General features: G+C 71.9%; 51 protein-coding genes, 1 tRNA gene and 1 riboswitch. Of the genes, 35 read left to right on the top strand and 17 right to left on the bottom strand.

The features are described from left to right. Positions 1-61: 61 nt before the first annotated feature. A complete protein-coding gene (locus ACWDRW_RS11455) occupies positions 62-805 on the top strand; it encodes an N-acetyltransferase (RefSeq protein ID WP_451722214.1) in 744 nt (247 codons plus the stop codon). 52 nt (positions 806-857) lie between these two features. Here the strand turns inward: ACWDRW_RS11455 and ACWDRW_RS11450 are convergent, their stop codons facing one another. Both ACWDRW_RS11450 and ACWDRW_RS11445 read right to left on the bottom strand, forming a co-directional pair. After that, positions 858-1640: a hypothetical protein gene (locus ACWDRW_RS11450; RefSeq protein WP_451722213.1), complete on the bottom strand. Its 783-nt coding sequence runs from the start codon at positions 1638-1640 to the stop codon at positions 858-860. A 155-nt stretch (positions 1641-1795) separates the two neighbouring features. Further along, positions 1796-2476, bottom strand: coding sequence for a hypothetical protein (locus tag ACWDRW_RS11445; RefSeq protein ID WP_451722211.1), 681 nt, complete (start codon positions 2474-2476; stop codon positions 1796-1798). A 213-nt stretch (positions 2477-2689) separates the two neighbouring features. Between ACWDRW_RS11445 and ACWDRW_RS11440 the strand changes: the two genes are divergently transcribed. The 16 genes from ACWDRW_RS11440 to ACWDRW_RS11365 all read left to right on the top strand — a co-directional run bounded on the left by ACWDRW_RS11440 (position 2690) and on the right by ACWDRW_RS11365 (position 22513). After that, positions 2690-4960, top strand: a complete 2271-nt coding sequence (locus ACWDRW_RS11440; protein ID WP_451722210.1) for an N-6 DNA methylase — start codon at positions 2690-2692, stop codon at positions 4958-4960. 147 nt (positions 4961-5107) lie between these two features. Further along, on the top strand, positions 5108-5770 hold the full coding sequence (locus tag ACWDRW_RS11435; protein WP_451722208.1) for a hypothetical protein: 663 nt from the start codon (positions 5108-5110) through the stop codon (positions 5768-5770). Between the two features lie 38 nt (positions 5771-5808). Continuing rightward, positions 5809-7296, top strand: coding sequence for a protein kinase domain-containing protein (locus ACWDRW_RS11430; RefSeq protein ID WP_451722410.1), 1488 nt, complete (start codon positions 5809-5811; stop codon positions 7294-7296). Then, positions 7289-7669 carry a hypothetical protein gene (locus tag ACWDRW_RS11425; protein WP_451722207.1) on the top strand — a complete coding sequence of 127 codons (381 nt, stop codon included), beginning with the start codon at positions 7289-7291 and terminating at the stop codon, positions 7667-7669. The genes ACWDRW_RS11430 and ACWDRW_RS11425 overlap by 8 nt, the downstream gene beginning before the upstream one ends. Positions 7670-7795: 126 nt before the next feature. Beyond that, positions 7796-8458, top strand: a complete 663-nt coding sequence (locus ACWDRW_RS11420; protein ID WP_451722205.1) for a SurA N-terminal domain-containing protein — start codon at positions 7796-7798, stop codon at positions 8456-8458. Between the two features lie 135 nt (positions 8459-8593). Beyond that, complete coding sequence (locus ACWDRW_RS11415; protein WP_451722204.1) at positions 8594-9595, top strand: nucleoside triphosphate pyrophosphohydrolase; 1002 nt, start codon at positions 8594-8596, stop codon at positions 9593-9595. Positions 9596-9645: 50 nt separating this feature from the next. Further along, entirely contained in the window at positions 9646-11775 is a 2130-nt protein-coding gene (locus ACWDRW_RS11410) for a hypothetical protein (protein WP_451722203.1), read from the top strand. Next, a complete protein-coding gene (locus tag ACWDRW_RS11405) occupies positions 11772-13052 on the top strand; it encodes a cytochrome P450 family protein (protein WP_451722201.1) in 1281 nt (426 codons plus the stop codon). Before ACWDRW_RS11410 ends, ACWDRW_RS11405 begins: the two co-directional genes overlap by 4 nt. Before the next feature lie 255 nt (positions 13053-13307). Then, a complete protein-coding gene (locus ACWDRW_RS11400; protein WP_451722199.1) occupies positions 13308-14348 on the top strand; it encodes a LysM peptidoglycan-binding domain-containing protein in 1041 nt (346 codons plus the stop codon). A gap of 197 nt (positions 14349-14545) precedes the next feature. Then, positions 14546-14711, top strand: a riboswitch (cyclic di-AMP (ydaO/yuaA leader). A 4-nt stretch (positions 14712-14715) separates the two neighbouring features. Beyond that, positions 14716-15402: a transglycosylase family protein gene (locus ACWDRW_RS11395; RefSeq protein WP_451722198.1), complete on the top strand. Its 687-nt coding sequence runs from the start codon at positions 14716-14718 to the stop codon at positions 15400-15402. Positions 15403-15734: 332 nt separating this feature from the next. Further along, positions 15735-17024 carry a phosphopyruvate hydratase gene (gene eno / locus ACWDRW_RS11390; protein ID WP_451722408.1) on the top strand — a complete coding sequence of 430 codons (1290 nt, stop codon included), beginning with the start codon at positions 15735-15737 and terminating at the stop codon, positions 17022-17024. A 111-nt stretch (positions 17025-17135) separates the two neighbouring features. Then, complete coding sequence (locus ACWDRW_RS11385; RefSeq protein ID WP_451722197.1) at positions 17136-17612, top strand: FtsB family cell division protein; 477 nt, start codon at positions 17136-17138, stop codon at positions 17610-17612. 62 nt (positions 17613-17674) lie between these two features. Then, on the top strand, positions 17675-18205 hold the full coding sequence (locus ACWDRW_RS11380; protein ID WP_451722195.1) for a DUF501 domain-containing protein: 531 nt from the start codon (positions 17675-17677) through the stop codon (positions 18203-18205). Then, entirely contained in the window at positions 18202-19143 is a 942-nt protein-coding gene (locus ACWDRW_RS11375) for a Ppx/GppA phosphatase family protein (RefSeq protein WP_451722194.1), read from the top strand. Before ACWDRW_RS11380 ends, ACWDRW_RS11375 begins: the two co-directional genes overlap by 4 nt. Before the next feature lie 497 nt (positions 19144-19640). Next, positions 19641-21029: an NAD(P)/FAD-dependent oxidoreductase gene (locus tag ACWDRW_RS11370; RefSeq protein WP_451722192.1), complete on the top strand. Its 1389-nt coding sequence runs from the start codon at positions 19641-19643 to the stop codon at positions 21027-21029. Between the two features lie 191 nt (positions 21030-21220). Then, the gene (locus ACWDRW_RS11365) at positions 21221-22513 is read left to right on the top strand and encodes a class I SAM-dependent methyltransferase (protein WP_451722191.1); all 1293 of its coding nucleotides are present in this window, start codon (positions 21221-21223) and stop codon (positions 22511-22513) included. 52 nt (positions 22514-22565) lie between these two features. On the opposite strand, the gene ACWDRW_RS11360 is transcribed toward ACWDRW_RS11365, so the two are convergent. Both ACWDRW_RS11360 and ACWDRW_RS11355 read right to left on the bottom strand, forming a co-directional pair. Further along, entirely contained in the window at positions 22566-25097 is a 2532-nt protein-coding gene (locus ACWDRW_RS11360; protein ID WP_451722189.1) for an ABC transporter permease, read from the bottom strand. Next, a complete protein-coding gene (locus ACWDRW_RS11355) occupies positions 25097-25867 on the bottom strand; it encodes an ABC transporter ATP-binding protein (RefSeq protein WP_451722187.1) in 771 nt (256 codons plus the stop codon). The genes ACWDRW_RS11360 and ACWDRW_RS11355 overlap by 1 nt, the downstream gene beginning before the upstream one ends. A 393-nt stretch (positions 25868-26260) precedes the next feature. Here ACWDRW_RS11355 and ACWDRW_RS11350 point away from each other — a divergent pair. The 3 genes from ACWDRW_RS11350 (at position 26261) to ACWDRW_RS11340 (ending at position 28753) form a co-directional block, all read left to right on the top strand. Continuing rightward, positions 26261-26343, top strand: a tRNA-Leu gene (locus tag ACWDRW_RS11350). Positions 26344-26512: 169 nt separating this feature from the next. Further along, positions 26513-27688, top strand: coding sequence for a 4-hydroxybenzoate 3-monooxygenase (locus ACWDRW_RS11345; RefSeq protein ID WP_451722185.1), 1176 nt, complete (start codon positions 26513-26515; stop codon positions 27686-27688). A 153-nt stretch (positions 27689-27841) separates the two neighbouring features. After that, positions 27842-28753 carry a Bax inhibitor-1/YccA family protein gene (locus tag ACWDRW_RS11340; protein ID WP_451722183.1) on the top strand — a complete coding sequence of 304 codons (912 nt, stop codon included), beginning with the start codon at positions 27842-27844 and terminating at the stop codon, positions 28751-28753. 82 nt (positions 28754-28835) lie between these two features. Here ACWDRW_RS11340 and ACWDRW_RS11335 read toward each other — a convergent pair whose 3' ends face one another. After that, the gene (locus tag ACWDRW_RS11335; RefSeq protein WP_095753563.1) at positions 28836-29066 is read right to left on the bottom strand and encodes a DUF4287 domain-containing protein; all 231 of its coding nucleotides are present in this window, start codon (positions 29064-29066) and stop codon (positions 28836-28838) included. A 104-nt stretch (positions 29067-29170) separates the two neighbouring features. Between ACWDRW_RS11335 and ACWDRW_RS11330 the strand changes: the two genes are divergently transcribed. Next, complete coding sequence (locus tag ACWDRW_RS11330) at positions 29171-29482, top strand: hypothetical protein (protein WP_451722181.1); 312 nt, start codon at positions 29171-29173, stop codon at positions 29480-29482. A gap of 3 nt (positions 29483-29485) precedes the next feature. Here ACWDRW_RS11330 and ACWDRW_RS11325 read toward each other — a convergent pair whose 3' ends face one another. The 4 genes from ACWDRW_RS11325 to ACWDRW_RS11310 all read right to left on the bottom strand — a co-directional run bounded on the left by ACWDRW_RS11325 (position 29486) and on the right by ACWDRW_RS11310 (position 34831). Continuing rightward, positions 29486-30268 carry a hypothetical protein gene (locus ACWDRW_RS11325; protein WP_451722406.1) on the bottom strand — a complete coding sequence of 261 codons (783 nt, stop codon included), beginning with the start codon at positions 30266-30268 and terminating at the stop codon, positions 29486-29488. A 275-nt stretch (positions 30269-30543) separates the two neighbouring features. Continuing rightward, entirely contained in the window at positions 30544-31764 is a 1221-nt protein-coding gene (locus ACWDRW_RS11320) for an acetyl-CoA C-acetyltransferase (protein ID WP_451722179.1), read from the bottom strand. A 42-nt stretch (positions 31765-31806) separates the two neighbouring features. Beyond that, positions 31807-32955: an acyltransferase family protein gene (locus ACWDRW_RS11315; protein ID WP_451722177.1), complete on the bottom strand. Its 1149-nt coding sequence runs from the start codon at positions 32953-32955 to the stop codon at positions 31807-31809. Positions 32956-33442: 487 nt separating this feature from the next. After that, positions 33443-34831: a cystathionine beta-synthase gene (locus ACWDRW_RS11310; RefSeq protein WP_451722175.1), complete on the bottom strand. Its 1389-nt coding sequence runs from the start codon at positions 34829-34831 to the stop codon at positions 33443-33445. Positions 34832-34992: 161 nt separating this feature from the next. Between ACWDRW_RS11310 and ACWDRW_RS11305 the strand changes: the two genes are divergently transcribed. Beyond that, positions 34993-36033 carry an SGNH/GDSL hydrolase family protein gene (locus ACWDRW_RS11305; RefSeq protein ID WP_451722174.1) on the top strand — a complete coding sequence of 347 codons (1041 nt, stop codon included), beginning with the start codon at positions 34993-34995 and terminating at the stop codon, positions 36031-36033. Between the two features lie 41 nt (positions 36034-36074). On the opposite strand, the gene ACWDRW_RS11300 is transcribed toward ACWDRW_RS11305, so the two are convergent. Next, positions 36075-36500 (bottom strand): hypothetical protein, encoded by a 426-nt coding sequence (locus tag ACWDRW_RS11300; RefSeq protein WP_451722404.1) that lies wholly within the window; start codon positions 36498-36500, stop codon positions 36075-36077. Between the two features lie 241 nt (positions 36501-36741). Between ACWDRW_RS11300 and ACWDRW_RS11295 the strand changes: the two genes are divergently transcribed. The 3 genes from ACWDRW_RS11295 to ACWDRW_RS11285 all read left to right on the top strand — a co-directional run bounded on the left by ACWDRW_RS11295 (position 36742) and on the right by ACWDRW_RS11285 (position 39779). Beyond that, complete coding sequence (locus tag ACWDRW_RS11295) at positions 36742-38250, top strand: aromatic amino acid ammonia-lyase (protein ID WP_451722173.1); 1509 nt, start codon at positions 36742-36744, stop codon at positions 38248-38250. Next, positions 38247-39101, top strand: a complete 855-nt coding sequence (locus ACWDRW_RS11290) for a MurR/RpiR family transcriptional regulator (RefSeq protein WP_451722172.1) — start codon at positions 38247-38249, stop codon at positions 39099-39101. Before ACWDRW_RS11295 ends, ACWDRW_RS11290 begins: the two co-directional genes overlap by 4 nt. 93 nt (positions 39102-39194) lie before the next feature. Further along, positions 39195-39779: a hypothetical protein gene (locus ACWDRW_RS11285; RefSeq protein WP_451722170.1), complete on the top strand. Its 585-nt coding sequence runs from the start codon at positions 39195-39197 to the stop codon at positions 39777-39779. A gap of 10 nt (positions 39780-39789) precedes the next feature. Here the strand turns inward: ACWDRW_RS11285 and ACWDRW_RS11280 are convergent, their stop codons facing one another. From ACWDRW_RS11280 to ACWDRW_RS11260, 5 genes are all read right to left on the bottom strand, one after another. Then, positions 39790-40164 (bottom strand): hypothetical protein, encoded by a 375-nt coding sequence (locus ACWDRW_RS11280; RefSeq protein WP_451722169.1) that lies wholly within the window; start codon positions 40162-40164, stop codon positions 39790-39792. Positions 40165-40177: 13 nt separating this feature from the next. Continuing rightward, entirely contained in the window at positions 40178-40663 is a 486-nt protein-coding gene (locus ACWDRW_RS11275; protein ID WP_451722168.1) for a roadblock/LC7 domain-containing protein, read from the bottom strand. 28 nt (positions 40664-40691) lie between these two features. Next, positions 40692-41723, bottom strand: a complete 1032-nt coding sequence (locus ACWDRW_RS11270) for a transcriptional regulator (protein WP_451722167.1) — start codon at positions 41721-41723, stop codon at positions 40692-40694. Next, positions 41720-42115 carry a hypothetical protein gene (locus ACWDRW_RS11265; RefSeq protein WP_451722165.1) on the bottom strand — a complete coding sequence of 132 codons (396 nt, stop codon included), beginning with the start codon at positions 42113-42115 and terminating at the stop codon, positions 41720-41722. Before ACWDRW_RS11265 ends, ACWDRW_RS11270 begins: the two co-directional genes overlap by 4 nt. Before the next feature lie 180 nt (positions 42116-42295). Beyond that, positions 42296-43675 (bottom strand): diaminopimelate decarboxylase, encoded by a 1380-nt coding sequence (locus tag ACWDRW_RS11260; RefSeq protein ID WP_451722163.1) that lies wholly within the window; start codon positions 43673-43675, stop codon positions 42296-42298. Between the two features lie 163 nt (positions 43676-43838). Here ACWDRW_RS11260 and hutU point away from each other — a divergent pair, with 163 nt between their 5' ends. The 4 genes from hutU to hutI all read left to right on the top strand — a co-directional run bounded on the left by hutU (position 43839) and on the right by hutI (position 49349). Further along, a complete protein-coding gene (gene hutU, locus ACWDRW_RS11255; protein ID WP_451722161.1) occupies positions 43839-45503 on the top strand; it encodes a urocanate hydratase in 1665 nt (554 codons plus the stop codon). A gap of 119 nt (positions 45504-45622) precedes the next feature. Then, entirely contained in the window at positions 45623-46825 is a 1203-nt protein-coding gene (locus ACWDRW_RS11250) for an allantoate amidohydrolase (RefSeq protein WP_451722402.1), read from the top strand. Then, positions 46822-48156 carry a formimidoylglutamate deiminase gene (locus ACWDRW_RS11245; protein ID WP_451722160.1) on the top strand — a complete coding sequence of 445 codons (1335 nt, stop codon included), beginning with the start codon at positions 46822-46824 and terminating at the stop codon, positions 48154-48156. The genes ACWDRW_RS11250 and ACWDRW_RS11245 overlap by 4 nt, the downstream gene beginning before the upstream one ends. A gap of 20 nt (positions 48157-48176) precedes the next feature. Further along, positions 48177-49349: an imidazolonepropionase gene (hutI, locus tag ACWDRW_RS11240; protein WP_451722158.1), complete on the top strand. Its 1173-nt coding sequence runs from the start codon at positions 48177-48179 to the stop codon at positions 49347-49349. On the opposite strand, the gene ACWDRW_RS11235 is transcribed toward hutI, so the two are convergent. Next, complete coding sequence (locus ACWDRW_RS11235; RefSeq protein WP_451722156.1) at positions 49350-50852, bottom strand: ricin-type beta-trefoil lectin domain protein; 1503 nt, start codon at positions 50850-50852, stop codon at positions 49350-49352. 187 nt (positions 50853-51039) lie between these two features. Next, a complete protein-coding gene (locus tag ACWDRW_RS11230) occupies positions 51040-51933 on the bottom strand; it encodes an RNA polymerase sigma factor SigF (protein WP_451722154.1) in 894 nt (297 codons plus the stop codon). A 253-nt stretch (positions 51934-52186) separates the two neighbouring features. On the opposite strand from ACWDRW_RS11230, the gene ACWDRW_RS11225 reads away from it, so the two are divergent. From ACWDRW_RS11225 to ACWDRW_RS11200, 6 genes are all read left to right on the top strand, one after another. Further along, on the top strand, positions 52187-52564 hold the full coding sequence (locus ACWDRW_RS11225) for an STAS domain-containing protein (protein WP_451722401.1): 378 nt from the start codon (positions 52187-52189) through the stop codon (positions 52562-52564). A 222-nt stretch (positions 52565-52786) separates the two neighbouring features. Beyond that, entirely contained in the window at positions 52787-53299 is a 513-nt protein-coding gene (locus tag ACWDRW_RS11220; RefSeq protein ID WP_451722152.1) for an ATP-binding protein, read from the top strand. Between the two features lie 155 nt (positions 53300-53454). Then, positions 53455-54156, top strand: coding sequence for an LPXTG cell wall anchor domain-containing protein (locus ACWDRW_RS11215; protein WP_451722151.1), 702 nt, complete (start codon positions 53455-53457; stop codon positions 54154-54156). 306 nt (positions 54157-54462) lie between these two features. Then, a complete protein-coding gene (locus ACWDRW_RS11210) occupies positions 54463-55266 on the top strand; it encodes a hypothetical protein (protein ID WP_451722150.1) in 804 nt (267 codons plus the stop codon). Further along, a complete protein-coding gene (locus ACWDRW_RS11205; protein WP_451722149.1) occupies positions 55263-56330 on the top strand; it encodes a hypothetical protein in 1068 nt (355 codons plus the stop codon). The genes ACWDRW_RS11210 and ACWDRW_RS11205 overlap by 4 nt, the downstream gene beginning before the upstream one ends. Next, entirely contained in the window at positions 56327-57595 is a 1269-nt protein-coding gene (locus ACWDRW_RS11200; RefSeq protein WP_451722148.1) for a hypothetical protein, read from the top strand. The genes ACWDRW_RS11205 and ACWDRW_RS11200 overlap by 4 nt, the downstream gene beginning before the upstream one ends. Positions 57596-57671 lie beyond the last annotated feature (76 nt).

The raw sequence follows: 57671 nt of genomic DNA, 5'->3' as shown, positions 1-57671 counted from the left end.
CGGTTGCTCGGTCCCGGAAAAGCGATACCCGGCGCGTGGGGGTGCCGCTTACGGTGACGGCATGGAGTGGAAGGTAGCGAGCCTGGCCGAGCGTCCCGACAAGTACGAGCGGGTCGTGGAGATGGCGGCCACCTGGCCCGAGCCGGTGCTGAACGACCCGGTGGGCAACGCCCACTACGGCCGGATCGCCGCCGAACTCCCGGAGTTCGTGCAGTTCGCCGAGGACGAGCGGGGTGATGTGGTCGCCCACGCCTACAGTGTGCCCTTCGCCCTCCGCGTCGAAGGACGCGGCACCCTGCCCGCCCGGGGCTGGGACGAGGTGCTCGTATGGGCCTTCGGCGACCTGCGCCGCGGGGTGCCCGCCGACACCGTCAGCGCCGTCTCGGTCACCGTCGCCCCGCATGCCCAGGGCCTCGGCCTGTCCGCGCTGATGCTCTCGGCGATGCGGGACAACGCCCGCGCACTCGGCTTCGCCGAGGTCGTCGCCCCCGTCCGCCCCAACGCCAAGCACCTCGAACCGCACACCCCCGTCGAGGAGTACGCCCACCGCGTACGCCCCGACGGGCTGCCGCACGACCCCTGGCTGCGCGTCCACGCCCGGGCGGGCGCCGTCATCGACTCGGTGGCCCCCGCCTCGATGACCGTCTCCGGCTCACTGGAGCAGTGGCGCGCCTGGACCGGACTGCCCTTCGACACCGAGGGCGACATCGAGGTCCCCGGGGCGCTGGTGCCGGTGCGCTGCGAGCCGGAGCGCGGATACGCCGTGTACGTCGAGCCCAACGTGTGGATGCGGCACTCCCTGTGAGGGGCGCCGGTGGGGGCACCCGGCGCGGGGCGCCCCGATGTGAGGTGTCGGCTCAGGCGCCGAGCGCGTCCAGGTCCAGGATCTCGCCGGTGGGCTTGTCCGCCGGGACCGGCTTGTCGTAGTCGCTGAAGGAGAGCGAGCCGGCGTCGTCGGGGTTGGTGCTGACCAGCTTCAGCAGGTACGGCTCGCCCTCGGTGGCGACGTACAGCGTGAAGTTGTCCTTGCCGTCCTTCTCGTACAGGGTGATCGCGGGTGCGCCGTCGACCGTGGTGGTCTTGCCGCGGGTGGCGTCCGACTCGGCGTCGGTGGCGTCGCCGAGGATCGTGTCGAGGTTGCAGAAGCCGGTGAGCTCCTCGGCGTCCGCGCCGGTCGCGGACATCTTGGTCCACTTCCCGGCCAGCATGGCGACCGCCGCGTCGATGTCCGCCTTCGGCTCGCCCTCGCTCTGGCCGCGCAGGAAGTCCGCGTCGTACTTCATGTAGAGCGTGTCACCGCTCTTGATCAGATCGGCCCGGCCCTCGCCGTCCAGGCTCATGTGACCGGCGCAGTCGCCCTTGCTGTCTATGGCCATGTCCATGCTGATGGTGCCGCCGGTCTCGTCGTCGGGGATGTCGCCCTTGATCCGGAACGAGTCGGCCCCGCTGGTGGCCTTCACCGCCCGGTCGGCGATCTCCCCGCCGCTCAGCCCGGCGAACGGTTCCTTCGGCTTGTCGGAGCGGGCGGCACTGGGCTTGTCCTTCGCCTTGCCCTCGGTCTTGTCCTCGCCCTGGCATCCGGTGAGGGCCACGGCGGTGACGGCGGTGAGGCAGAGGGCGGCAAGTGCGGTGCGACGCATGGGGGTTCCTCGGTGAAGACGAGCGCGCGGAGGCGCTGGAGATTGAACTGACGGGTGGGCCGCGCGCTTCGGGGGCGGGCGGGCCGGTGACGCGAGCGGGGCGTGGCGCATCGTGCCGCGCCCCGCGCCGCGACGAAGGGGCCTCGTGGGCCGGATCAGGCGGACTTCTTCCAGTCCTGGCAGCCGGAGGTCTTGAAGTAGACGTCCGAGGCGCTGATGGTGACGACGGCCGTGCCGGTCACGTTGTTGTTGGCGATGATCGAGTCGATCGAGTGGTCGGCGTTCTTGGCGCGCTCCCAGTAGCAGGAGTCATCGGTGTTCCCGGTGGACTTGTACGTGCCGGGCGCGATGTCGACGCCGACTCTGAGCATTCCGGCGTCGCCGGCCATCTCGGCGGCCGGGGAGCCCTTCGCCTTCTCGTCGACGGCCTCCCAGTCCTTGCAGCCGCTGGACGTGAAGAGCTTGTCGGTGGCCTTGACGGTGACGTAACCCGTGCCGGTCACATTGTCGTTGGCGAGCAGCGAGTCCATCTCCCCGGAGGCGTCCTTGGCCCGCTCCCAGTAGCACATGCCGTCGGTGTTGCCGGTGGTGCGATAGGTGCCGGGCTTGACGTCCGAACCGACCTGGTAGTCGCCGTCCCCCGCGAACGCGACCTTCTTCTCGGCGACTTCCTCCGCGTCCGACTTCTTCTCCCCGCCCGTACCGCGGTTGGCGGACGCCGAAGAGCCCTTGCCGGTGGAGTCGCCGCCGCCGTCGTTCCCGGCGTTCGCCGAGACGGCGCCGATGACGACGATCCCCACGACGGCCCCCAGCGCGACCTTGCCCTTCATACCCATGGCTGTTTCCCCTCCCCTGAACGGCGACCGTCCTCCGATGCGGCGGTCGCTCGTTCGCTGGGTCAATAAGACCAGAGCCTGTGAACCGAGTCAACACGGTTCACAGAATGTCGTGTGTACACGGCCGTGAATGCATGGATCGGGTGTACGTCGGTATGCTCGTCGCCACAGACCTGATGCAGGCGAAAACGGGCGGGCGAGGGGAGCCGGGCGGTGCAGGACAATGCGACAGAGGTGACCGCTGCCGGAATCGCCCGGCTGGCCGGCGTGGGCCGTGCCGCCGTCAGCAACTGGCGGCGTCGGCACGCCGACTTCCCCCAGCCCGTGGGCGGCACCGAGGCCAGCCCCTCCTTCGCGCTCGCCGAGGTCGAGGCGTGGCTGCGCCGCCAGGGCAAACTCGCCGAGGTCCCGCTGCGTGAACGCGTCTGGCAGCAGCTGGCGGGCCACCCCGAGGGCCCGGTCGCGGCCCTCACCCAGGCCGGCTGCGTCCTGCTGCTCATCCATGACCGGCCCACGCTCTGGCTGGAGGTCTCCTCGGGCTCCGACGAACGCCTCGCGGCGATGCTGCCGGGGGCGCTGGAGCAGGTGCTGGCGCCGCGGTTCGGGGTGACGTCGACGCGGACAGGCTCGGCGGCTGTGAACTCGCGTTCGGTTGTGAACACACGCGGGGGTGTGAACTCGCGTGCGGCCGCGCAGTCACCGGATGCTGTGAACTCGTCGACTGCTGTGAACGTGAGCGCCGACGACGAGACGGACAGCGGTGTGAATCCACCCCTCGCCGTGAACTCGGCACCTGCTGTGAACACTCCGCATCCGGTTCACGCCTCGACGGCAGGCACCCCCACTGTTCACGCCCAGGCCGTACACACCCCCACCGGCCCGGAAGTCCTCCCCTCGGCGCCCCTCCTCCGCGGTGCCGCCGAACTCGCCGCCGAGATGGGCGGCGCCCGGCAGGCGTTCGAGTTCCTCCTCGGCCGGCACCTCGACGCCAACCCGCGCCAGTACACGCTCACGCCCGCCGAACTCGCCGGTCTCATGGCCGACCTGGCCGGGCCGGCCCGTACCGCCCTCGACCCCGCCTGCGGCACCGGCGCCCTCCTGCGCGCCGTCGCGCCCCGCCCCGAACAGGAGCTCTACGCCCAGGACGCCGCGCCCGACCTCGCCGCCGTCACCGCGCTCCGGCTCGCCCTGCGCACCCGCGCCGCCGTGCGCACGGCCGTCGGTGACACCCTGCGCGCCGACGCGTACCCCGGACTGCGGGCCGACGCCGTTCTGTGCCACCCGCCGTTCAACGAGCGCAACTGGGGCCACGACGAACTCGCCTACGACCCCCGCTGGGAGTACGGCTTCCCCGCGCGCACCGAGTCCGAGCTGGCCTGGGTGCAGCACGCGCTCGCGCGGCTGACGGACGGCGGCACCGCCGTGCTGCTCATGCCGCCCGCCGCCGCCTCCCGCCGCTCCGGGCGCCGCATCAGGGCCGACCTGCTGCGGCGCGGCGCGCTGCGCGCCGTCGTCGCGCTGCCGGTCGGGGCGGCACCGCCGTACAACATCCCGCTCCATCTGTGGGTGCTGCGCCGGCCCGACAAGGCCCCCGCGCGGCCCGAGGTGCTGCTCGCGGACGCGGGGCAGTTCGCGACCGAGGGGAGGGGTGGGCCCGACTGGCGGGCCGTGCGGGACGCCGTGCTCGACGCCTGGCGCGTCTTCGACCGCACCGGCACCCTCGACGAGCGGCCCGGCCTCGCCCGCGCGCTGCCCGTCATCGATCTCCTCGACGACGACGTCGACCTCGCCCCGGCCCGTCATCTGCCGCCCCCCGCCGCAGCGGACGGCGCGGAGGCGCTCACGGCCGTTCGCGAGCGCCTGGGGCAGACCCTGGGGCTGGCCACCGAGCTCACCCCGCCGCCCGCCGCGGGGGCGGGGCCCGCGCGCTGGCCGCTCACCACCGTCGGTGAACTGGCCCGCGGGGGCGCCCTGGTGCTGCGTACCGGCGGAAACGGCGGCCACGCGCGCGTGCCCGTCCTCACCGACCATGACGTCCTCGCCGGGACGGCGCCCTCGGGGACGCTCCCCGAGAGCGACGAGGAGCCCGTGCTGACGGAGCCGGGCGATGTCGTCGTGCCGGTGCTCGGCGGGGGCTCGATGGCGCGCGTGATCGACGGGACGACGGGGGGCGCCGCCCTGGGACGCAACCTCGTGCTGCTGCGCCCCGACCGCGCGGCGCTCGACGCGTGGTTCCTCGCCGGCTTCCTGCGCGGCACCGCCAACCACCGTCAGGCCAGCAGCTACGCGTCCACGGCCACCCGCCTGGACGTGCGGCGGCTCCAACTGCCCCGGCTCCCGCTCGACGAACAACGGCGCTACGGCGCGCGCTTCCGCGCCCTCGACGAGTTCGAGCGGGCCCTCAGGCACGCGAGCCGGCTCGGGGACCAACTCGTGCGCGGGATGTACGACGGTCTGACCGACGGCACGGTCGCGCCGGACTGACCGCCGGGGCGAGGGACCGGCCGGGGGAAGTGATCAGTACAACAACGGTTCGGTACAACCCGGGACCGGTTGTCCGTGTCGGCCTATACGCTCGAACTCTGTCGTTCGTTCGTCCGTCCCCATCGGCCCACCGGTCCAGGAGCAGTCATGTACGGCCACGGCGCGGCGCCGCCCACCCGCAGCGCTACAACGGTCATCTCCCTGCGCGTGCTGTTCGCCGCCGTCGGCTTCCTGTCCTGCGGGGTCCTCGCGTGCGTGCCGCTGTTCCGGGTGGCCATCCTGCGCGGGCGCTGGCCGGACTGGCTGCTGGCCTGGGTCAGCCTGCCGGTGTCCATCGCGTGCTTCGCGGTGGTCGGCACGGTGCCGGAGGAGGACGTGAAGTCGGACATCGCGCTGGCGGCGGTCCTGCTTCTCGGGGCGTTCAGCGCCGTGTACTTCCTGGTGATGGACATCCGCTTCCACGGCGCACTGCGGCCCCCGTACGCCGGTTACCCGCCGGCGCACGCCGCCACCACGCTCCACGCCCCGAACGGGCCGGCGGGCTACGGCTACCCGCAGCAGATGCCGCCGTACACGACCACGCCGGTCCAGCAGCCCCTGCCGCAGCAGCCCCTGCCGCAGCAGCCGCCCCCGGCGGCGCCGCACACGCCGATGCCCCGGACAGCCGTGCCCCCGGGTCCCGTACCGGCCCCGCCGCCGCCCCAGCGCCACGAGCCCGCGCGGATCGACCAGGTGCGCGCCGAGCTCGACGAGCTCAGCGACTACCTGCGCAACCACGACGGCCGCGGTGACCACGAGGGCGGAAGGTGACCGTGACGACAGGGCGTGTCGTCGCCGGCCGTTACGAACTGTCCACGCTCATCGGGCAGGGAGGCATGGGCCAGGTCTGGACGGCGTACGACCAACGGCTCGACCGGCGCGTGGCGGTCAAGCTGCTGCGCCCCGACAAGGTGGCCGGGCAGGAGGCGGACGAGCTGCGCCGCCGCTTCCTGCGCGAGTGCCGGGTGACCGCGCAGGTCGACCACCCCGGCCTGGTCACCGTGCACGACGCGGGCACCGAGGGCGAGGAGCTGTTCCTCGTCATGCAGTACGTCGACGGCGCGGACCTCTCCGACCATCTCGCCGAGCACGATCCGTACCCCTGGCAGTGGGCGGTCGCGGTCGCCGCGCAACTGTGCGCCGTGCTGAGCGCCGTGCACGCCGTGCCGATCGTCCACCGCGACCTCAAGCCGCGCAACGTGATGGTGAAGCAGGACGGCACCGTCACCGTCCTCGACCTCGGCGTCGCCTCCGTCATGGACGCCGACACCACCCGCCTCACCCACACCGGCACACCCATCGGCTCGCCCGCCTACATGGCCCCCGAGCAGGCGATGGGCGGCGCGGTCGGGCCGTACACCGACCTGTACGCGCTCGGTGTGCTCCTGCACGAACTCCTCAGCGGTGACGTGCCGTTCGCCGGCTCCACGGCGCTCGGCGTGCTGCACCGGCATCTGTACGAGCCCCCGCTGCCGGTGCGCCGGATGCGCCCCGAGGTGCCCGAGGCGCTCGAGGCGCTCGTCCTGCGCCTGCTCGCCAAGGACCCGCAGCACCGCCCGGCCTCCGCGCAGGAGGTGTACGAGGACCTGGCGGCGCTGCTGCCCGCGCGCGGGATGCCCACCGGGGCGCCCCTCGACCCCACCCGCCCCTTCCTGCGCCCGCACGCCCCCTGGCCGGACCGCGCGCGCACCCCCGCGCCCCAGCCCGCGGCGCCGGTCCCGCCCGCCGTGGAGAAGCCCGATGTCGCCCGCGCGGTCGACGAGGTCAAGCGCCTCCTCGGCGAGGGCCGCATCACCCAGGCCGTCGACATCCTCGGCGCGATCCTCCCGGTCGCCGCCGAGCAGCACGGCGAGCACTCCCCGGTGGTGCGCACCCTGCGCAAGCAGTACGCGGCCACGCTCATGGACGACGGCCAGTACCGGCGCGCGCTGCCCGTCCTGCGCGCCCTGGCCGCCGAGCGCGCCGCCGAGGCGGGCCAGGCCGACCCCCAGGCGCTGCGCTTCCGCTACGACGTGGCCCAGTGCCTGGAACAGCTCGGCGATCCGGCGGCGGCGCTGACGGAGTTCAGGGCGCTGCTGCCGTACTACGAGAACCAGTACGTGTCCGGCGACCCCGAGACGGCCCACGACGTGCGCCGTCGCATCGGCCACCTCCTGCTCGCCCTCGGCGACCGGGCCGCCGCCCACGACACCCTGGTACGCCTCCTGCACGACGTGGAACGCCTGCACGGTCCCGGCCACCCCCTGGCGGCGGACATCAGGCGGACGCTGCAGTGGCTGGGGCAGGTGCGTGGCTGAGGGGCGGCGCCGGAAGAGAGCCGCTCGCAAGGCGATCAAGCGGATCCTCGCGCCGCTGGACGCCAACATGCCCAGAGCCGGGGACCTGAGCTTCGAGGCGATCCGGCGGCTGGGCAACCCGGTGCCGATGCTGGTCCACAACCGCGGCGACGCACGGCTGGAACTGTGGCTGGAGCCGTTCGGGCAGGACTACTGGCTGGAGCCGGGGGAGTCGGCGTACGTCACCTCGTACGGGGAGTGGAACGACCATCCGTTCGAGACGGTCCACGAGCCCGGGTGCCTGACGGTCTGGGCCACGTCCTTCTTCGCCACGGTCTCCGACCGCGACGGCAACGAATTCCCCCCGGGCGCTCGAGACCGCGTCGAGCCCTAGCGCGCCGGTGCCCGAAGTCCTCGTGAATCGTTGGTCGAATGGGTTGGCCAGAGCTTGGCCACTGCCTAACATCGATCACCGCAAGACTTTGTGCACCGTCGCACAATCTCCGACCGGGAGGCTCCCTTGCACCGCCGCAGCAGCCGCACCAGCCGCCGTCGCACCGCGCTCCTCCTCTCCGCCGCGATCGCCGCGGCGCCCCTGCTCACCGCCTGCGGAAACGATGCGCATCCCGGCGCGGCGGCCGTCGTCGGCGAGCAGCGGATCACCGTCTCCCAGCTGGAGAACCGGGTGAACGAGGTGCGCGCGGCCCAGCGCGCGGTCGTGACGGACGAGGCGCAGTACGCCCAGTCCGTCGCCCGGACCGGCAGTCTCACCCGGGACACCCTGCACGGCATGGTCCTGGACCGCGTGCTGCACCAGGCCGCCGAGGACGCTGGGGTCACCGTCAGCCGCAAGGAGATCCAGCAGATGCGCAGCGGCCTGGAGCAGCAGGCCGGGGGCGCGAAGGCGCTGGAGACGGCGTGGCTCCAGGAGTACGGCGTGGCCCCGCAGCGTCTGGAGGAGAACCTCCGGCTCCAGCTGGAGGCCCAGAAGCTCGCCGCCAAGCTCGGCACCGACACCACCCGCCCGGAGTTCTGGAAGGCCCTGTCCGAGGCCTCCGAGAAGCTCGGCGTCGACCTCAACCCGCGCTACGGCACCTGGGACGTCCAGAAGAGCAGCCGTGTGGACGCCAAGACGCCGTGGGTGCGTGACGTGACGGCGGCGGGGTCGCAGGAGCCGGCGTAGCGGGGAGCGGCGGGACGGTACGGGGCGCTGCCACAGGTCCCTGTCCCGCATCGTGCGGTCATACGATCACACTCCGCACCCTGACCTGTGGAAAACCCGACCGGCCCCGTCACCGCCGTGCGTTAGCTTCGAACCGTGAACACCACCAGCCCCGCAGCCGCCCCGGCCGACCCCGGCCGTATCGTCCTGCTCACCACCAGCCACCGCGTCGCCCCCGGCCTGCTGTCCTGGCCGGCCTGGCAGGCGCTGCGCTCCGCCGACAGCGTGCTGTGCGCGGACGGCGCGCACCCTCAGCTGCCGTATCTGCGCGAGGCGGGGATACGGGTGACCGAGGCCGCCCCGACCGCCCAGGAGCTGGTCGACACCTGCGCCGGCGGACGCACCGTCGTGGTCGTGGCGACCGGCGAGGGCGACCCGGCGCTGACCGACGGCCTCGCCCGCCTCGCCGGCTCCGGCCGGGTCAGCATGCCGGACCTGGAGCTGCTCCCCGCCTCCTACGACCTGCCGGGCGCCCGCCTGCTCGACCTCGTCCAGGTCATGGATCGCATCCGCGCCGAGTGCCCGTGGTCGTCCCAGCAGACCCACAAAGGGCTGGCGAAGTACGGCATCGAGGAGGCGTACGAGCTCGTCGAGGCGATCGAGGAGGGGGACCGTGACGAACTGCGTGAGGAGCTGGGGGACGTGCTCCTCCAGGTCGTCTTCCACTCCCGGATCGCCGAGGAGGACCCGGAGGCGCCGTTCTCCGTCGACGACGTCGCCGGCACCATCGTCGCCAAGCTGATCCACCGCCACCCTCATGTCTTCGGGGACGAGACGGCCGCCACCCCCGAGGAGGTCAAGGAGCACTGGCTGCGGACCAAGGCGGAGGAGAAGCGAAGGGAGTCCGTCACCGACGGCATCCCCCTCGGCCAGCCCGGCCTCGCCCTCGCGGCGAAGCTGGCCTCCCGCGTCAGAACCGCAGGCCTGGACGTGCCGCTGCCGCGGACCGAGGGCATCGGCTACGAACTCCTCGCCCTCGCGGTGCGTGCCGAGGCGGAGGGCGTCGATCCGGAGGCGGCGCTGCGGGCGGCCGGGCGGGCGTACCGGGACGCGGTGCGGGTGGCCGAAGGACTGGAAGACGGGGGGCGTGAAGGTTAGTACGGTTGCCTCCAGGGTCGGGTTCGGGCACGGGGGCTCAAATGTCAGGCGTGTTGGACGATTTGGCGGGTGCGGCGGCCGGGGTTCTGGTGTCGTCGATGGGCTCGGACCACTGGGAGGAGCGCGTCAGGCCGACGTTCGTCCACATCTACGGCATGGCCATGAAGGAGGACGTGGGCCCGACGCTGGACAGCTTCCGGCGTGACGTGCGCAGCGGGACGATCTCCGCCCGGGACGCGGCGTTGATCTGGAAGTCCAAGATCCGCCTGGCGTTCAGGAGGGGAGTCATCGCCAACGAAGTCCACCAGTTCATAGAGGACTTCAGGCCCGACCTCGACCTCGGTACCTGCCCCTCCTGTGCCGCCCGGGTGGAAGCCGGTGACATCTACTGCGCGGAGTGCGGCGAAGTCCTCGGCGGGCCTGTTCCGGTCCCGACGCCGGGTCCCTCCACCGAGGCACACGGTGCCGTCGACCAGGCCGTTGACTCCATCCTTCGCCAACCTCCCACGCCCACCTCCCAGGACCACGTCGACTTCCGCCGGGCCAACTTCCACGCACCTGTCATCGGCGTGCAGAACAACTACGGCACCGCGGCCCCGGCGGCGACCGCCGACAGCTGGCCCCTGTTCTTCGACTTCCGTCGCAAGACCTTGGGCGTGCGGCCCGTGTCCGCCTTCGGTGACGAGGCGACGCTGCCGCCGTACATTCCGCGCGACGGTGACGACGAGCTGGACATGCTCGTCACCGAGGGGCTGCGTGAGGGCGGGCTGGTCATCGTGACCGGTGAGTCGCTCTCCGGTAAGACCATGACCGCCTGGGCCGCGCTGAACCGCAACGCCGAGGACGGCACCCGGCTGTTCAACGCCCACCCCGGGACGGATCTGCGCGAGCTGCCCGCCGCCTTGCGCGGCCGCGACCGCGCCACGGGTTACGTGGTGTGGCTCGACGACCTCGAGAGCCATCTCGACGAACGGGGTCTGGTGGCGGGGCCGTTGGCGCAGCTCGTCCACGAGGGCGCGCTGGTCCTCGCCACCATGCGGGACACCGCGTACGAGACACACCGCTTCGGCGATCATCCGACGGCCCGTGCCCTGCGCGGCGCCCGGACGGTGGATGTGACCCGCGAGTGGAGCGAGGCCGAACTCGCGCGTCTCGCGCGGGCGGACGACCGGCGGCTGACGGACCTCCCCCGGTGGCGGGGCGGGCTGGGCGTCACCGAGTTCCTCGCGGTCGGCCCCGAGCTGTGGGAGGAGTGGCGGCGGGCCGGCCGTCCGGGCGGGCGGGCGAACGGGCATCTGCTGGTGCGCGCCGCCGTCGACGCGGCCCGTTGCGGGCTCACCAGCGGTCTGCCGCTGGAGACGTGGGAGCACCTGATCAACACCCGCGCGATCTACGGTCCGCTGGTCCTGGACGGCCCCCCCTCGCAGGACGACCTGGACTGGGCGACCCGGCCTCGGCTCGGGGTCTGCGGGCTGCTCGTGCCCGGGGAGGAGGCGGGCACCTGGCGGGCGAGCGGGACCCTTGTCGCGGACGCGAACCGCTGTCCCGACCTGTCGGCCCTCACGCCCCACATATGGGGGTCCGTGACCCGAGTGGCGGCGGAGCGGGAAGTGCCGGAACGCCATGAGGTCTCCCGGCTGGCCCGCGCGGCCGTACGGGTCTCGGCCGAGGCGGGCGACGAGCAGGCCGCGCTGATCCTCGCCGTCCTGTCGACCTGGGCCGAGGACGACCGCGAGACACGGCGCTGGTGGGGCAAGGTCGCGGAGGACGACCCGAGCATGGCCTACATGCTCGGCCGGTATCTCCTCCTCGAACAGCGCGACCCGGAGGGGGCCGTCCCCCATCTCCGGACCGCGGTGGAGGCCGGAACCGCCGAGCCGGTGGAGGAACTCGGATTCCTCTTCCTCGAGCGGGCCCTGCACTGGCTGGGCAGCGCGGCTCAGAACGGCGGTGCCGCCGCGGCCGAGGTCGTCCCCGCTCTCCGAGCGGCCCTGCGGGACAAGGGCTTCGAGGCCGTCATGACGCAGCGCTACACGCGGGACCCGGAGCAGCCCCCGCATCCCGGTCCCGAGCTGTCGGCCCAGCGCGCCGTCAGCACGGCCGTCGCACTCGGCCTGCGGCACAGCGAGGCGGCACTCGAAGCGAGCTCCGCCCCGGCGCCCGATACCGTCAAGGAGTGACCGACCACCCCACCCCCGAAGCCACCCGCCCCCCGGCCCCCGAGCTGTTCACCTGGGAGTTCGCCGCCGATCCCTACCCGGCGTACGCCTGGCTGCGGGAGCACGCCCCCGTGCACCGGACGCGGCTGCCCAGCGGTGTGGAGGCGTGGCTGGTCACGCGGTACGCCGACGCCAAGCAGGCCCTGGCCGACCAGCGGCTCAGCAAGAACCCCGAGCATCACGACGAGCCGGCCCACGCCAAGGGCAAGACCGGTATCCCCGGTGAGCGCAAGGCCGAGCTGATGACGCATCTGCTCAACATCGACCCGCCGGACCACACGCGGCTGCGTCGTCTGGTCAGCAAGGCGTTCACGCCCCGCCGGGTCGCCGAGTTCGCCCCGCGGGTGCAGGAGCTGACCGACCGTCTCATCGACCGGTTCGCCGAGCGGGGCTCCGCCGACCTCATCCACGAGTTCGCCTTTCCGCTCCCCATCTACGCCATCTGCGACCTGCTCGGCGTCCCCCCGGAGGACCAGGACGACTTCCGGGACTGGGCGGGCATGATGATCCGCCACCAGGGCGGCCCCCGGGGCGGTGTCGCACGGTCCGTGAAGAAGATGCGCGGCTATCTCGCCGACCTCATCCACCGCAAGCGCGAGGCGCTGCCCGCCGAGCCGGCCCCCGGCGAGGACCTGATCTCCGGACTCATCCGCGCCTCCGACCACGGCGAGCACCTCACCGAGAACGAGGCCGCCGCCATGGCCTTCATCCTTCTCTTCGCCGGTTTCGAGACCACGGTCAATCTGATCGGCAACGGCACCTACGCCCTGCTCACCCACCCCGAGCAGCGCACCCGGCTCCAGCAGTCCCTGGCCGCCGGGGAAACGGGCCTCCTCGAGACCGGCGTGGAGGAGCTTCTCCGCTACGACGGCCCGGTCGAGCTGGCGACCTGGCGGTTCGCCACGCGGCCGCTCAGCATCGGCGGCCAGGACATCGGCGCCGGCGACCCCGTGCTGGTCGTGCTCGCCGCCGCCGACCGGGACCCGGCCCGGTTCGACGCGCCCGACACCCTCGACCTCGCCCGGCGCGACAACCAGCACCTCGGTTACGGCCATGGCATCCACTACTGCCTGGGTGCCCCGCTCGCCCGGCTGGAGGGCCAGACCGCGCTGGCCACCCTCCTGACCCGGCTGCCGGATCTGCGACTCGCCGCCGATCCCACCGACCTGCGCTGGCGCGGCGGCCTCATCATGCGCGGACTGCGCACGCTCCCGGTCGAGTTCACGCCCGGCGCCTGAGCTCTCCTTCGACCGAGTTCAGGCCCCCGCGCCTGAACTCCCCCTTCCGGTCGAGTGCACGCCCACCTCCCCCTGAGGAGCCGTCAGGTCAAACGTGACACGCCCTCAAGTTCGTGATCTTCACGTGATCTGCGCGGCATTAACTTGTGACAAGTGATCGTCTGCCGATACGTTCACTCGTCAGCGCGACGCCTCGCGCCACCGGAAACACGGCGGGCGTCGCGCCGGTCCCTGCTGTCTTCGAAAGGCCCCCGCATGCTCTCCGGGAACGGTCGTCACCGTCGCCCCCGCCAGGCTCCGGCTCTCATCGTCGCGGCCGGAGTGACCGGCTCCGCCATCGCCATCCCGCTGCTCGGCGCTTCGGGCGCCAGCGCCGCCGAGGGCAACACGTGGGACAGGGTCGCGGAATGCGAGAGCGGCGGCTCCTGGAGCGAGGACAGCGGCAACGGCTACTACGGCGGTCTCCAGGTCACCCAGGAGAACTGGGAGCGGTACGGCGGTACGACGTACGCCGACAGCGCGGACCAGGCCAGCCGCTCCCAGCAGATAGCCGTCGCCGAGCGCATCCTCGCCGACCAGGGCCTCGCCGCCTGGCCGACCTGCGGCCCGCTCTCCGGCCTGGACGCCAAGTCCGGTTCGGTCGGCATCGACACGGGCGTCGAGGAAGAGACGGATTCCCCCGGATCGTCCGAATCGGGCAACTCGTCCAACGCGTCGGGTTCGTCAGGCCTGCTGGACTCCCTCGGCGGTAACGCCTCCGAGTCCGCGGGCGACTCGGGCTCCGGCTCCGGCTCGGGAGCGGGCTCCGGCGCCTCCGTGTCGCCCGAAGCGTCGAGCGGCTCTGCGGAGTCGACGGGCTCGACCGAGTCGGCAAAACCGGATAAGTCGGACAAGTCCACCGAGTCGGCGAGGCCTTCGGGGTCCGATGGGTCGAAGGGGTCGTCCGAAAAGTCCGGCTCGTCCGGTCCGTCCGGCTCCTCCGAGAGTGACCCCGCGCGTGAGGTCGACGGCCTGTTCACGGGGATCTCCGGACTGGACAACTCGGACAACATCCTCTGGGTCGGGAGCGATTCCACCCTCGTCGACACCGGCGTCGGTCGTCATCGCGGCAAGCCCGCGGACGAGAGCGGGGCGGACGGTTCGTACCTCGTGCGCGCCGGCGACACCCTCGCGAGCATCGCCGACTCCCTTGACCTCAGTGGCGGATGGCGCGGGCTCTATGCCGCCAACGAGTCGGCCATCGGTCCCGACCCCAGCCGTATCACTCCCGGTCAGACCCTTGAAGTAGGGGACTAACCGGTCGAAAACCAGGGCCAGTTCGCGTCACACTTCGCACTGAATGTCCGCTTTGGTGAAAGTGTGGGATGAGTCTCAGAAGCCCTGATCGTCTTTGAAATTCCGCGGATCGCCTGTCTACGGTCATGACCGCTCGCAAGCAGCGGGCCCCGACTGCCGCACGCCGAATCCTGCCGGTGGCCGTCCGGGAACAGTCGTCGCGTCATGCGCCGTAGGCAGGAGCGGGGGACCCAAGGTAAGCGCCGCGCCGGTCGGTTGACCGGAGCGGCTTGGGGTGGAGCCGTACGCCGAAAGGTGTACGGCCGGGCAACTCAACCGGCCCGAACCCGACAGCTCACCTCGCAGGCGTCGGTGAGGGGATCGATCCATGCTGTTTTCCGGCAAGGGCAAGCACCGTCGTCCGTCCAAGGCCACTCGCGCCATCGCCATCGCCGGTGTCACCGGCGCCGCCGTCGCCGCCCCGCTGATGGCGGCCGGCAACGCCTCCGCCGCCACCGCCTCCGAGTGGGACGCCGTCGCCCAGTGCGAGTCCGGCGGCAACTGGTCCATCAACACCGGCAACGGCTACTACGGCGGCCTGCAGTTCTCGGCCTCCACCTGGGCCGCGTACGGCGGCACGGCCTACGCCTCCACCGCCGACCAGGCCTCCAAGGCGCAGCAGATCGAGATCGCCGAGAAGGTTCTCGCGGGCCAGGGCAAGGGTGCCTGGCCGCACTGCGGCGTCGGCCTGTCGAACGCCACGTACAGCGGTGGCTCCAGCACCTCCGGCTCCACCGAGAGCACCGAGAGCAGCACCCCGGCGCCGCGTGAGACCGAGCAGCCGGCCTCCCGCTCCGCCGAGCGCCCGGCCGCCAAGAAGACCGTCACCACCCCGACCGGCAAGAAGGTCAAGAAGGGTGACGGCGAGTACAAGGTCGCCAAGGGCGACACCCTCAGCACCATCGCCGAGGAGCACGACGTCAAGGGCGGCTGGGAGAAGCTCTACCAGCTCAACAAGGACATCGTTGAGGACGCCGACCTGATCTACCCCGGTCAGCAGCTGCACCTCAAGTAATCCCGTAGCCGAACCACAGGGCCCTCCCATGCGAGTCCTCCATACTGGAGGCCTCGTGAGGGTCACCCCCCGTCCCCACGGGCTCCCCGCCCCGGTGCGTGTTCCCCCGTACGCACCGGGGCGGGGTTTTTCTTCCGTGAGCGGTCCTTCTACGAGCAGTTCTTCTCCCGTAGTTCACGGATCCTTTGTTCCGGCGAGAAACAATGGGTACCGTCTGTCCTTGTCCACGGGACGGTCGGTCGGCTGGCCGATGTCCCTCAGGCGGTTAGGCTCTAGTCGCAAGGCTCACGTGCCCCGCACTTCCAGCGTCACATCCCATGAAGGAGATGCTCGTGCCGTCCATCGACGTCGTCGTAGCCCGGGAAATCCTGGACTCCCGAGGCAACCCCACGGTCGAGGTCGAGGTCGGCCTCGACGACGGCAGCACGGGTCGTGCCGCCGTTCCGTCCGGCGCCTCCACCGGCGCCTTCGAGGCCATCGAGCTCCGCGACGGCGACCCGAACCGCTACCAGGGCAAGGGTGTCGAGAAGGCCGTCCTCGCCGTCATCGAGCAGATCGGCCCGGAGCTGGTCGGCTACGACGCCACCGAGCAGCGCCTGATCGACCAGGCCATGTTCGACCTGGACGCCACCGACAACAAGGGCTCCCTCGGCGCCAACGCCATCCTCGGCGTCTCGCTCGCCGTCGCCCACGCCGCCTCCGAGGCCAGCGACCTCCCGCTCTTCCGCTACCTGGGCGGCCCGAACGCGCACCTGCTGCCGGTGCCGATGATGAACATCCTGAACGGCGGCTCGCACGCCGACTCCAACGTGGACATCCAGGAGTTCATGATCGCCCCGATCGGCGCGGAGTCCTTCTCCGAGGCACTGCGCTGGGGCGCCGAGGTCTACCACACCCTCAAGAAGGTCCTGAAGACGAAGGGCCTGTCCACCGGTCTCGGCGACGAGGGCGGCTTCGCCCCGAACCTGGAGTCCAACCGCGCCGCCCTCGACCTCATCATCGAGGCCATCAAGGAGGCCGGTTACACCCCCGGCGAGCAGATCGCCCTCGCCCTCGACGTCGCCGCCTCCGAGTTCTACAAGGACGGCGTCTACACCTTCGAGGGCAAGGACCGCTCGGCCGCCGAGATGACGGAGTACTACGCCGAGCTCGTCGAGGCGTACCCGCTCGTCTCCATCGAGGACCCGCTGTTCGAGGACGACTGGGCCGGCTGGAACACCATCACCGCGAAGCTCGGTGACAAGGTCCAGATCGTCGGCGACGACCTCTTCGTCACCAACCCCGAGCGCCTCGCCCGCGGCATCGAGGAGGGCTCCGCCAACGCCCTGCTCGTCAAGGTCAACCAGATCGGCTCGCTGACCGAGACCCTGGACGCCGTCGAGATGGCCCAGCGCAACGGCTTCAAGTGCATGATGTCCCACCGCTCCGGTGAGACCGAGGACGTCACCATCGCCGACCTCGCCGTCGCCGTGAACTGCGGCCAGATCAAGACCGGCGCCCCGGCCCGCTCGGACCGCGTCGCCAAGTACAACCAGCTGCTGCGCATCGAGGAGATCCTCGACGACGCCGCGGTGTACGCCGGCCGCTCCGCGTTCCCCCGGTTTCGCTCCGCGAACCAGTAAGCACGGAAAGGGCTGAGCCTGCTGAAGGCATAGCCAGTCGTACGTACGTCCCCGTACTCGGTCCCGTACCGTGTGCGGGGACGTACGCGCGTGTGTGAACGGGAGTGAGAGATGGCCGTCAAGGACCGGGACCGTTTCTCCACCGCGACCAGGATCCGGTTGCTGGGCGAGCAGACGGCGGCCCGTGTCTACCGCTCCCAGACCAAACGGCAGGCCCGCCGCTCCCGGCTCACCGGCCGCGCGGCCCTGCTCGCCCTGGTCGTCTGCACCCTGGTCGTCGCCCTCGCCTATCCGATAAGGCAGTACGTCGCCCAGCGCGCCGAGATCGCGGATCTGGAACGGCAGCAGCAGCAGGCCCGGGAGCGGGTCGAGGAACTGCGCGATCTCAAGGCACGCTGGCAGGACGACGCGTTCGCCGAGCAGCGGATCCGGGAGCGGCTGCACTACGTGATGCCGGGGGAGACCGGCTTCGTGGTGATCGACCCCGACGCGGCGAAGCAGACGCGCACCGACCTCGGCGCCGCCGACCGGCCCTGGTACTCGAACGTCTGGGACGGGGTCGACAAGTCCGACGCCGCCGACCGCTAACCGCCGCCGCCCGGCAGACACCGCAGACCGACAAACGAAGACGAAAGACTGTTAAGGCCCTTATGGAAACGCCCCCGCCCACCACTTCCCGCACCGAGCCGACCGACGCGGACGTCGAGGCCTTCAAGCAGCAGCTCGGGCGGCCGCCGCGCGGGCTGCGCGCCATCGCGCACCGGTGCCCGTGCGGACAGCCGGACGTGGTGGAGACGGCGCCCCGGCTGCCGGACGGCACGCCGTTCCCGACGCTGTACTACCTGACGTGCCCGAAGGCCAACTCGGCGATCGGCACGCTGGAGGCGAACGGCGTGATGAAGGAGATGACCGCGCGCCTGGCGACCGACCCGGAGCTGGCCGCGGCCTATCGCGCCGCCCACGAGGACTACATCCGCCGCCGCGACGAGATCGAGGAGCTCACGGGCTTCCCGAGCGCGGGCGGCATGCCGGACCGCGTGAAGTGCCTGCACGTCCTGGTCGCGCACTCGCTGGCCGCCGGGCCCGGGGTGAACCCGCTCGGGGACGAGGCGCTCGCGATGCTGCCGGAGTGGTGGCGCAAGGGCTCGTGCGTGACGCCGGTTCAGGAGGAGGCCAAGTGACCCGAGTCGCCGCCATCGACTGCGGTACGAACTCCATCCGGCTCCTCGTCGCCGACACCGACCCGGTCACGGGCGAACTCGTCGACCTGGACCGCCGTATGACCATCGTCCGGCTCGGGCAGGGGGTCGACCGGACCGGGCGGCTCGCCCCGGAGGCGCTGGAGCGGACCTTCGCCGCCTGCCGGGAGTACGCGGAGGTCATCAAGGAGCACGGCGCCGAGCGCCTGCGGTTCGTGGCCACCTCCGCCTCCCGGGACGCCGAGAACCGGGACGACTTCGTGCGCGGGGTCATGGACATCCTGGGCGTCGAGCCGGAGGTGATCAGCGGGGACCAGGAGGCCGAGTTCTCCTTCACCGGGGCCACCAGGGAGCTCGCCGAGCACGACCATGTCCCGGGGCCCTACCTCGTCGTGGACATCGGCGGGGGGTCCACCGAGTTCGTCGTCGGCGCGCAGCACGTACGGGCCGCCCGGTCCGTCGACGTCGGATGCGTGCGGATGACCGAGCGGCACCTCGTGCGGGACGGCGCCGTCTCCGATCCGCCCACCGAGGAGCAGATCGCCGCCATGCGCGCCGACATCGAGGCCGCCCTCGACCTCGCCGAGCGGACCGTGCCGCTGCGCGAGGCGCACACGCTGGTGGGGCTCGCCGGGTCCGTCACCACCGTGTCCGCCATCGCCCAGGAGCTGCCCGAGTACGACTCGGCCCGCATCCACCACTCCCGGGTCTCCCGCGACCGTGTCCGCGAGATCACCGAGTGGCTGCTGCGGTCCACCCACGCCGAGCGGGCGGCCGTACCGTCGATGCACCCGGGTCGGGTCGACGTCATCGCGGCCGGCTCCCTCGTCCTGCTGGCGATCATGGAGCGGATCGGTGCCGAGGAGGTCGTCGTCAGCGAGCACGACATCCTCGACGGCATCGCCTGGTCGGTGGCGTAGCTCCCCCGGGGCTCTCAAGGCGCTCTCCCGGCGCTCTCCCAGCCCTCCCTTGCCACCCGTTGTTACTCACCGGTAGCCTCGGTTGAGCAGGTCATGTCGCCGTCTGAGCATGGTTTGAGTGGCTCTCGAGGGTCCCTGGGCGACACTTCGTCGGGAAACTTCGTGAAGTTCTTCACAAGGAATTCGGCTCGGTTGGGGTGCGGAAGGGGTCGGGTTGGCCCTTCCGGGGCCCCAACGGCCCCTTGAACACGTTCAGAAGGGGTGGCCAAGGGTCCCGGGAGGGGAAGGCGCGCGGGGGTGTTTCGGAGGGCTCACCGTGGCCCCGGATGCCCAGAGAGGCAGCTCACGCGGCATTGACAACGGTCTCCCCTACACCGCGGTTCCGGGTCGACGCCATGACCTGGGTCACGCAGGTCGCGGAGGATAGCACACCCCCTCCAAGAGCTTGTGAAGGGGCGCACGAGCGACCCCCCAGGGGCGGGTGGATACTCGATGGCATGAGCACCACGGAGCGTCCCAGGATCCTCGTAGTAGGCGGTGGGTACGTAGGCCTGTACGCAGCTCGGCGCATTCTCAAGAAGATGCGCTACGGAGAGGCGACCGTCACGGTCGTCGACCCCCGGTCGTACATGACCTACCAGCCCTTCCTCCCCGAAACCGCCGCCGGCAGCATCTCCCCGCGCCACGTCGTCGTCCCGCTGCGACGCGTGCTGCCCAAGGCGGAGGTCCTCACCGGCCGGGTCACCACCATCGATCAGGACCGCAAGGTCGCCACGATCGCCCCGCTGGTCGGCGAGGCGTACGAGCTGCCCTTCGACTACCTGGTCGTCGCGATGGGCGCGGTCTCCCGCACCTTCCCGATCCCCGGCCTCGCCGAGCAGGGCATCGGCATGAAGGGCATCGAGGAGGCCATCGGCCTGCGCAACCACGTCCTCGAGCAGCTCGACAAGGCCGACTCCACCACCGACGAGGAGATCCGCCGCAAGGCGCTCACCTTCGTCTTCATCGGTGGCGGCTTCGCCGGCGCCGAGACCATCGGTGAGGTCGAGGACATGGCCCGCGACGCGGCCAAGTACTACACCAGCGTCTCCCGCGAGGACATGCGGTTCATCCTCGTCGACGCCGCCGACAAGATCCTTCCCGAGGTCGGCCCCAAGCTCGGCCAGTACGGCAAGGAGCACCTGGAGGCCCGCGGGGTCGAGGTCTACCTCTCCACCTCCATGGACTCCTGCGTCGACGGACACGTGGTGCTGAAGAACGGCCTCGAGGTCGACTCCAACACCATCGTCTGGACCGCCGGTGTGAAGCCGAACCCGGTCCTGTCCCGCTTCGGTCTGCCGCTCGGCCCCCGCGGTCACGTCGACTGCCAGCCGACCCTCCAGGTCACGGGCACCGACTACATCTGGGCCGCGGGCGACAACGCCCAGGTTCCGGACCTGGTCGGCCGCAAGGCCGGCAACGAGAACGCCTGGTGCCCGCCGAACGCGCAGCACGCGCTGCGGCAGGCCAAGGTCCTCGGCGACAACGTGGTCTCCGGCATGCGGGGCTTCCCGCAGAAGGACTACAGCCACGCCAACAAGGGCGCCGTGGCGGGCCTCGGCCTCCACAAGGGCGTCGCGATGATCGTCATGGGCAAGATGAAGATCAAGCTCAAGGGCCGTCTCGCGTGGTACATGCACCGCGGCTACCACGGCCTGGCGATGCCGACGTGGAACCGCAAGATCCGCGTCTTCGCCGACTGGACGCTCGGCATGTTCCTCAAGCGCGAGGTCGTGGCGCTCGGTGCGCTCGAGTCGCCGCGCGAGGAGTTCTACGAGGCGGCCAAGCCCGCTCCGGCTCCCGCGGCCGCCGCGCCGAAGACCGAGGAGAAGGCCAAGGCCTCCTGACCTGACGGTCGCCGAACCATCCGAAGGGCCTCCCGCCATCCGTGGTGCGGGGGGCCCTTCGGCGTGTTCCCGGAAAGCCCCGCGGCCCTGTCACACCGCACTCTTGACGCGGATGGGGGACTGCGCCACCGCCCCGTTGGTGTTTACGTGGGTGGTGGACATTCCGGATCTCCGTCATGGAGGTGTGCGCCATGGCAGACGCCGCGCCGCGGCTGAAGGGCCTCGTCGAACAGTTGCTGGGAGCACCGCTCCCGCTGCGCGTCCGCGCCTGGGACGGATCACAGGCGGGCCCGCCCGGCGCACCGGCGCTGGTCGTCCGGAACCGCCGTGCCGTGCGCCGGCTGCTGTGGCGGCCGGGCGAACTCGGGCTCGCCCGCGCCTGGGTGGCGGGCGACCTGGACGTCGAGGGGGATCTCTACACCGTCCTCGACCTGCTCTCCGGACTGGTCTGGGAGCGCGGCGAGGACGCCCGCTCGCTCGGCGAGACGCTGCGCGACCCCGAGGCGCGCTCGGCGATCGCGGGGCTGTTCAGGATGGCCGGGCCGCCGCTGCCGCCGGCGCCCCCCGAGGAGGAGGTCCGCAGCCGCCGCGGCCACCTCCACACCAAGCGCACCGACCGCCGCGCCATCAGCCACCACTACGACGTCGGCAACGACTTCTACGAGATCGTCCTCGGCCCGTCCATGGTGTACTCCTGCGCCTACTGGGAGGCCCCGGACAGCACCCTGGAAGCGGCCCAGCGCGACAAGCTCGACCTGGTCTGCCGCAAACTCGGCCTGGAACCCGGCATGCGGCTGCTCGACGTCGGCTGCGGCTGGGGCTCCATGGCGATCCACGCGGCCCGGGACCACGGCGCGAACGTCATCGGCATCACCCTCTCCCAGGAGCAGGCGGCCTACGCCCGCAAGCGCGCCGCCGACGAGGGCCTGACCGACCGGATCGAGATCCGTGTCCAGGACTACCGGGACGTCACGGACGGGCCCTACGACGCCATTTCCTCCATCGGCATGGCCGAACACGTCGGCGCCGAGCGGTATCTGGAGTACGCCGAGGACCTCCACCGGCTGCTGGCGCCCGGCGGGCGGCTCCTCAACCACCAGATCGCCCGGCGCCCGCAGCGCGACGAGTCGTCGTACACCGTCGACGAGTTCATCGACGCCTACGTCTTCCCCGACGGCGAGCTCCAGCCCGTCGGCGTCACCGTCGACCGGCTGGAGCGCGCCGGGTTCGAGGTGCGGGACGTGGAGTCGATCCGGGAGCACTACGCCCTCACCCTGCGCCACTGGGTGGCTCGTCTGGAAGCGGGCTGGGACCGGGCGGCAGCGCTCACCGGCCCCGGCCGCGCCCGGGTGTGGCGCCTGTACATGGCGGCCTCGGCGTTGGCCTTCGAGCGCAACCGCATCGGCGTGAACCAGGTGCTGGCGGTCCGCACTCCCGACTCGGGCGCCTCCAGGATGCCGCTGCGCGCCCGGACCTGGGGCTGAGAAGCCGAGGGCCCCGCTCCCTCCTGGGAACGGGGCCCTTGCGCTGGTGCGTCTACTCCGCCTTGATCGCGTTGAGCATGTTCAGCCGCGCGGCGTTGCGGGCCGGCCACATCGCGGCCAGGACTCCCACCAGACCGGCCAGCCCCAGGAAGATCCCGATCCGGTCCCACGGCAGGACCAGTGCGTAGCCGGGGATCTGGTCGGCGAAGGTCTCGCCGATCGCCCAGCCGAGGAAGGAGCCGAGGCCGACGCCGACCACCGCGCCGAACACCGAGATCACCACGGCCTCCAGCCGGACCATGCGCTTGACCCGGCGCCGGTCGAGGCCGATCGCCCGCAGCATGCCGATCTCCTGCTGCCGTTCGAAGACCGACATCGCCAGGGTGTTGACGACCCCCAGCACCGCGATGATCAGGGCCATCGCCAGCAGGCCGTACATGATGTTCAGCAGGGTGTTGATGGCGCCGCCGAACTCGTTGCGGATGTCCTGGCGGTCCATGACGGTGATCGCCGGGTTGTCGCCCAACGCGTCGACGAGGACCTTCTCGTTGGCCGCCGACTGGCCGCCGTCCACCTTCACGAAGATCTGCCGGATGTACGGCTTCGCCTCGTGCTCGCTCACGACCTTCCGGTCGACGAGTACGGGGGAGAGGAACTCGCTGTCCTCGTAGACGGCGCCGACCGTCAAAGTGGCCGTCTTCTCGTCGGCGAAGGTGAAGCGGACCCTGTCGCCGGGCTTCCAGCCCCTGCTCTCGGCCGTCTTCTCGGCGACCGCGATCTGCCCCTTGGCGAGCGAGTCGACGTTGCCGTCGACGACGTCGACGTTCAGGACGCGCTGGATGTCGCCCGGGGTGACCGCGGAGGCGGAGACGTAGTCGTCGCCGGCCTGGAGATAGGCGTCCTGCTGCGGTGAGACCGCGGATACGCCCTTGGCCTTCTCCAGCGCCGTCAGCGCGGACTGGTCGAGGTCGCCGCCGTTGGCCATCGAGACCATGTAGTCGGCCTTGATGTTGTCCGTGGTCATCTTGTCGATGGCCGTGCCGACCGTGATGCCGAGCACCGACAGGCCGGTCACCAGCGTCAGTCCGATGGCCAGCGCGGAGGCGGTGGCGCCGGTGCGGCGGGGGTTGCGGACCGCGTTCTGCCCGGCCAGCTTGCCGGCCACCCCGAAGGGGCCGACGAGCAGCGGACGGACGAGCGCGATCACGGGCCGGGACAGCAGCGGGATCAGGATGATCACACCGACCAGCGCGAGGAACGCGCCCGCCCCGATGTACAGGCGGCCGTCGTCGCCGCCCGTCGAGGCGCCCAGCACGATCCCGGCCGCACCGAGGGCGGTGATGGCCGCGCCGATGGAGTTGCGCAGCACCAGCGACTTGGTGGTGGCCACGGCGTGGACGCTGTTCATGGCGGCCACGGGCGGGATCTTGGCGGCCCGGCGGCCGGGCAGCCAGGCGGCGAACATCGTGATCAGCACACCGACGCCGATCGCGGCGATCACCGGCGTGGCGGACACGACCAGCGGGCCGCCCGGGATCTTCATCTCGAACGCGGCCATCCCGGACCGCAGACCGACCGCGAGGCCGATGCCGAGGACGAGGCCGATCACCGAGGCGACCAGGCCCACCACCGCGGCCTCGGCGAGCACCGAGCGGGTGATCTGCTTGCGGGACGCACCCACGGCGCGCATCAGGGCGATCTCCTTCGTGCGCTGGGCGACCAGCATCGTGAAGGTGTTGGAGATCAGGAAGACCCCGACGAACAGCGCGATGCCGGCGAAGCCGAGCAGGACCTGCTTGAGGTTGCCGAGACCCCGCTCGATCTCCTCGGCCTGCTCGTCCGCGAGCGCCTGGCCGGTTCGGGCCTCGGCGGTGTCCGGCAGCAGCGGCTCGACCGCGTCCAGGATCCGCGTGTCGCTTGCGCCGGAGGCGGCGGTGACGGTGACGCTCTCGAAGTAACCCGGCTCGAGGTACTGCTTCTGGGCGACGGCGGTGTCGAACAGGACGAGGCTGCCGCCGGCGTTCACGGCGCCGTCCTCGGTGGTGAACACACCGCTGAGGGTGTACTCCTCCACCGGCCCGTTGGTCGCGACCCGGACCCGGTCGCCGACCTGGTAACGGCCCTTCTCGGCGGACTCCTCGTCCAGGGCTATCTGATCGTCCTTCACCGGGCCCGAGCCGTCGGTGAACTCGTACGCGGGATCCTCGCCGTCCCTGCCGGGGGCGAAGTTGGAGCCCTTGTTGGACCAGCCGACGCCGATCAGCTTGCCGTCGGGGTCGGCGACCCCGGCGAAGCCCTCGACACGGCCGTAGGCGCCGGCGACGCCGTCCACGGCGGAGATCCGGTCGACGGTCTCCCGCGAAAGGCCGGGCTCCTCCTCGGGGTTGTCCGGGTCGGCGTGCGAGGTGACGGCGACGGCGACGTCGTCGTAGCTCTTCGCCGACTGGTTGCGGAAGGCGTTGGAGAGGGTGTCGGCGAAGACCAGGGTGCCGGAGACGAATGCGACGCCGAGCATGACGGCGAGCACGGTCATCAGGAGCCGGGCCTTGTGCGCGAGGACGTTGCGCAGGGCGGTGCGGAACATCAGGAGGTGCGGCCCTTCGCGTCGAACTGCTTCATGAAGTCGAGGACGTTGTCGGCCGTCGGGCGGTACATCTCGTCCACGATCCGGCCGTCGGCGAGGAAGACCACCCGGTCCGCGTAGGCGGCGGCCACCGGGTCGTGGGTCACCATCACCACGGTCTGGCCCAACTCCCTCACGGAGTTGCGCAGGAAGCCCAGCACCTCGGCACCGGACCGGGAGTCGAGGTTTCCGGTGGGCTCGTCACCGAAGATGATCTCCGGCCTGGAGGCGAGGGCACGGGCGACCGCGACGCGCTGCTGCTGGCCGCCGGAGAGCTGCGAGGGGCGGTGGCCGAGCCGGCCCGACAGACCGATCATCTCGATGACCGATTCCAGCCACTGCTTGTCCGGCTTGCGGCCCGCGATGTCCATCGGGAGGGTGATGTTCTCCAGCGCGGTCAGCGTCGGCAGCAGGTTGAAGGCCTGGAAGATGAAGCCGATCTTGTCCCGGCGCAACTTGGTGAGCTGCTTGTCCTTCAGCGAGCCCAGCTCGGTGTCGCCGATGCGTACGGAGCCGGAGGAGAAGGTGTCCAGACCCGCCACGCAGTGCATCAGCGTGGACTTGCCGGAGCCGGACGGGCCCATGATCGCGGTGAACTCGGCCTGGCGGAACTCGACGGAGACCCGGTCCAGGGCGACCACCTGGGTCTCGCCCTGTCCGTAGATCTTCGACAGATCCTGGGCGCGCGCGGCCACGGAGGTGGCCCGGCCGGCGATGGATGCGGTGGTCACGAGTAGGCGCTCCTCGGCAGACGACGGAAGTGTTCGGGGGATGTCATCCATCGTCGTGGCCGCCGGTGTCCGTGTAGTCAGCCGCTGTTCCGGTTCCGAAGGCAGACTCGGGTCGGACCGGCCGTGCTCGTGTCATACCTGGGGATGACGGCGGCCCCTGAGAACCACTGTGTCGAGAACAGGTGGAGCGTCCTTGTTCAAGCGGTGAAATTCCGTCATTCCACATGCGTGGCCGGGCGCCCCGCGCAAGGCTATTGGCAAGTGCGGATGGCTCGTTCCGTGGGCTGATGCACCCTCAGACGTCAATAAAATAAGACAACATCGGGCCGTCCTTCCGCTGTTCGGGGGATGTATCCCGATAGGCTCGGAACCTCGACGCGGAGCCCATGGCCTGCCCGGATGGTGGAATGCAGACACGGCGAGCTTAAACCTCGCTGCCCCTCGCGGGCGTACCGGTTCAAGTCCGGTTCCGGGCACCTCCGACACCTGCACCGTCCATTGAAGACTTCACCGCAGAGCCGTTGACAGCGCGCGGACGCGGTCGGAAACTCATGGGCGAAAGTCAGTGAAACAAACTTCACTGCGCGAACAGCCGCACGCGAACGGCGACACGCACGCGAACAGAGATGAGAGAGAGGCTGCTCGATGCGCACCACCGTCGGCATCATCGGAGCCGGCCCCGCCGGGCTCCTCCTCGCCCGGCTGCTGCACCGCGCCGGGATCGACTCGGTCGTCCTGGAGAGCCGGGACCGCGCCTACGTCGAGCAGCGGCAGCGGGCCGGGATCCTCGAACAGGGGACGGTCGACGTCCTGCGCGCGGCCGGGGCCGGCGAGCGCATGGGCCGTGAGGGTCTGCGCCACGACGGCATAGAGCTGCGCTACGACCGCACCCGCCACCGCGTCGACTTCCCCGCCCTCACCGACGGCCGGTCGGTGACCGTCTACGCCCAGACCGAGGTCTGCAAGGACCTCATCGCCCTGCAGCTCAAGGAGGGTGGCCCGCTGCTGTTCGAGGCGGAGGCCCTGGCGGTGGAGGACGCCGGCACCGACCGCCCGCGCGTCCGCTTCCGGCACGAGGGCCGCGAGTCCCTGCTGGAGTGCGACTACGTGGTCGGCTGCGACGGCTTCTGGGGAGTGGCCCGCAGGGCGGTCCCCGCGGATCTCGTCCGGGTCTTCGAGCGGACGTACCCCTTCGCCTGGCTCGGCATCCTGGCCGACGTGCCCCCGTCCCACGACGAGCTGGTCTACGCCCGCCACGACCGGGGCTTCGCCCTGCTCTCCATGCGCTCCCCCGCCGTCTCCCGCCTCTACCTCCAGGTGCCCGACGGCACCGACGCCGAGGACTGGCCGGACGAGGAGATCTGGGCCGAGCTGGAGCGCCGCTTCGAGACGGCCGACGACTGGCGCCTCGCACGCGGCCCGATCACCCAGAAGTCGGTCACCCCGATGCGCTCCTACGTCCACGAGCCCATGCGGTACGGCCGCCTCTTCCTCGCCGGTGACGCGGCGCACATCGTGCCGCCGACCGGGGCCAAGGGGCTGAACCTGGCCGTGGGGGACGTCGTGACCTTCGCGCGGGCGCTGACGCACGAGAAGGAGACCGGCTCGCCGGAGCTGCTCGACGCCTACTCCGCGACCTGCCTGCGGCGGGTGTGGCAGGCCGAGCGGTTCTCCTACGACATGACGACCCTGCTGCACCGGGCCCCCGACGCGACCCCCTTCGAGGACCGCCTCCAGCTCGCCCGGCTCGCGCGGATCGCCTCCTCGCGGGCCGCCGAGACCGATCTGGCCGAGGCGTACACGGGGTTCCCGTTCGGTTAAGAGTGAGCGGTGGTGGTGGCGGGAATCACCCGGTCGCGTAGCGTGTTGGGCAGCATGGTGAGGGAAAGATCCTCCGCAGGTAGTAGGGTCAATCCTTTGCCTTTCCATTACTCTTGAGGCCAAGGTCGCGTAGGGCGGCCATGGAGGAGTGAAATGAGGAGCAGCAACCCGGTCTTCTCGCGACGGGGGTTCAGCCGCGACAACGGCTACGCGGGCTTCAACGCCCAGCCGCAGGCCGGGGGCGCCGCTGTGGGCACGCAGGGCAACCCGTACGCCCAGCCGCAGGGTGGTAACCCGTACGCCCAGAACCCGTACGCGCAGAACCCTTACGCCCAGCAGGACCTGCAGCACGGCGCGCCGCCGCAGGCCCCGGTCACCACCGGCCGGATGACGATGGACGACGTCGTCCTGCGCACCGGCACGACCCTCGGCACCCTGATCGTCACCGCGGCGCTCGCCTGGGCGCTGCTGCCGGTCGACGACGCCAACATCAGCAAGTCCTACGGCATCGCCATCGGCGCCGGCCTGATCGGCATGGTCCTGGCGCTGGTGCAGTCCTTCAAGCGCAAGGCTTCGCCCGCGCTGATCCTGACGTACGCCGCGTTCGAGGGTGTCTTCCTCGGTGTGGTCTCCAGCGTCGTCGACAACCGCATCGCGGACGGCGCGGCCATGCAGGCCGTGCTCGGCACGATGGGTGTCTTCCTCAGCGTGCTGATCGCCTACAAGGCGGGCTGGATCCGCGTCAACCGCCGCTTCGTCGGCTTCGTGATGGCGGCCGCTCTCGGCTTCATCATGCTGATGGCGGTCAACCTGCTGTTCGCGGTGTTCGGCGGCGGCGACGGCCTCGGCTTCCGCAGCGGCCCGCTCGGCATCCTCATGGGTGTCGTCGGCATCCTGCTCGGCGCGGCCTTCCTGGCCTTGGACTTCAAGCAGGTCGAGGACGGCATCGCCTACGGTGCCCCGCGCGAGGAGGCCTGGCTCGCCGCCTTCGGCCTCACGCTGACGCTGGTGTGGATCTACATGGAGTTCCTGAGGCTCATCTCGATCCTCAACAGCAGTGACTGATCAACGGTTTCGGCCGGTCTGACTCGGCCGTTCCGAAGGGCCCCGGGCTTCCTGCCCGGGGCCCTTCGCCGTCTGTGCGCGCCTAGAGGAATTTGCGCGCCGCCCTCCTCAGGTCGTACTCGTGGACGATCGCCTTCGCGTGGCCGTACGCGAGGTCGTATTCGTGGCGAAGCCAGCTGACCTTCTCTTCGAAGCGGAAGAGGGCCGGACCCTCTTCCACGGTGCGCAGCCAGTCGGAGACTTCACGACCGGTGCAGTGGGGGATGCGGGCGAGCATGTTGCGGTGGGTCTCCTCGGAGAGGACGTGGGACATCGGCGCCTCCGGACGCAAAGGGGATGTAAGCCGGTCCTTCAGGTCACGGTGCCTGAGCGTTCGCGTATTGGCAACAGTCCCGGTGCTGCGCGTACGGTTGCGGCGTGGTGGATACGACGCGTCTGACGCAGGCTGTGGATCACTTCGCCGACCGGTTGAGGGCGGCCCCGCAATCCCGACTGCAACGGGGGGCCGCGGCCGAGGCGCTGGGTCTGGCCAGGGAGTTGTCCCGGCGGGCGCAGCTGCTCGAGGACGCCTCGCGGGAGCCTCGGGAGATGCCGGACGCGGGGATGTTCGCCGCCGCCGATCAAATCACCGTCGCCGTGCACGACTTGGGCCTCGTCCTGACGGACGAGGCCCAAGTGGAGGAAGCGGTGAAACTGGTGGCGGCGGCCCAGAAGCGCGCCGGAGTGTGACTGCTACAGGCTCGCTATGACCCGGTCCGCCAGGATGTACACGTTCTCCTCGCCACAGGCGAAGGTCAGGGTGTACGCGCCCGAGATGCCCGAGCCGCCGAGCAGGAACGGGGTCTCGCCCGTGCGGAGGGCCTCGGCGAGGCGTTCCGCCGTTTCGCGGTGGCCCGGGGTCATGCACAGGGTCGTGCCGTCGGCGAAGACGTAGACGTCGAGGGTGCCGAGGGGGCCCGGGCGGACGTCGGTGAGTTCGGTGGCCGAGGCGGCCAGCTCCTCCAGGGCGGCGACCGTACGCTCATGGTCGTTCACCACCGGCGACTGCACCGGTACGAAGTCCGGATGCGAGGGGTGCCGACGGCGGGCCGCGGCCAGCTCGGGGGACTCCCCGGCGAACTCGTCGGCGTCCGCGGTCGGCTCGGTGACCGGCTCCAGGGGCTCCAGGCCCACGAAATCGGCCTGCCGGGGCAGGTACAGCTCGCTGTCGCTCAGGCCCAGCAGGGTCGGGGCGTCGGAGGCGTCGCGGGCCTCCTGGGCGGCCCAGAACGCGCGCGCCTCCGCCAGCTCCCGCTCACGCTCCTCCGCCAGGGCCTCGGCCACGGCGGCGCGTATCTCGTCGGTGTCGGCGGCCGGACGGGCGGCGGGCACCAGACCCCGGGCCGCGGCCGCGTTGTTCGCGGCGAGCTCGGTGTGCAGGGCCGCGACCTGTCGGCGCAACACCATGAGGGTGCGCAGGACGGCGACGCCCACGGCGCCGGTGGCGGCCGTGGTGAGCAGCAGGGCGATGGGCATGGCGCTCACTGACGTACTCCCGGTTCAAAGTCGACCCCCGACTTCCTACATCAGCTTGAAGGGAGGACTAACCAGCTGTCAGTGCGTAACGTCACGAACCGGACAGGACTTTGGGTCTGGCAGGGCCGGGTGAAACGCGTCTGACCTGCGAAAATCCCTCGGCAGAGGGAGATAGGTCACATCCTGGGGGAGATTGGATCACAAAAAGGCCCGGAACCTTGGCGGTTGCCGGGTTCCGGGCCTATGGGTCACTCAGGGTCGTGCGCCGAACACGCTCAGCTCAGACGCTCGATGACCATCGCCATGCCCTGGCCGCCACCCACGCACATGGTCTCCAGACCGAACTGCTTGTCGTGGAACTGCAGGGAGTTGATGAGCGTGCCGGTGATGCGGGCGCCCGTCATGCCGAAGGGGTGGCCGACCGCGATGGCGCCGCCGTTGACGTTCAGCTTGTCGAGGTCGATGCCCAGATCGCGGTAGGACGGGATCACCTGCGCGGCGAACGCCTCGTTGATCTCGACCAGGTCGATGTCGTCGATCGTCAGTCCGGCGCGGCGCAGCGCCTGCTGGGACGCCTCCACCGGACCGAGGCCCATGATCTCGGGGGAGAGGCCGGAGACGCCGGTCGAGACGATCCGGGCGAGCGGGGTCAGGCCCAGCTCGCGGGCCTTGGTGTCGCTCATGACGACGACCGCGGCGGCACCGTCGTTCAGCGGGCAGCAGTTGGCCGCGGTGACCAGGCCGTCCGGGCGGAAGACCGGCTTCAGGCCCTGCACGCCCTCCAGCGTGACGCCGGCGCGCGGACCGTCGTCCTTGCTGACGACCGTGCCGTCGGGCAGGGTCACCGGGGTGATCTCACGCTCCCAGAAGCCGTTCTTGATGGCTTCCTCGGCGAGGTTCTGCGAGCGGACGCCGAACTCGTCCATGTCCTGCCGGGTCACGCCCTTCCAGCGGGCGAGGTTCTCGGCGGTCTGGCCCATCGCGATGTAGGCGTCCGGGACGAGGCCGTCCTCGCGCGGGTCGTGCCACGTCGTGCCCTCCTGCGTGGCGACCTCGGCGGTGCGGGCCTCGGCCTCGGCGAAGAGCGGGTTGTGCGTGTCCGGCAGGGAGTCGGAGTTGCCCTTGGTGAAACGGGAGACCATCTCGACACCGGCCGAGATGAAGACGTCGCCCTCGCCGGCCTTGATGGCGTGCAGGGCCATGCGGCTGGTCTGCAGGGACGAGGAGCAGTACCGGGTGATCGTGCAGCCGGGCAGGTGGTCCATGCCCATCTGCACGGCCACGATCCGGCCGAGGTTGTTGCCTTGCTCGCCGCCGGGCAGACCGCAGCCGAGCATCAGGTCGTCGATGTCGCGCGGGTCCAGCTCGGGGACCTTGGCGAGGGCGGCCTGGATGATCGTGGCGGTGAGGTCGTCCGGGCGCAGGTCCTTGAGGGAGCCCTTGAAAGCGCGGCCGATGGGGGAGCGGGCGGTCGAGACGATCACGGCTTCGGGCATCACGGCTCCAGACGACGACGGGAGAGGGGCGTACGGGGGAAGTTACCTGTACGTAAGGCTTCGGTCACCGCTATCCGGGTGTGATGCCGACCTCTTTTCCAAGCGCTTGCTTAGGGGCGGCTCGGGGGTGTCGGCCGTCTTCGGCTCGGCGGGGGCCGGTGCGGTGGCGAACAGCCAGTCCACCGGCGGCTTGGTCAGCGGTTGGACCAGGCGGCGCACCCAGGGCGTACCGAGTACCACCGCGAGCAGCACCCCGCACGCCATCAGGCCGAGCAGCTCCGCGTGGGTGTCCGCGCGGGCGATGTGGCCGCGCTCGCGCAGCGGCAGGATGATCAGCGGGTGCAGCAGGTAGATGGTGAAGCCGCCCGAGCCGAGCGCGGAGATCAGCGGCAGCCGCCGTCTCGGTATCAGACGCAGCAGGCAGAGCACCAGGCCGACGGCCGAGCCGAGCACCGCCAGCCGGACCAGCCAGGCGCCCTCCATGCCCAGCGGGGTGTCGGCCCGGTAGGCGTGGCGCATCGACAGCCAGGTGCCCTGCACGTCGTCGTGCCGGAACCACCCGACGGCGAACGAGGCGAGCACCCCCGCCACGGCGACCGGCAGACTCCACCGGCTCTCGAACCACTCCCGGAGCGCGCCCTGGCCGAGGCGCCATCCGAGGTAGAACAGCGGCAGGTAGACGAGGGTCCGGCTGGCCGAGAACAGCATGCCGAACTCCTCCACGTACCCGACCGCCAGCGCGACGGCCGTGGTGACCGGCAGCGGATGGCGCAGCTGGACCACCAGGGGCAGCAGCAGCCGCCAGAAGAAGAGCGACATCAGGAACCACAGCGTCCACGGCAGCTGGGTGATGTGCAGCGTGAAGCGGCCGCCGAGCGCGTACACCTCCAGCGAGTACAGCAGGCTGAAGATCAGGGCCGGCAGGGCGATCGAGTGCAGCAGTGTCCTCAGCTGACGCGCGCCCAGCGGGCCGCCGCTGCTGAACACCCCGGCAAGGATCACGAAGAGCGGGACCCGGAACGCCCAGGTGCCGACGTGATAGGCCGCGAGCGGGTCGTGGCGGGTCATCAGGCTGCCCACGGTGTGCAGGACCACGATCAGCGCCGCCGACACGAACCGGGCGTTGTCCCACCAGGGGTCACGGGTCCGGCTCTGGCCGGTGGATCTCGGAAGCGGCAGCGGCTTTTCCATCGCGGGGGCGTGCTCCTGACAGCAGCATGACAGCGAATGCACACCCTTGCCCAAGGCGGGGGTGATCCGGTTACGCCACCCCGCTCGGACGGTGAACGGTGCGTGTACGGACAGCGCATCTCGGGGAGGGGGACCTCCTCGTGCCGCGGGGGCCGCTGAGAGAGGTGTGCGCGGGGACCGCCGCACCCCCGTTGCCGGGGGGCGGGACGACGGCGGTCCCCGCGAGGGACGCGGGCCGGGTCAGGACCGGGCTTCGCGTCCGTGGCGTCCATGGAGGTCCGGGAGCCGCTCCGGAGGTCCTTGGACGTTCGGCGCCGGCCGGGGCGGGGAGCCGCTCCCGCCCTGCCGACACCCCCTAATGTGCCGGACCCGTGTTAAGCGGGTGCTGCGCGGACGTGACACGCTCGTACCACTTCCGCGAAGCGACGAAGGCTGCTGATCACCGCAAGTTCGCCGCCGACACGGGCCGTTCACCGGAGGTTCGCCGCTACTTACCGCCCTTGGCGAGGAACGCCAGCAGGTCCTGACGGCCGATCACCCCGGTGGGCTTGCCCTCGACCAGGACGATCGCCGCGTCCGCCGTACCGAGCACGGACATCAGGTCGCCGACGGGTTCGCCGGAGCCGACCTGCGGCAGCGGGGCCGACATGTGCTTCTCCAGCGGGTCCTCCAGCGAGGCCCGCTTGGTGAACAGGGCGTCGAGCAGCTCCCGTTCGACGACGGACCCGACGACCTCCGCCGCCATCACGTCCGGGTGGCCGGCGCCGGGCTTGACGATCGGCATCTGCGAGACGCCGTACTCGCGCAGGACCTCGATGGCCTGGCCGACGGTCTCGTCGGGGTGCATGTGGACGAGGGACGGGATGGCGCCGTGCTCCTTGTCGCTGAGCACGTCGGCCACGCGGGCGCTCGGGCCCTCGTCCTCCAGGAAGCCGTAGTCGGCCATCCACTCGTCGTTGAAGATCTTGCTGAGGTAGCCGCGGCCGCTGTCCGGCAGCAGGACGACGACCACGTCGTCCTCCTCCAGGCGCTCGGCGACCCGCAGCGCGGCGACGACGGCCATGCCGCAGGAGCCGCCCACCAGCAGGCCCTCCTCCTTGGCCAGCCGGCGGGTCATCTGGAAGGAGTCCTTGTCGGAGACCGGGACGATCTCGTCGGCGACCGTCCGGTCGTAGGCGGTCGGCCAGAAGTCCTCACCGACGCCCTCGACCAGGTACGGCCGCCCGGACCCGCCCGAGTACACCGAGCCCTCCGGGTCGGCGCCGACGACCTTGACCCTGCCGTCGCTGACGTCCTTCAGATAGCGGCCGGTGCCCGAGATGGTGCCGCCGGTGCCCACGCCCGCCACGAAGTGGGTGATCCGCCCCTCCGTCTGCTCCCACAGCTCGGGGCCGGTGGAGTGGTAGTGGGAGGCCGGGTTGTTGGGGTTGGAGTACTGGTCGGGCTTCCAGGCGCCCGGCGTCTCGCGGACCAGGCGGTCGGAGACGTTGTAGTAGGAGTCCGGGTGCTCCGGGTCCACGGCGGTGGGGCAGACGACGACCTCGGCGCCGTAGGCGCGCAGGACGTTGATCTTGTCGGTGCTCACCTTGTCGGGGCACACGAAGATGCACTTGTAGCCCTTCTGCTGGGCCACGATGGCGAGACCGACCCCGGTGTTGCCGCTGGTCGGTTCGACGATGGTGCCACCGGGCTTGAGCGCGCCGCTCTCCTCCGCGGCCTCGATCATGCGCAGGGCGATGCGGTCCTTCACGGAACCGCCGGGGTTGAAGTACTCCACCTTGGCCAGGACGGTCGCCTTGATGCCCTTGGTCACGCTGTTGAGCCTCACCAGCGGGGTGTTGCCGACGAGGCTGATCATCGAGTCGTGGAAATGCACCGTTGTCTCCGGATGCTTGCAAAAGATGTGGTCGTTAGTGGTTCCGCCAGCCTATGGCCTGGGCGAGGGCCATGACGGTCGTTCACTCGCCGTTGGGATTGGGCCACGGTCCGTGCGGGGCAAGCAGTGGATGTACGGGTTCGAGGAGGTGGCGGCTAGGCATGACGAGCATGTCGAGGGCGAGGGTGGCCCGGCGGATCGCGGCCGGTGCCGCGTACGGCGGCGGCGGGATCGGTCTGGCCGGCGCGGCCGTGGTGGGTCTGGTGCTGGCGGAGGTCCAGCTGGCCAAGCGCGTCGTGGGCAACGGCACGGCCCCGCACGCGCCGAGCGCGCAGGGCCGGTACGGCCTGGGCTACACGAAGGTGGGCGAGCCTCCGTTGCGTCTGCTGCTGCTGGGCGACTCAACGGCGGCGGGCCAGGGGGTACGGCGGTCCGGACAGACGCCGGGCGCGCTGCTGGCGTCAGGGCTCGCGGCGGTGGCGGAGCGCCCGGTGGAACTGCGCAACGTCGCCCTGCCGGGCGCCTGCTCCGACGACCTGGAACGCCAGGTGTCCGAGGCCCTGGCCGACTCCGGCCAGGTGCCCGACGTCTGCGTGATCATGATCGGCGCCAACGACGTCACGCACCGGATGCCCGCGACGCGCTCGGTGCGCTACCTCTCCACGGCGGTACGACGGCTGCGCACGGCCGGCGCCGAGGTGGTGGTCGGCACCTGCCCCGACCTCGGCACCATCGAGCCCGTCCAGCAGCCCCTGCGCTGGCTGGCCCGGCGCGCCTCCCGTCAGCTCGCGGCCGCCCAGACGATCGGCGTGGTCGAACAGGGCGGTCGTACGGTGTCGCTGGGTGATCTGCTGGGCCCGGAGTTCGCGGCGAACCCGCGCGAGATGTTCGGAGCGGACAGCTACCACCCCTCGGCGGAGGGCTACGCGACGGCCGCCATGGCCGTCCTCCCCACGGTCTGCGCGGCCCTCGGCCTGTGGCCCGCGGAGGAGGAGCGCCCCGACGCCTCCCGCCGCGAGGGCTTCCTGCCGGTGGCCCGGGCCGCCGCGGAGGCGGCAAAAGAGGCCGGTACGGAGGTCACGGCGGCGATGCCGACCGGGCCTCGGGGCCCGTGGGCCCTGCTCAAGCGCAGGCGTCGGCGGCGGGTCGCGGAACCCCAGCTCAGCCCGGATCCGGCGGATCCGAGCCGGTCGGGGGTGTGAGGTCCCGGCGCCGGGCAGCCGTCGGGGCCCGATGCTGCCGGTCAGTCCTCCCAGTCCGAGTCCTTCCGGGCCTTGCGGCCTCGGCGGAACAGGTCCGGGTTGATGCGGACAGCCTGGACGACGTTGACGCCGACGATGCCTGCCCAGGCGACGAACAGGCCGGACAGGCCGGCGACACCGCCGCCGATGCCGGACAGCGGGATGGCCAGGACCAGCGAGACCAGGCCGAAGCCGAAGCGCTCGCCCCAGCTGTCCGTCGGCTGCGGCGACCGGGCGCCCCGGGCCACCACCATCTGCTGCTCGGCGAGCTGGCGGCGCACCCGGCGCTCGACCGCCCCGTCGATCCGCTGGTCGACCTTCTCCAGGAACGAGTCGACCAGCGCGGACTCGTACTCCTCGCCGAGATCCCTGCGGGCGTGCAGAGTCGCGTTGAGTTCCTTCTTCAGCTCGGTGTCCCGCGCGTCCATTCCGGTCATGGCACCCACGGTAGAAAGCTCGAGCGCCGGTCGCACTGGGGTTAGCCCCCCTGTTCGGCCGGGGGTCCCCCGGGCGTCTGACTGGATCATGAGGTGTCCCTTGCCCGGCCTGTATAGCGTCATGCAGAGTTCTTGTTGTCTGAATAGATTGCCGATGCCTCGGCGTTGATCCGAGGTAACGGATGGCCGGTGGGCAAGATTGGGTGTCCGGGTTGAGGGGAGTTTGGGCTTGATGTCGTCTCGGATCGTGGACGGGCCTCCGGTCATGGACGTCGGCTCGGTGCTCCTCGACGGCCGTGAACTCTCCGTCGCGGACGTGGTGCGCCTCGCCGACGGGGCCGCTCGGCCGGTGCCGGAGGACGCGGCGATGAAGCGGGCCACCCGCTCCTGGGACGCCGCCCGGCAGATCGCCGCCACGGGACGCGTCTACGGCCGCTCCACCGGCGTCGGTGCCAACCGGAACGAGGACGTGCCCACCGAGGCCGCCGCCGGACACGGCCTGCGGCTGTTGCGGAGCCACGCCGGGGGCATCGGGGAGGAACTGCCCGCCCGGCAGGTGCGCGCCATGCTCGCCGTACGGGCCAACCAGCTGCTGGCCGGGGGCGCCGGGCTGCGGCCCACCGTCGTCACCGCCCTGTGCGAGGCCCTGGAGAGCGGGGCCTTCCCGGTCGTCAACGAGTTCGGCTCGGTCGGCACCGGCGACCTCGCCGCCCTCGCCCAGGTCGGACTCGCGCTCGCCGGAGAGCATCCCTGGCGCGGAGCCGGCGCCCCCGAGCCGCAGCCGCTGGACAACAACGACGCGCTCGCCCTGATAAGCAGCAACGCCCTCACCCTCGGCCAGGCCGCCCTCGCCCTGCACGAACTGCGCGGCCTCATCGCCGCCACGCAGGTCGTCGCCGCGCTGTCGCTCCTCGCCGTCGACGGCTCGCACGAGCCCTACGCGGCGCCCGTGCACGAGGCCCGCCCGCATCGCGGGACCGCCGAAGTCGCCCGGCGCATGCGGGAGTTGATCGGCGCGGCCGACCGGCCCACGCCCCCGCTCGGGCGGATCCAGGACCCGTACGGCTTCCGCTGTCTGCCCCAGATCCACGGGCCCGCGCACGACGCGGCGGACGCCCTGGAGGCGGTGCTTGCGGTGGAGATCAACGCGGCCGCCGAGAACCCCCTCATCGCCGTCGACGACCTGGCCGCCTACCACCACGGCGGGTTCTACCAAGCCCAACTGGCCCTCGCGCTGGACCACTTCAGGCTCGCCGTCACCCAGGTGGCGCGGCTGTCCACATCCCGTCTGTCCACCCTCAACGAGCCCGCCTACACCCGCCTGAAGCCCTTCCTCGCCGACCAGGAGCCCGCCTCGTCCGGGGTGATGATCCTGGAGTACTCCGCCGCGGCCGCCCTCGGTGACCTGCGCGCCTTCTCGGCTCCCGCCTCCCTCGGCCACGCTGTACTCTCCCGGGGCGTCGAGGAACAGGCCAGCTTCGCCTCGCTCGCCGCCCGGCAGACGCTGCGCGCGTGCGGCGCGTACCGTCTCGTCGTGGGCTGCGAACTCGTCGCCGCCGTACGGGCGCTGCGCCAGCGCGACCTCAGGCCCGAGCCGGGGCTCCCGGCGGGGCGCGCGCTGGAACTGGCCGAAGCGGTGCTCGACGAGGACCAGGCCGACCGGCCGCTCACGGACGACGTGAGCGCGGCGGCCCGGCTGCTCGACCGGTTCACGGAGATCTGGAGGGGGAGCGCGGCATGAGCGCGGACAGGAACACGGTGGACACCCCGGCGGCACGGCTGCAGGCGCTCTTCGAGGGCCACCGGCTGACCCCGACCCAGCGGCGCATCGCGCACAGCATGGTCCGGCGGGCCGCCGACGTGCCCTTCCTCTCCAGCGTCGAACTCGCGGAACTGGCGGGCGTCAGCCAGCCGTCCGTGACGCGCTTCGCCGTCGCCCTCGGCTTCGACGGCTACCCGGCCCTGCGCAAGCACCTGCGCGAGGTCGCGCCCGCCGAGCCGGTGGCCGCCGCGGGCACCTACAACGAGTACCAGCAGGCCGTGGAGGCCGAGATCGAGAACCTGCGGCACCTGGCCGAACTGCTCGCCGACCCGCGCCCGGTGCAGCGGGCGGGCCGGCTGCTGGCCGCCTCCCGGCCGCTGCCGGTGCTCGGACTGCGCGCGGCGGCCTCCCAGGCGTACGGCTTCGCCTACTTCGCCGCCAAGGTCCACCCGGACGTCCGGCTGCTGCACGAGGGCGGCACGATGGTCCACGACCGGATCGACGCCTGCGTCCGCGCGGGCGCCACGGCGCTGCTCTGCTTCGCGCTGCCCCGGCATCCGCGCGAGGTGCTGGACACCCTCGGCTACGCCAAGGAGGCCGGCCTCACCGTGGTCACGGTCGCCGACTCCGCCTTCGCGCCGGTCGCCAAGGCCTCAGACCTGCTGCTCCCGGCCGCCGTCGGCACCGGGCTGGCCTTCGACACCGCCTGCGCGCCGATGCTGCTCGGCCGGGTGCTGCTGGAGGCGATGTGCGACGACCTGCCGGACGCCCAGGCGCGGCTGGAGGAGTTCGACACGCGGGCCGCGGCGCGGGGGCTGTTCGTGGAGTGATTCCTCAGGCTCGTTTCACACAACTGCGCTAATCTCCCCGCCACTGCGAGTCCGGAATTCGGCTCCGGACTCCGGGACGACGAGGAGGCGGACGTGGCACGCGGAGGTCAGGGACTGGCTCGGGTGGCCGTCGTCGTACGGGCCGGGGCGGCACCGATGTGGTGGCTCGGGGTGTTCGCGGCCGGGATCGGCGTACTGGTGCCCGGCCTGACGGGGCGCCGGATCGGCGTGCTGGCGGGGGCGGCGCTGTTCATCGTCACGACGGCGGTCGTGGCGTACCGGGGGCGCCGGCGGTACGTCGCCCTCATGGGCGGAGCGGCCCGCGCGAGCAAGCACGACGTGCTCCAGGACCGGGCGGTCACCGTGCGCAACTGGCGCCGGGGGCACCGCTGGTGGCTGCTGCTCGCCTTCGCCGCCGCGCTCGGCAGCGCGTTCGCCGCGCCCGCCGCGGGCGGCATGCTGCTCGCCGGGGCGGGCGCCGGGCTGTGGTTGAAGTCCGGCTGGATCGGACGGCGCGAACGCGCCGGGGACGCGCTGCTGTGGGTGCGCGTGGACTGGCTCTCGGCAGGCGGCGGACGGCCGGCCGGGAAGGCGGTCAAGGCCTTCCGCGGCACCGGGATCGCGGCGGGCGACGCGGCCCCGGGCGGGGCGCGCCGCCGCGCCGACGTGCTGGTCTAGCCCCGGTCGGTCAGACCTCCAGGTCCTGCTCGATCTTCCTCAACTGGTGCCTGGCCATGGCCAGGTTGGCGCGCTTGGCGTCGAGCACGAGGTACATGAACAGTCCGTTGCCGCCGCGCCCGCCGATCAGCCGGATCAGGTGAAACTGGTCGGACAGGGTGATCAGGATGTCCTCGATCTCGCCCTTGAGACCGAGGTGTTCCATCGTGCGCATCTTGGCGCGCACGACGTCGGTGTTGCCGGCGGCGGCGACGCCCAGGTCGAAGCTCTTGCCGCCGCCCAGGGTGCCCAGGGCCATGCCGCTGGTGTAGTCGACGAGCGCGACTCCGGTCGCGCCCTCGATCGAGGTCAGCGCCTCTTTCAGCGAGGTCTCGGTGTTGGCCATCGGTGGTTTCCTCTCAACTCTCGGTGTTCGTACTGGGGTTGGTCGTGGCCGCGGTGCGCTGGGCGCGCGGGGTCCTGGTCCGCACGACGGCGGGGGACTTGACCTGCGCGCGGGCCTTGCCGTCGTCCGTCGCCCCGTCGACCAGCTCCCCGATCCGGGTGGCCGCCCGGCGGCCCTCCAGATGGAGGCGGCCGACGCTGACGTCGTCCCGGGCGAGCAGGGTCAGCACGGCACCCTGTCCCGCGGCGTACGTCGCCACATAGCCGTCCCGGCCGCGCACGAGTAGCTCGCGCAGCTCACCGCGGCCGGTGACGTCCGTCAGCCGGACCGCGACGCCCAGCGCGGCGGCAGTGAGCGCGGCCACGCCTTCCGGCTCCACGCCGGGGGTGTCCTCGGCGACGACCAGGCCGTCGACGCTGGCCGCGAGGGAGCCGGTCAGCTGGGGGATGCGGGCTCTGAGCCGGTGGAGCTCGTCGAGAATCGGCGCCTCGGCGGCCATCAGGTTTCTCCTCTGTCGGTCCTGTCGGTCAAAGGGCCTCCAGCGCATCCCGGACTCTCTTCAGCAGGGCGACGTCGGGGTCGTCGGGCGCGAGCCGCTCCGTGGGGGCGGGCCGGTTCGGGGACCAGGGTGGGGGCTCGGGCCGGGTGGACGGCGGGACCGGGGGCCGGGCGCGGCTCGGGAGTCCGGCCCGGGTCGGGCCCGGGTCCAGGTCCCGCCCGGAGTGCTCGGGGTGCTCCGGGTTCGGGTGTCCGTCCGGATCCCCGGGCCAGGCGGCCGGGTCCCCCCTCAGGGGGTCGGGGCCGGCGGGCGTGGGGTCGGGGCCGTGCTCCGGAGCACGCGGGGCCAGGACTCCCGCCGCCGCGAGGCGCCGTATGTCCACCAGGGTGTGGAAGGCCGGGCGGCCCAGGGCCCGCGCTATGTCCGTCGCCGTGCGGACGCCGTCCAGCAGGGCGACGACCGCGCGCTGCCGGGCGGTGAGCACCGGGAGCCGGGGTGGGTCGGCGCGGGCCAGGGGCGCGCTGTCGGTGCCGGGGTCGGGCCAGATGCGGTCCAGCAGGTCGCGGCGGCGCAGTGTCTCGCGCTCCACCGCGGCCACCGGCACCGGGTGCACGGGCCCGAGCCAGTGCCCGGTGCCGTAGCGGAAGCGGCCGGGGGTGCTGCTGGGCGCGAGCGCGAAGTAGGCGGCGTCGTAGAGGGCGCCGAGGTGGCACAGCTCCAGGGTGCCGGAGGCGAGGCGGCCGCTGTCGACGAGGAGGCGGGCGGCGCCCAGCCGGTCGTCGGCCCGTTCGACGGCGTCCTGCCAGGCGGCGGTGGAGAGGGTGCCGTGCGCGGTGAGCAGGACGTCCAGGCCGGGGGCTGCCGGGCTCTCGGCGTGCACCACGCGGCCCTCGGCCAGGTACAGCGCGCCCCGCTCGCGCTGGAGCACGCCGGTGGCCCGCTCGGCGGCGAGCCGGCTCAGCATCGGCGACAGACCGCGCGTCACCCGCTCCCCGGCCGTGCTCCGGTCGCGCACCGGCAGTCGCGGCAGTCCGGCCGGGGTGGCCCGCAGCGCGGTCATCCCAGCACCAGCCGTCCGGCCAGCTCGCCGAGCCGGATCCGGGCCAGCGCGAGATTGCCCTCCTCGCGGCCCAGCCACAGATGCAGGAACACGCTGCTGTCGAACGACGTCCACACGAAGCGCAGCACGTGATAGCTGTCCCGGTTGCTGAGGATCAGGTCCTCGACCGGCAGCTCCTCCGCGCCGACGCCCTCGTCGCCGGGCGCGAACGCCCGGTGCTCCGCGGCCAGCCGGGCCAGCTCCGCGGCCTCCGCCGCGCTCGCCTCCGGATCGCCGCCCGGGGACTCGCCGACCGTGCCCAGGGCCAGCCCGCTGGTCCAGTCGACCAGCGCGGCGCCCCTGGCTCCGGGCAGCCGCATGGCCTCCAGCAGACACTCGTCGATTCCGGGCACCGTGCTTCCCCTCCCGCCTCGGGGTTCGGCTGAGTAACGCCGAAACTACGCAACGTGTGGGCGGCGGGTGAGGGATCTGGCATTTTCCGGTGGAACATGCGGCGAATGGCTAAAGTGGGTCAACTGACCACGTTGCCGGGGCCCGTTGACTCCGATCAACCGCGGGGCCGCCGGAGTGCGTCAAGGGCGCTCGGGCGCCCGGAGGGTGGTGAGCGCGGAAGCGTGAGCCCCTCCGGATTCGGCCACGATCGCGTCCAGGCTCTGCGGCTCCCGCACCGTCGCGAAGGCGACACCCCCGGACGTGCCGGGCGCGAAGCCGTAGATGCCGGGCCGGGCCAGGGAGTTGTAGGCGTAGTGGTGCGCGAAGTAGTACGCGCCCGTGTCCAGCGCCGCCACCAGGTCCCCCTGCTCCAGCAGGGGCAGCGCCCGCCCCTCGGCCAGCAGGTCCCCGGCGAAACAGGCGGGCCCCGCCACGTCCTGCACCACCGAGGCGCCCGTTTTCGGCCGGCCCTTCGGGTCGTACGCGGCGATCCGCAGTGGCCAGGCCCCCGGGGCGTACACGGTGCGCGTCGCCACCTGGACGCCCGCGTGCGTCACCGCCACCGGCCGCCCGCCCGCGCTCTTGGCGTACTCCACCCGTGCCAGCACGGTCCCGTGCTTGGCCAGCAGCGAGCGCCCGAACTCGGTCACCAGGCCGTACCGGCCGTCGAACAGGCCCGGTACCGCCTCGCTCAGCAATCGTGCGTACTGCGCGTACGTCGGGGTCATGGCGTCCGAGGAGAAGTTCACCGGCAGCCCGCCGCCTATGTCGATCGTGTCGATCCGGCGCCGCCCGGCCCGGGCGTTGATCTCCTCCGCGAGCGCGTACGTCTCCGCGACCCCCCGCGCCATCAGGGACAGTGGGACGCCCTGGGAGCCGGTGTGCGCGTGCAGCCGGGTCAGCCACGGCCGGTCCAGGTACGCCCGCACGACCCACTCCCGCGCCCCCTCGTCGCGCAGCGCCACCCCGAACTTCGAGGTCGCCGTCGCCGTCGACAGGGCCTCGATGGCACCGGCGCCCACCTGCGGATTGACCCGGATGCCGAGCGGGGAGCGGCTCGGGGCCGACCTCATCAGGGCGTCGATCCGGTCCAGCTCCTGCGGGTTGTCCGCGTTGACGGCGATCCCGAGGGCCAGCGCCTCGCGCAGTTCGGCGGGCGTCTTCGCGGGCGAGTCCAGGACCGTACGCTCCGGCGGCAGCCCCGCCGCCCGCGCCAGCGCCAGCTCGCCCGGGCTCGCGACCTCCGCGCCGATCCCCGCCTCGTGCAGCAGCCGCAGCACCGGCACCAGCGGGGTCGCCTTGACCGCGAAGGCGTGGAGCACCGGAGTGCCGGGCGCGGTGACCGCGTCGAACGCCGATCGCAGGGCCGCCGCCGACTCCCGGATGCCGGTGACGTCGAGCAGCCCCACGATGGGGGAGTCCGGGCTCACCAGGCCCTGCTCCACGGCGGCCCGCACCGCCTCGTCCCGGCGCGCCCCGTGCTCGCGCTCGCCCGTCCCGCCGTCCCTGACCCTGTCCACCGCGGCCCCCGTCGTGTCGTTCCCCGGGGCCACCTGCCCCGGGACCACGTATCCAGACAAACATCCGCGGCGCGGCCGCGCTGGCGCACGAGCGTATTGACTAGCTCTATTCAGAACGCCAGGATGTGAATAACGGCAGCAACAATCCGCTAGGAGGCAGACCATGTCAGGACCCCGCCCCGTACGAGCGCCGCGCGGTACGGAACTGAGCGCCCTGGGATGGCAGCAGGAGGCCGCCCTGCGGATGCTGCAGAACAACCTGGACCCCGAGGTCGCCGAGCACCCCGACAAGCTCGTCGTCTACGGCGGCACCGGCAAGGCCGCCCGGGACTGGCGCTCCTTCGACGCGATGGTCCGCACGCTGCGGACCCTGAAGCAGGACGAGACCATGCTCGTCCAGTCCGGTCGCCCGGTCGGCGTCATGCAGACCCACGAGTGGGCCCCGCGCGTCCTCATCGCCAACTCCAACCTCGTCGGCGACTGGGCCAACTGGGAGGAGTTCCGCCGCCTGGAGCAGCTCGGCCTGACCATGTACGGCCAGATGACGGCCGGCTCCTGGATCTACATCGGCACCCAGGGCATCCTCCAGGGCACCTACGAGACCTTTGCCGCGGTCGCCGCGAAGAAGTTCGGCGGCACCCTCGCGGGCACGATCACCCTGACCGCGGGCCTCGGTGGCATGGGCGGCGCCCAGCCGCTCGCCGTCACCATGAACGACGGAGTCGCGATCTGCGTCGACTGCGACCCGCGCGCCATCGAGCGCCGCATCGAGCACCGTTACCTGGACGTCCGCGCCGACTCCCTGGAGCACGCCCTCCAGCTCGCCGTCGAGGCCCGGGACGCCCGCCGCCCGCTCTCCATCGGCCTGCTCGGCAACGCGGCGGAGCTGCTGCCGCGGATGCTCGCCGAGGGCGCCCCCATCGACATCGTCACCGACCAGACCTCGGCCCACGACCCGCTGTCGTACCTGCCCGTCGGCGTCGACTTCGACGACATGGCCTCCTACGCGGCGAAGGACCCGGCCGGCTTCACCACCCGCGCGCGGGAGTCCATGGCGCGGCACGTCGAGGCGATGGTCGGCTTCATGGACGCCGGCACCGAGGTCTTCGACTACGGCAACTCCATCCGCGGCGAGGCGCAGCTCGCCGGGTACGACCGGGCGTTCGCCTTCCCCGGCTTCGTCCCCGCCTACATCCGCCCGCTGTTCTGCGAGGGCAAGGGCCCCTTCCGGTGGGCGGCCCTGTCGGGCGAGGCCTCGGACATCGCCAAGACCGACAAGGCGATCCTGGAGCTCTTCCCGGAGAACGAGTCCCTGCACCGCTGGATCAGGATGGCGGGCGAGCGGGTCCACTTCCAGGGTCTGCCCGCGCGGATCTGCTGGCTCGGATACGGCGAGCGGGACAAGGCCGGCGAGCGGTTCAACGACATGGTCGCCTCCGGTGAGCTGGCGGCGCCGCTCGCCATCGGCCGCGACCACCTCGACTGCGGTTCCGTCGCCTCCCCCTACCGCGAGACGGAGGCCATGCTCGACGGCTCCGACGCGATCGCGGACTGGCCGCTGCTGAACGCCATGGTCAACGTGGCCTCCGGCGCGTCCTGGGTCTCCCTCCACCACGGAGGCGGTGTCGGCATGGGGCGGTCCATCCACGCCGGGCAGGTGACGGTGGCGGACGGCACGAAGCTGGGCGGCGAGAAGATCCGGCGCGTGCTGACGAACGACCCGGGCATGGGCCTCATCCGGCACGTGGACGCGGGCTACGACATCGCCGAGTCCGTGGCGGACGACAAGGGCGTGCGGGTGCCGATGCGTGAGGGTGACGACGCGTGACCCAGGACGAAGGCGGGCACGGCAACTCTCCGGTGGGAGCTGAGGCCTCTTCGCCGGGTGCGGGTGCGGGTGCGGGTGCGGGTGCCGGTCCGGCGGGCGGTGGCGACTCCTTCCACTCCATGTGGCGCGAGCTGCTCCCCATCGGTCGGCACCCCGACTCGCACGGCTATCGGCGGTTCGCCTGGACCGGGGCCGACGCCGAGTGCCGGGCCTGGTTCAGGGCACAGGCCGAGGCGCGCGGGCTGACCTATGAGGTCGACCGGAACGGCAACCAGTGGGCCTGGCTCGGGGACCCCGCCGCCGGGGACGCCGTGGTCACCGGCTCGCACCTCGACTCCGTACCCGACGGCGGCGCCTTCGACGGCCCCCTCGGCGTCGTGTCCTCCTTCGCCGCCCTGGACGAACTGCGCGGCAGGAACGCGCGGTTCACCAAGCCCCTCGCCCTGGTCAACTTCGGTGACGAGGAGGGCGCCCGGTTCGGACTCGCCTGCGTCGGGTCGCGGCTCACCGCGGGACAGCTCACCGTCGAGAACGCCCGCGCACTGACCGACGGCGCCGGGGTCAGCCTGCCCCGGGCCATGGAGGCCGCCGGGTACGACCCCGACGCCATCGGGCCCGACCCGGAGCGGCTGTCCCGGATCGGCGCCTTCGTCGAACTGCACGTCGAGCAGGGCCGCGCGCTGGACCTCTCCGGCGACCGGGTCGGCATCGCCAGCGCGATCTGGCCGCACGGCCGGTGGCGGTTCGACTTCCGGGGCGAGGCCAACCACGCCGGGACCACCCGGCTCGTGGACCGCCGCGACCCGATGCTGTCGTACGCCGAGACCGTGCTCGCCGCCCGCCGGGAGGCCGAACTCGCCGGTGCCGTCGCCACCTTCGGCAAGATCTCCGTCGAGCCGAACGGCGTCAACGCCGTCCCCTCCCTCGTCCGCGGCTGGCTCGACTCCCGCGCCGAGGACCAGGCCACCCTCGACCAGGTGGTCGGCGGCGTCCGCAAGGCCGCCGAGAGTTACGCGGCGGCGCACGGCATCGACCTCGACGTCGTCCGGGAGTCCTTCACCCCGGTCGTCGAGTTCGACCACGCCCTGCGCGACGAACTGGCCCGCATCCTCGGCACGGACACCGGCCTGACCGTCCCCGTCCTCGGCACCGGCGCCGGACACGACGCCGGAATCCTGTCCGGGACGATCCCGACCGCCATGCTGTTCGTGCGCAACCCCACCGGCGTCTCGCACTCCCCGGCCGAGTTCGCCGCCGAGGACGACTGCGTGGCCGGAGTCCTCGCCCTCGCCGACGTACTGGAAGGACTGGCCTGCACGTGACGCAGACGTACTGGCTGGAGCACGCCTGGCTCGACACCCACGTCGAGCCGGGCGTGACCGTGGACATCGCGGACGGCCGCGTCACCGCCGTCCGCACCGACACCGAGAAGCCGCCCCCCGGCGCCGAGATCCTGCGCGGTCTCACCCTCCCCGGGCTCGCCAACGCCCACAGCCACGCCTTCCACCGCGCCCTGCGCGGCACCGTCCAGGTCGGCAGCGGCACCTTCTGGACCTGGCGCGAGGTCATGTACGCCACGGCGGACCGGCTGACCCCCGAGACCTACCACGCCCTCGCGCGGGCCGTGTACGCCGAGATGGCGCTCGCCGGCATCACCGCCGTCGGCGAGTTCCACTACCTGCACCACGCCCCCGGCGGCACCCCCTACTCCGACCCCAACGCCATGGGCGAGGCCCTGATCGCGGCCGCCGCCGACGCCGGGATCCGGATCACCCTCCTCGACACCGCCTACCTCTCCTCCGGCTTCGGACAGGCGCCCAACACCCACCAGCTCCGCTTCTCCGACCGAACCGCCGAAGCCTGGGCCGAACGCTGTTCAGTTCTCAAGGAACGGGATCACGCGCGGATCGGAGCGGCCGTCCACTCCGTACGGGCCGTGCCCGCCGACCAGTTGGCGACCGTGGCCCGCTGGGCCGAGGAACGGCGGGCCCCGCTGCATGTGCACCTGTCGGAGCAGACCGCCGAGAACGACGCCTGCCGCACGGCCCACGGCTGCACGCCCACCCAGCTGCTCGCCGACCACGGGGTCCTCGGCCCCCGCACCACCGGCGTCCACAACACCCACCTCACCGACCAGGACATCGCCCTGATCGGCAACAGCGGCACCGGCACCTGCATGTGCCCGACGACGGAACGGGACCTCGCGGACGGCATCGGACCCGCGGTCGCCCTCCAGCGGCAGGGCTCCCCGCTCTCCCTCGGCTCCGACAGCCACGCCGTCATCGACCTGCTCGAAGAGGCCCGCGCGATGGAGCTCAACGAGCGCCTGCGCACCCGCACCCGCGGCCACTGGACCGCCGCCGCCCTGCTCCGGGCCGCCTCCGCCGACGGCCACGCGGCCCTCGGCTGGGACCAGGCGGGCACCCTCGAGCCCGGCGCGCTCGCCGACCTGACGACGATCGCGCTCGACTCGGTCAGAACGGCGGGGCCGCTGCCCAGGCTCGGCGCCGAGACAGCCGTATTCGCCGCGACGGCAGCGGACGTACGGCACACGATCGTCGCAGGCCGGCACGTCGTACGCGACGGGGCCCACACGCTCGTACCCGATGTGCCGCAGGCCCTGGCGCGGGCCGTCGAGGCCCTCCGCGCCTGACGACCACCCACGAGGACGCCATGAGCAGCACCGTCATCACCAACATCGCCACGCTCGTCACCAACGACCCCTCCCTCGGCGACGACTCCCCTCTCGGTCTGATCCAGGACGCGGCCGTCGTCATCGACGGCGACCGCGTCGCGTGGACCGGTGAAGCAAGCAAAGCACCCGCCACTGACAACCGGGTCGACGCGGGCGGCGGGACCGTCCTCCCGGGCTTCGTGGACTCCCACTCCCACCTGGTCTTCGCGGGGGACCGGACGCAGGAGTTCAACGCCCGGATGTCCGGGCGGGCGTACAGCGCGGGCGGCATTCGGACCACCGTCGCCGCGACCCGCGCGGCCACGGACGCCGAGCTGGAGGCGGGCCTGACCCGCTATCTCGCCGAGGCCCTGCGCCAGGGCACCACGACCTTCGAGACGAAGTCCGGCTACGGACTGACCGTCGAGGACGAGGCCCGCGCCCTGCGCATCGCCGCCGCCCACACCGAGGAGGTCACCTACCTCGGCGCCCACATCGTCTCCCCGGACTACGCCGACGACCCGGCCGGCTATGTCGCCCTCGTCACCGGCGAGATGCTCGACGCCTGCGCCCCGTACGCCCGTTGGATCGACGTCTTCTGCGAGAAGGGCGCCTTCGACGGCGACCAGGCGCGCGCGATCCTGACCGCGGGCAAGGCCAGGGGACTGCACCCCCGCGTCCACGCCAACCAGCTCTCCTACGGCCCCGGCGTCCAGCTCGCCGTCGAACTCGACGCGGCCAGCGCCGACCACTGCACCCACCTGACGGACGCCGACGTCGACGCGCTGGCCGACGGCAACACCGTCGCCACCCTGCTCCCCGGCGCCGAGTTCTCCACCCGTGCCGCCTGGCCGAACGCGCGCCGTCTCCTCGACGCGGGCGTCACCGTGGCCCTGTCCACCGACTGCAACCCGGGCTCGTCCTTCACCTCGTCGCTGCCGTTCTGCATCGCGCTCGCGGTACGGGACATGGGGATGACCCCGGACGAGGCGGTCTGGTCGGCCACGGCGGGCGGCGCGGCGGCCCTGCGCCGCGACGACATCGGCCGACTCGTCCCGGGCGCCCGCGCCGACCTCACCCTCCTCGACGCCCCGAGCCACGTCCACCTGGCCTACCGGCCGGGCGTGCCGCTGGTCAGCGCCGTCTGGCGCAAGGGTGTACGCCAGGTCTGATCACCCGGCCCGCCACCGCTGCGAGGCGCTCCCGGTCTCCGTGACCAGCGCCACCGAGCCGCCCCCGCCCGGCGTCACCGCGTGGCCGGGGGCGATGCCCGGGCGGATGACGCCCCGGGAGTCGACCGCGAACCGCAGGTTCTGGCCGTTGCTCCCGTAGATCGAATCGCACTCCCATATGCCGACGCCCCGGTCCACGGAACCACGGCTGTCCAGGCAGTAGTCGGGATCGGCGGACGACTGGACCACCCCCCGCCCGGAGTCGACGCGCCACACCTGGGTGCGCGAGGACGTGCAGGGCGCCGCGACGACATCGGTCCCCTTCGCGAACACCCCGTCGCGGACGTCCAGGCACAGCCCGCTGGAGACGTTCACCACGCGCGCGTACGAGGCTCCCGGCGGCCGGTGCGTCGGCGTGGGCGTGGGCGTCGCACTGGGCGTGCGGGACGGCGGCGCCGAACTCCTCGTGGGGGAGGGCGACTTCGACGTCCGCGACGGGGAGGGCGAGGTCGAGGGAGTCGCCGACACCGTCGCCGTCACGGTCACCGGCGGCGCGCTCGTCGGCCTGCTCACCGCGCTCACCGGATCCTGGCCGTCCGTCGTGGGGCCGCCCCGGGTGAGCAGGAAGACCAGCAGCGGTGCCAAGGCCACCCCCAGCGCGGCCGACATCAGCGCGTACCGCCGGGACAGCGGCCAGCCGGTGCCTGCCGTGGTCCGGGGCGCCGCGTCCAGGGCCGGTGGGTCGTCCAGGACGTACGCCGTGCCCGCCCACGGCAGCAGGCCCTCGCCGAGGGTCCTGCGCGGGTCGTCGCGCAGGGCGGAGAGTTCCTCGTAGGCGGCCGTGCAGGTCGCGCAGCGGGCCATGTGGGCGTGCAGATCGGTGCTCCCGCGCGGGCTGTCCGGCCGTACCGACTCCTCGATCAGCCGGTGGAAGTCGCGGCAGTCGGGGTCGGCGGAGGCGGCCAGGCGGGCGCGCAGACAGGCGCGGCCGAGCTGGTGGAGCGCGGCGCTCGTGCCGTGGGCCACGTCCTCGCGGGTGAGGCCCAGGAAGGAGGCCGTACGCTCGTCCGGTTCGCGCTCCACCACGGCGTACCAGATCACGCCCTGCGCGCGGGCGGGCAGCGACTGGAACGCGCCGAGCATGGGCGGCACGGGTCCTGACGGGCCCGCCGCGTTGAGCACGAGCAGCAGCCCCGGGTCCAGGCCCGCCGCGCGCTCGTCGGCGGCCCAGGACGCGGCGAGGCGCCCGGTGAGCAGCAGCAGCCGGTGCCGCCAGGGCCCGCCGGGGTCGATGCCACGGGCCGTCTCACGGGCCGCGAGCGTGAAGACCTGCCCCGCCAGCTGCCGGGCCACGGAGTCGCTCGTGGCGCACAGCCGGGCGTACGCCACCACGGCGGGCCGGTGCCGGGCCCGCAGCTCCTGGAGCGCGGTGTACGCGGTGGTGGAGTCGGCCCGCATCAGCTCGGTCAGCCGTACGTCGGTCTCGTCGGGCCACGCCACCATCCACTGCCTCCTCGCAGCCCGCACCTACCGGCGGGTATGACCGCACATAGTGATGGACGGCACCTGCCGGGGAAAGTGTTTCCGCGGGTAACTCACAGCGGGCGTACAGAAAGAGCGGCGGGCGGGCGGAAACAGGCGGACGGCCCGGCTCCCTCGCGGGAACCGGGCCGTGGGACACGCATTCAGGTCATTCCTCGACCGTCAGCCCCTTGCGCAACCTCACCAGCGTCCGGGAGAGCAGCCGCGAGACGTGCATCTGGGAGATGCCCAGCTCCTCGCCGATCTCCGACTGGGTCATGCCGGCGACGAACCGGAGCGAGAGGATCTGCCGGTCCCGGGGCGGGAGTTCGGCGATCAGCGGCTTCAACGACTCGACGTACTCGATGCCTTCGAGTCCGTGGTCCTCGTAGCCGATCCGGTCGGCCAGGGCGCCCTCGGCGTCGTCGTCCTCGGGCTGGGCGTCGAGCGAGGAGGCCGTGTAGGCGTTCGAAGCGGCCATGCCCTCGACGACCTCGTCGTTGGAGATCCCGAGGCGCTCCGCGAGCTCGGCCACCGTCGGGGCGCGGTCGAGCTTCTGGGCCAGTTCGTCGCCCGCCTTGGCCAGGTCCAGGCGGAGTTCCTGGAGCCGGCGCGGCACGCGCACGGACCAGGAGGTGTCACGGAAGAAGCGCTTTATCTCGCCCACGATGGTGGGCATCGCGAAGGTGGGGAACTCGACTCCGCGACTGAGCTCGAAGCGGTCGATCGCCTTGATCAGGCCGATGGTGCCGACCTGGATGATGTCCTCCATGGGCTCGCTGCGCGAGCGGAAGCGCGAGGCGGCGAACTTGACCAGCGCGAGGTTGAGTTCGACGAGCGTGTTGCGGACGTACGAGTACTCGTGGGTCCCTTCCTCCAGCGACTCCAGCCGCGCGAAGAGGGTCTTGGACAGGGCCCGTGCGTCCACCGGGCCCACCTCGTCGTAAGGCGGTATCTCCGGAAGGCCGGCGAGTACGTCGTCCTGCTCGATGGGAGCCAGATGTTCCGGGGGGGTTGTCGACGTCGCTTCGTCGGTATGCGAGGCGTCGAGCCGGGGTGACATGATGTCCTCCATCGTTCTCGGCAAATACGGCTGCCGAAGCCTGTGCGTGCACTGCGGTGTGCGGCGCCTCCAAAGCCGGCCGTGTCGGTTACGTGTCTCTACTAGCCCTACCCGTTTTTCGCAGCACATCGCAAGTGCGTTCTGTGGCGAAATGTCCGTTTGCGGGTGGATGTTCGGGTATCGAAGGGCGAAGGGAAGGCGTAGTGTTCGTGGGCGTCAGTCAGCAGCCACGACGTCAGGAGTGAGAGACGGCATGGACCGCGGGACAGTCGGCAGCACACAGTCTGGCCGACTTCTGGTGGAGGTGCGGGAAGAGGGCTCCAGTGCCGTCGTGACCCCCGTAGGTGAGTTGGATCACCACACCGCCGATTTGTTGCGTGAGCCACTCGAGGACTGCCTCGAGAAGGGTTTCAGTCGGCTGGTCGTCGACTGCGCACGGCTGGACTTCTGTGACTCCACGGGTCTGAACGTGCTGCTCGGCGCACGGCTGAAGGCCGAGGCCGCGGGCGGCGCGGTGCACCTCGCCGCGATGCAGCCGGTGGTCGCACGAGTGTTCGAGATCACCGGGGCCGACGCGGTCTTCGTCGTGCATGACAACCTCGCGTCCGCCCTGGCCGGAGAGGCCGACTGAGCCGGTCCGGCGGCCCGAGTGCCGCATCCGGCGCCCCCTGTGGAACGCCATTCTCCGGACGTCACGTGATTCGTGCCGAATACGGGGGTGTTCCACCGGTCCGCCCGGGCAGGAGTCATCCTGAGCATGCCGCTGTCGCGGCGGCACGGACCCCCGACCGGATCTGTGTACTGAGTGATCTTCTTCAAACGTGAACTGGTGAATCGGTGAGGTGAAGCGCTGATGAGCACCACCCGGCCCTACTCGCCGGGCGACCGCGGCCATGAGCCGAGCGGCGCTTCCGGGATGCCCGACGAGCCCTCCGGGCGGCCCGAGCCGGCGGCGGGCCGGCAGGTCCGCGCCCTGATCCTCGCCGGGGAGAGCGGCGTCGTGCCGCTGGCCCGCGACTTCACCCGCCAGGCGCTGTACGCCTGGGGCTGGCTTCCGGCGGCCGGCGCCGACCAGCGGGCCGCGGCGGAGGACGTGCTGCTGGTGGTCTCCGAGCTGGTGACCAACGCGTGCCTGCACGCGGAGGGCCCCGACCAGCTCCGGATCACCTGCGACAACAAGGTGATCCGGCTGGAGATCTCCGACCGGGGCGCCGGTCAGCCCGCGCCCCGGACCCCGCACCGCGCGGGGCGTCCCGGCGGACACGGCATGTTCATCGTGCAGCGGCTCTGTCTGGACTGGGGGGTCGTACGGACCCCTGGCGGCACGGGCAAGACGGTCTGGGCGGAGCTCGGCGCTCCCGCCTAGGGTTACCCCGGGTCACCATCTCCACTCGAACCTCCTTTCGTGCGCGCCGGATCGTCACAACTCCGGCGCGCGACGTGTCTTCCCTCCTCTCGGCCCCGGGCGTACCTTGACGGCCCGATCTGATGTGCCGTCAGGAATCGAGAGGGAGCGGAACCGTGTCGTACCGGAAACGAACCGCGCTCGCGTCCGTCGCGGCCCTGGCCGGCTCGGCGGTGCTGATGGCCGCCCCCGCGGCCCGGGCCGAGGTCGTCGACGTCAACTACCAGTGCAAGACACCGATCGGTGACAAGAGCGCCGTCTCGCCCATCGACATCAAGGGTGTCGAGAGCGGCGACGGCTACAAGATCACCATGTCCTGGCAGAAGGGCGTCTCCTCCAGCCCGGTCGAGCTGGGCAAGGGGGCGATGAGCCCGAGCGCCACCATCGAGCTGGGCGGCGCCGACAGCGGCACCATGACGGTGACGGGTCCGGCCAACCAGGAGGCGATCCCGGCCGACACCCCCATCAAGATCAACGACCTCACGGGGACCTACACCCCGAAGAAGTCCGGCAAGGTCACCTTCACCCCGGCCGTGCTCACCATCAAGGCGCTCGGCACGACGACGACGTGCACCCCGTCCAACGGTCCGGGCCCCGCGCTCACGCTGGACGTGAAGGCGGCCGGCGGCGGGGGCGGCGCCCCGCAGAGCGGCTCGGAGTCCGGCTCGGGATCCGGTTCGGGATCCGGATCGGAGCTCCCGCAGACCGGCCCCGAGGACTCGGCCGTCGCCCTCGGCACCCTCGGCGGCACGGTCCTGCTCGCGGGCGCGGCCGGCGCGCTGTGGCTGACGCGTCGGAACCAGACGGCCCGCCGCTGAGGAGGCGGCGGACCGGATGGCGTGCCGCCGGAGGGCGGCGCGGTGAACCGGATGGCCGCCTGAGGGCGCGGGTGACCGGGCCGCATGCCGCTGAGGAGGCGGCGGAACCGGATGGCGCGTCGTCTGTGGGTGCGGTGGACCGGGCCGCATGCCGCTGAGGAGGCGGTGGGACCGGATGCCGCCTGAGGGCGCGGTGGACCGGGCCGCGCGCCGCTCAAGAGGCGGCGCCGCCGGACCCGCCGCCGAGGCGGCGGCGCCGCCGGATGGTCCGCCGCTGACGATTCCGTACGACCGTTGGAGCCGCCGATGTCGCCGACCTCCCGTGTCCTCGTCCCTGCCCTGCTGCTCCTGCTGGCGGCCGCCCCGCCCGCGGCCGCCGCGGGGGACTGGTCCGTCGCGCCCTCCGGCGGCGGGCGCCCCTCCTTCTACGCCGAGGGCGCGCCCGGGACGGTCCTGCAGGACACGGTGTCCGTGACGAACCGCGGCGGCGACCCGGTCACCGTCCGGCTCTTCGCCACCGGCGCCGAGGTCGCCTTCGCCCGCGCCGAGATCCGCGTCCCGGCCCGTACCCGCGCCGACGTCCCCTTCGCGGTCACCGTCCCGGACGCCGACCGCTCCGCCCGGATCGTCGCCCGCGGCCCCGAGGGCGGCCCCCGCTCGGTGTCCCTCCGACTGCGGGTCAGGATCACGGAGTTGTCCGCCCTGACGGTCGAGCACGTGCGCGTGCGCGGCGACAGCATCACGTACGAGATCGTCAACCGCGGCACGACCACCCTGGTCCCGCGCCTCGCCGTCCACGCCGAAGGTCTCCTCGGCCCTCTCCTGGACCGCCCCGCCCGCACCCTCCCGGTCGAACTCCCCCCGGGCCACCGGGCGAAGCTCACCGAGCCCTGGCCCGGCCGCCCCGCCCTCGACACGGCCGACGTCCGCCTCACGGTGACCGCCCGGGGAGGCGCGCACGACACGGCACGGACCTCGGTGGGCCATGTGCCGTGGGCCCCGGTGGTGGGCGGCGCGGCCGTCGGTGCGGCGTTCCTCGTACGGCGCCGCCGGCGTCGTACCAGCCAAGTGCTCGCTGTGAACGACGAGTTGACGGGAGCCGTGCGGTGAACGGCAAAGTGCGGATCTCGGCGCTGCTCGCCCTGCTGCTCCTGGCGCTCGCGGTGGCGCCCGTCGGCGCCGCCGATCCGCCGACCGTGAGGCTCTCCAAGTCCCAGGCGGGCACGGGTGGTTCGATCACCGTGACCGGGGAGGGCTGGCGGGCCCGCGCCCTGCTGATGATCCTGATCTGCGGGCAGTCGGTACCCTCGTCGGGCGTGACCGGCGGCACCAACTCCTGTGCCAACGCCGACGGACGGGCCGTGACCACCGACGCCGAGGGGCGGTTCAGCCGGAAGCTGCCGGTGGCCGAGCCGCCGGTGCCCTGCCCCTGTGTCGTGCACGTGGCCACGGTCCAGGGCGCGCGGGCCGAGGCCGACGCCGCTTTCCAGGTCGCCGGGCACGCGGTCGAACCGCTGCCCGCGGACGCGTCCGGCGGACGCCTCTCCGTCCTCACCGACACCCGCCTCGACGGATCCGGCGGCCTGCTCACCTGGTTCGGCGCCCCGCCCGCCCGGACCCTGGTGTTCACCGTCGGCAACGTCGGCACCGCGACGGTGAAGGATCCGCTGTTCCAAGTGGGCACCAGCCACGGGGTGTTCGCCCCCGAGTGGCAGGAACAGCAGTGGCGCGGCACGATCCGGCCGGGCGACAAGCCCCGGATCGAACTGCCCGTCGAACTCGCCGCCGGGGCCCACGGCGACTACACCGTCTCGCTGAAGTACGGCGGGAAGGTGATGGCCGAGCAGCCCTGGGGCGTGGGCCGCCCCTGGGGCGTGACCCTGTTCTGGGTCCTGGTCTGCCTGGTCGTGCCGGCCGCCCTGTTCCGGGCCGGCATGGCGGTCGTGGACCGGGTACGGCCCCGCCCGCACGTCCGCCGGCGCGCCCCGCGCCTTCCCGGACTCGCCCTGCGCCTGCCGGGGTTGAAGCCCCGCGCACAGGCCAGGCACTCGGTTTCCTCGACTCTGCCGTGGTTCACCCCGGACGCGGATCCGGGGACGGCCGGTCGGCTCTCCGCACCGCACGACGACAGCCCGACGAGTCCTACGGCTCCCACCAGGAAAGGACCCACGTGAGCAAGCGCAGGAGAGTCATACCGGTCGCCGCGGCGGTGCTGCTTCTCGGCCTGGCCGTGGGGCCGGCCGAGGCGGCGGAGGTGTCGTACGCGACCGAGTGTGTCCCACCCGGCATCTCGGGGCTGCCGCCGGTCCAGGGCACCACGAAGGTGGAGATCACCGCGCCCGCCACCGCGAAGGTCGGCGACGAGGTCGAGGTGGTGTGGAGGTTCGTCCAGGCCGCCTCCAAGAACCCCGACCTGATCGACCTGCCCGCCGACTCCGTCCAGCCGAGCGGCACACTGAAGGCGGCCGGCGCCCAGACCGCGGATCTCGCGATGCGGGGGCCGCGGGAGAACCCCGCGATCCCCAAGGGCGGCGACATGGTGCTGTCCGACATGAAGGGCACGCTGAGGCTGACGGCGCCGGGGGAGGTGACGCTGACGCCGGGCGCGTACGCCATCAACGCCATGTCGACGGACACCAAGTGCGCGCCGACGGAGGCGGTGAGGCCGGCGGCGACGATCCAGGTGACGCCGGGGGACGGGAACCCCTCGACGCCGGCGCCCTCGACGCCGGCGCCCTCGAGCCCCGCGCCTTCGACTCCGGCGCCCTCGCCCACGGCGACCCCCTCCGAGAGCGACGGCGGTGGCCGGACCGATTTCACCGGCAGGGAGGTCCAGGTCCCCTACGCCTGCAAGACGCCCATCGGTGACAAGAGCGCGACCTCGCCGGTGCGGATCGACGCGAAGAAGGACGGCGGCGGCTTCGACCTGACGGTCCGGTTCGAGAAGTCGGTGATGGACAGCCCCGCCGACATCCCCGCGGACTCGGTGAAGCCGTCCATGGAGGTGGTCCTGGGGGGCGCCGACCAGGGCACGGTCCACGTCGAGGGCCCGGCCAACGCCGAGGACATCAAGGCGGGCGAGCCGATCGAGATCCCCGACCTCAAGGGCACCTACAAGCCGGGCGCGAGCGGCGAGTCGACCCTCTCCCCGGGCGTGCTGACCATCGAGGCCCTGGGCACGACGACGACCTGCACCCCGGAGAGGACCGAGGTCTCCCTGACGCTGGACACGACCGAGCAGGAGGGCGGCGCGGCGGCCGGCGGGTCGTCCACGGGCGGCGGCTCCACGTCCTCGGGCGGTACGACCCCGGACGGCGGCTTGGCGGAGACGGGCGCGCAGGACGACGGGTCTTTGAAGGCGCTGGGCCTGGTGGCAGGGACGGCGGTGCTCCTGGGGGGCGCGGTCTTCACCTTCCTGCCCGGACGGAGGGCACGCTGACGCCGTCCGAAGGGCACGGGGAACCGGGCACGGAGGCAAAGGCAACGGGGCCGCTGCGACCCGGCTGGGTCGCAGC

Source organism: Streptomyces sp. NPDC003635 (assembly GCF_053587635.1).
This window is presented reverse-complemented; position numbering and strand designations above follow the sequence as displayed.

Coding starts and splice junctions, on each gene's coding strand:
- ACWDRW_RS11340 (WP_451722183.1), top strand. CDS start 27,842: ATGAGGAGCAGCAACCCGGTCTTCTCGCGACGGGGGTTCAGCCGCGAC.
- ACWDRW_RS11325 (WP_451722406.1), bottom strand. CDS start 30,268: ATGCCCATCGCCCTGCTGCTCACCACGGCCGCCACCGGCGCCGTGGGC.
- ACWDRW_RS11395 (WP_451722198.1), top strand. CDS start 14,716: ATGCTGTTTTCCGGCAAGGGCAAGCACCGTCGTCCGTCCAAGGCCACT.
- ACWDRW_RS11320 (WP_451722179.1), bottom strand. CDS start 31,764: ATGCCCGAAGCCGTGATCGTCTCGACCGCCCGCTCCCCCATCGGCCGC.
- ACWDRW_RS11225 (WP_451722401.1), top strand. CDS start 52,187: ATGGACCGCGGGACAGTCGGCAGCACACAGTCTGGCCGACTTCTGGTG.
- ACWDRW_RS11360 (WP_451722189.1), bottom strand. CDS start 25,097: ATGTTCCGCACCGCCCTGCGCAACGTCCTCGCGCACAAGGCCCGGCTC.
- hutU (WP_451722161.1), top strand. CDS start 43,839: ATGTCAGGACCCCGCCCCGTACGAGCGCCGCGCGGTACGGAACTGAGC.
- ACWDRW_RS11295 (WP_451722173.1), top strand. CDS start 36,742: ATGTCGTCTCGGATCGTGGACGGGCCTCCGGTCATGGACGTCGGCTCG.
- ACWDRW_RS11210 (WP_451722150.1), top strand. CDS start 54,463: ATGTCGCCGACCTCCCGTGTCCTCGTCCCTGCCCTGCTGCTCCTGCTG.
- ACWDRW_RS11385 (WP_451722197.1), top strand. CDS start 17,136: ATGGCCGTCAAGGACCGGGACCGTTTCTCCACCGCGACCAGGATCCGG.
- ACWDRW_RS11400 (WP_451722199.1), top strand. CDS start 13,308: ATGCTCTCCGGGAACGGTCGTCACCGTCGCCCCCGCCAGGCTCCGGCT.
- ACWDRW_RS11445 (WP_451722211.1), bottom strand. CDS start 2,476: ATGGGTATGAAGGGCAAGGTCGCGCTGGGGGCCGTCGTGGGGATCGTC.
- ACWDRW_RS11290 (WP_451722172.1), top strand. CDS start 38,247: ATGAGCGCGGACAGGAACACGGTGGACACCCCGGCGGCACGGCTGCAG.
- ACWDRW_RS11370 (WP_451722192.1), top strand. CDS start 19,641: ATGAGCACCACGGAGCGTCCCAGGATCCTCGTAGTAGGCGGTGGGTAC.
- hutI (WP_451722158.1), top strand. CDS start 48,177: ATGAGCAGCACCGTCATCACCAACATCGCCACGCTCGTCACCAACGAC.
- ACWDRW_RS11220 (WP_451722152.1), top strand. CDS start 52,787: ATGAGCACCACCCGGCCCTACTCGCCGGGCGACCGCGGCCATGAGCCG.
- ACWDRW_RS11450 (WP_451722213.1), bottom strand. CDS start 1,640: ATGCGTCGCACCGCACTTGCCGCCCTCTGCCTCACCGCCGTCACCGCC.
- ACWDRW_RS11300 (WP_451722404.1), bottom strand. CDS start 36,500: ATGGACGCGCGGGACACCGAGCTGAAGAAGGAACTCAACGCGACTCTG.
- ACWDRW_RS11280 (WP_451722169.1), bottom strand. CDS start 40,164: ATGGCCAACACCGAGACCTCGCTGAAAGAGGCGCTGACCTCGATCGAG.
- ACWDRW_RS11315 (WP_451722177.1), bottom strand. CDS start 32,955: ATGGAAAAGCCGCTGCCGCTTCCGAGATCCACCGGCCAGAGCCGGACC.
- ACWDRW_RS11230 (WP_451722154.1), bottom strand. CDS start 51,933: ATGTCACCCCGGCTCGACGCCTCGCATACCGACGAAGCGACGTCGACA.
- ACWDRW_RS11435 (WP_451722208.1), top strand. CDS start 5,108: ATGTACGGCCACGGCGCGGCGCCGCCCACCCGCAGCGCTACAACGGTC.
- ACWDRW_RS11365 (WP_451722191.1), top strand. CDS start 21,221: ATGGCAGACGCCGCGCCGCGGCTGAAGGGCCTCGTCGAACAGTTGCTG.
- ACWDRW_RS11275 (WP_451722168.1), bottom strand. CDS start 40,663: ATGGCCGCCGAGGCGCCGATTCTCGACGAGCTCCACCGGCTCAGAGCC.
- ACWDRW_RS11335 (WP_095753563.1), bottom strand. CDS start 29,066: ATGTCCCACGTCCTCTCCGAGGAGACCCACCGCAACATGCTCGCCCGC.
- ACWDRW_RS11345 (WP_451722185.1), top strand. CDS start 26,513: ATGCGCACCACCGTCGGCATCATCGGAGCCGGCCCCGCCGGGCTCCTC.
- ACWDRW_RS11250 (WP_451722402.1), top strand. CDS start 45,623: ATGTGGCGCGAGCTGCTCCCCATCGGTCGGCACCCCGACTCGCACGGC.
- ACWDRW_RS11270 (WP_451722167.1), bottom strand. CDS start 41,723: ATGACCGCGCTGCGGGCCACCCCGGCCGGACTGCCGCGACTGCCGGTG.
- ACWDRW_RS11235 (WP_451722156.1), bottom strand. CDS start 50,852: ATGGTGGCGTGGCCCGACGAGACCGACGTACGGCTGACCGAGCTGATG.
- ACWDRW_RS11305 (WP_451722174.1), top strand. CDS start 34,993: ATGACGAGCATGTCGAGGGCGAGGGTGGCCCGGCGGATCGCGGCCGGT.
- ACWDRW_RS11455 (WP_451722214.1), top strand. CDS start 62: ATGGAGTGGAAGGTAGCGAGCCTGGCCGAGCGTCCCGACAAGTACGAG.
- ACWDRW_RS11380 (WP_451722195.1), top strand. CDS start 17,675: ATGGAAACGCCCCCGCCCACCACTTCCCGCACCGAGCCGACCGACGCG.